The organism is uncultured Maricaulis sp., from assembly GCF_963975345.1.
GTDB lineage: Bacteria > Pseudomonadota > Alphaproteobacteria > Caulobacterales > Maricaulaceae > Maricaulis.
The window spans coordinates 1-56,259 of sequence record NZ_CAXBGE010000013.1; the positions used below are offsets into that span (position 1 = coordinate 1).

Annotated in this window: 57 protein-coding genes and 1 tRNA gene (1 of these 58 only partly in view); 28 read left to right on the top strand and 30 right to left on the bottom strand. The window is 61.5% G+C overall.

The window, feature by feature from the left end; translation table 11 throughout:
• From AAC029_RS13560 to recA, 3 genes are all read right to left on the bottom strand, one after another.
• The coding region (locus AAC029_RS13560) for an alanine--tRNA ligase-related protein (protein WP_339748741.1) at positions 1–247 on the bottom strand (247 nt) is incomplete at its 3' end.
• A gap of 105 nt (positions 248–352) precedes the next feature.
• Complete coding sequence (locus tag AAC029_RS13565; protein WP_339748743.1) at positions 353–814, bottom strand: hypothetical protein; 462 nt, start codon at positions 812–814, stop codon at positions 353–355.
• 170 nt (positions 815–984) lie between these two features.
• On the bottom strand, positions 985–2,022 hold the full coding sequence (gene recA, locus AAC029_RS13570; RefSeq protein ID WP_339748745.1) for a recombinase RecA: 1,038 nt from the start codon (positions 2,020–2,022) through the stop codon (positions 985–987).
• Positions 2,023–2,224: 202 nt separating this feature from the next.
• On the opposite strand from recA, the gene mltF reads away from it, so the two are divergent.
• Entirely contained in the window at positions 2,225–3,583 is a 1,359-nt protein-coding gene (gene mltF / locus AAC029_RS13575) for a membrane-bound lytic murein transglycosylase MltF (protein WP_339749090.1), read from the top strand.
• Positions 3,584–3,587: 4 nt separating this feature from the next.
• Here mltF and AAC029_RS13580 read toward each other — a convergent pair whose 3' ends face one another.
• Positions 3,588–4,019, bottom strand: a complete 432-nt coding sequence (locus AAC029_RS13580; protein ID WP_339748747.1) for a nuclear transport factor 2 family protein — start codon at positions 4,017–4,019, stop codon at positions 3,588–3,590.
• A 1,064-nt stretch (positions 4,020–5,083) separates the two neighbouring features.
• Between AAC029_RS13580 and AAC029_RS13585 the strand changes: the two genes are divergently transcribed.
• Together AAC029_RS13585 and AAC029_RS13590 are read left to right on the top strand one after the other, a co-directional pair.
• A complete protein-coding gene (locus tag AAC029_RS13585; protein WP_339748750.1) occupies positions 5,084–5,905 on the top strand; it encodes an SDR family oxidoreductase in 822 nt (273 codons plus the stop codon).
• Positions 5,902–7,482 carry a GMC family oxidoreductase gene (locus AAC029_RS13590; RefSeq protein WP_339748753.1) on the top strand — a complete coding sequence of 527 codons (1,581 nt, stop codon included), beginning with the start codon at positions 5,902–5,904 and terminating at the stop codon, positions 7,480–7,482. Before AAC029_RS13585 ends, AAC029_RS13590 begins: the two co-directional genes overlap by 4 nt.
• 19 nt (positions 7,483–7,501) lie before the next feature.
• On the opposite strand, the gene AAC029_RS13595 is transcribed toward AAC029_RS13590, so the two are convergent.
• The 4 genes from AAC029_RS13595 to fliQ are packed head-to-tail and all read right to left on the bottom strand — an operon-like array spanning position 7,502 to position 12,202.
• Positions 7,502–10,051 (bottom strand): response regulator, encoded by a 2,550-nt coding sequence (locus tag AAC029_RS13595; protein WP_339748756.1) that lies wholly within the window; start codon positions 10,049–10,051, stop codon positions 7,502–7,504.
• A gap of 39 nt (positions 10,052–10,090) precedes the next feature.
• The gene (gene flhB / locus AAC029_RS13600; protein ID WP_339748758.1) at positions 10,091–11,179 is read right to left on the bottom strand and encodes a flagellar biosynthesis protein FlhB; all 1,089 of its coding nucleotides are present in this window, start codon (positions 11,177–11,179) and stop codon (positions 10,091–10,093) included.
• A 10-nt stretch (positions 11,180–11,189) separates the two neighbouring features.
• On the bottom strand, positions 11,190–11,942 hold the full coding sequence (gene fliR / locus AAC029_RS13605) for a flagellar biosynthetic protein FliR (protein WP_339748762.1): 753 nt from the start codon (positions 11,940–11,942) through the stop codon (positions 11,190–11,192).
• On the bottom strand, positions 11,939–12,202 hold the full coding sequence (fliQ, locus tag AAC029_RS13610; protein ID WP_339748765.1) for a flagellar biosynthesis protein FliQ: 264 nt from the start codon (positions 12,200–12,202) through the stop codon (positions 11,939–11,941). The genes fliR and fliQ overlap by 4 nt, the downstream gene beginning before the upstream one ends.
• 112 nt (positions 12,203–12,314) lie before the next feature.
• Here fliQ and AAC029_RS13615 point away from each other — a divergent pair, with 112 nt between their 5' ends.
• From AAC029_RS13615 to AAC029_RS13625, 3 genes are all read left to right on the top strand, one after another.
• The gene (locus AAC029_RS13615; RefSeq protein WP_339748767.1) at positions 12,315–14,195 is read left to right on the top strand and encodes a DUF885 domain-containing protein; all 1,881 of its coding nucleotides are present in this window, start codon (positions 12,315–12,317) and stop codon (positions 14,193–14,195) included.
• 186 nt (positions 14,196–14,381) lie between these two features.
• Entirely contained in the window at positions 14,382–16,259 is a 1,878-nt protein-coding gene (locus AAC029_RS13620; RefSeq protein ID WP_339748769.1) for a DUF885 domain-containing protein, read from the top strand.
• A gap of 11 nt (positions 16,260–16,270) precedes the next feature.
• A complete protein-coding gene (locus AAC029_RS13625; RefSeq protein ID WP_339748772.1) occupies positions 16,271–18,136 on the top strand; it encodes a DUF885 domain-containing protein in 1,866 nt (621 codons plus the stop codon).
• A 78-nt stretch (positions 18,137–18,214) separates the two neighbouring features.
• Here the strand turns inward: AAC029_RS13625 and fliE are convergent, their stop codons facing one another.
• Genes fliE through flgB form a run of 3 tightly spaced genes read right to left on the bottom strand, consistent with a single transcriptional unit; the run spans position 18,215 to position 19,414 of the window.
• The gene (gene fliE / locus AAC029_RS13630; RefSeq protein ID WP_339748775.1) at positions 18,215–18,529 is read right to left on the bottom strand and encodes a flagellar hook-basal body complex protein FliE; all 315 of its coding nucleotides are present in this window, start codon (positions 18,527–18,529) and stop codon (positions 18,215–18,217) included.
• A gap of 43 nt (positions 18,530–18,572) precedes the next feature.
• Positions 18,573–18,986, bottom strand: coding sequence for a flagellar basal body rod protein FlgC (flgC, locus tag AAC029_RS13635; RefSeq protein ID WP_339748777.1), 414 nt, complete (start codon positions 18,984–18,986; stop codon positions 18,573–18,575).
• A gap of 14 nt (positions 18,987–19,000) precedes the next feature.
• Complete coding sequence (flgB, locus tag AAC029_RS13640) at positions 19,001–19,414, bottom strand: flagellar basal body rod protein FlgB (protein ID WP_339748780.1); 414 nt, start codon at positions 19,412–19,414, stop codon at positions 19,001–19,003.
• 105 nt (positions 19,415–19,519) lie between these two features.
• Between flgB and AAC029_RS13645 the strand changes: the two genes are divergently transcribed.
• Positions 19,520–19,843 (top strand): flagellar biosynthetic protein FliO, encoded by a 324-nt coding sequence (locus AAC029_RS13645; RefSeq protein WP_339748784.1) that lies wholly within the window; start codon positions 19,520–19,522, stop codon positions 19,841–19,843.
• Positions 19,840–20,589, top strand: a complete 750-nt coding sequence (gene fliP, locus AAC029_RS13650) for a flagellar type III secretion system pore protein FliP (protein ID WP_339748787.1) — start codon at positions 19,840–19,842, stop codon at positions 20,587–20,589. The genes AAC029_RS13645 and fliP overlap by 4 nt, the downstream gene beginning before the upstream one ends.
• Before the next feature lie 59 nt (positions 20,590–20,648).
• On the opposite strand, the gene AAC029_RS13655 is transcribed toward fliP, so the two are convergent.
• From AAC029_RS13655 to AAC029_RS13675, 5 genes are read right to left on the bottom strand one after another with little or no spacing between them, the layout of a single operon-like run.
• Positions 20,649–24,083 (bottom strand): hypothetical protein, encoded by a 3,435-nt coding sequence (locus AAC029_RS13655; protein WP_339748789.1) that lies wholly within the window; start codon positions 24,081–24,083, stop codon positions 20,649–20,651.
• Positions 24,067–24,804, bottom strand: coding sequence for a hypothetical protein (locus AAC029_RS13660; protein ID WP_339748791.1), 738 nt, complete (start codon positions 24,802–24,804; stop codon positions 24,067–24,069). Before AAC029_RS13660 ends, AAC029_RS13655 begins: the two co-directional genes overlap by 17 nt.
• Positions 24,805–24,811: 7 nt before the next feature.
• Entirely contained in the window at positions 24,812–25,201 is a 390-nt protein-coding gene (locus AAC029_RS13665; protein ID WP_339748793.1) for a DUF6468 domain-containing protein, read from the bottom strand.
• On the bottom strand, positions 25,198–26,328 hold the full coding sequence (gene fliM, locus AAC029_RS13670) for a flagellar motor switch protein FliM (RefSeq protein ID WP_339748796.1): 1,131 nt from the start codon (positions 26,326–26,328) through the stop codon (positions 25,198–25,200). The genes AAC029_RS13665 and fliM overlap by 4 nt, the downstream gene beginning before the upstream one ends.
• Positions 26,329–26,339: 11 nt before the next feature.
• A complete protein-coding gene (locus AAC029_RS13675) occupies positions 26,340–26,948 on the bottom strand; it encodes a flagellar basal body-associated FliL family protein (protein WP_339748798.1) in 609 nt (202 codons plus the stop codon).
• Positions 26,949–27,203: 255 nt separating this feature from the next.
• Here AAC029_RS13675 and AAC029_RS13680 point away from each other — a divergent pair, with 255 nt between their 5' ends.
• Genes AAC029_RS13680 through flgH form a run of 4 tightly spaced genes read left to right on the top strand, consistent with a single transcriptional unit; the run spans position 27,204 to position 30,454 of the window.
• The gene (locus AAC029_RS13680; protein ID WP_339748801.1) at positions 27,204–27,953 is read left to right on the top strand and encodes a flagellar hook-basal body complex protein; all 750 of its coding nucleotides are present in this window, start codon (positions 27,204–27,206) and stop codon (positions 27,951–27,953) included.
• Between the two features lie 17 nt (positions 27,954–27,970).
• Positions 27,971–28,756, top strand: coding sequence for a flagellar basal-body rod protein FlgG (gene flgG, locus AAC029_RS13685; protein WP_339748804.1), 786 nt, complete (start codon positions 27,971–27,973; stop codon positions 28,754–28,756).
• A gap of 12 nt (positions 28,757–28,768) precedes the next feature.
• Positions 28,769–29,698: a flagellar basal body P-ring formation chaperone FlgA gene (gene flgA / locus AAC029_RS13690; RefSeq protein WP_339748806.1), complete on the top strand. Its 930-nt coding sequence runs from the start codon at positions 28,769–28,771 to the stop codon at positions 29,696–29,698.
• A 15-nt stretch (positions 29,699–29,713) separates the two neighbouring features.
• A complete protein-coding gene (gene flgH, locus AAC029_RS13695) occupies positions 29,714–30,454 on the top strand; it encodes a flagellar basal body L-ring protein FlgH (protein ID WP_339748808.1) in 741 nt (246 codons plus the stop codon).
• A gap of 155 nt (positions 30,455–30,609) precedes the next feature.
• Here flgH and dksA read toward each other — a convergent pair whose 3' ends face one another.
• Together dksA and AAC029_RS13705 are read right to left on the bottom strand one after the other, a co-directional pair.
• A complete protein-coding gene (gene dksA, locus AAC029_RS13700) occupies positions 30,610–31,035 on the bottom strand; it encodes an RNA polymerase-binding protein DksA (protein WP_339748811.1) in 426 nt (141 codons plus the stop codon).
• A gap of 179 nt (positions 31,036–31,214) precedes the next feature.
• Positions 31,215–31,625 (bottom strand): flagellar assembly protein FliX, encoded by a 411-nt coding sequence (locus AAC029_RS13705; RefSeq protein WP_339748813.1) that lies wholly within the window; start codon positions 31,623–31,625, stop codon positions 31,215–31,217.
• 248 nt (positions 31,626–31,873) lie between these two features.
• Here AAC029_RS13705 and AAC029_RS13710 point away from each other — a divergent pair, with 248 nt between their 5' ends.
• Genes AAC029_RS13710 through AAC029_RS13720 form a run of 3 tightly spaced genes read left to right on the top strand, consistent with a single transcriptional unit; the run spans position 31,874 to position 33,815 of the window.
• Entirely contained in the window at positions 31,874–32,989 is a 1,116-nt protein-coding gene (locus AAC029_RS13710) for a flagellar basal body P-ring protein FlgI (RefSeq protein WP_339748816.1), read from the top strand.
• Positions 32,989–33,369, top strand: coding sequence for a rod-binding protein (locus AAC029_RS13715; RefSeq protein ID WP_339748819.1), 381 nt, complete (start codon positions 32,989–32,991; stop codon positions 33,367–33,369). The genes AAC029_RS13710 and AAC029_RS13715 overlap by 1 nt, the downstream gene beginning before the upstream one ends.
• The gene (locus AAC029_RS13720) at positions 33,366–33,815 is read left to right on the top strand and encodes a flagellar basal-body protein FlbY (RefSeq protein WP_339748821.1); all 450 of its coding nucleotides are present in this window, start codon (positions 33,366–33,368) and stop codon (positions 33,813–33,815) included. Before AAC029_RS13715 ends, AAC029_RS13720 begins: the two co-directional genes overlap by 4 nt.
• Positions 33,816–33,903: 88 nt before the next feature.
• Here the strand turns inward: AAC029_RS13720 and AAC029_RS13725 are convergent, their stop codons facing one another.
• Both AAC029_RS13725 and AAC029_RS13730 read right to left on the bottom strand, forming a co-directional pair.
• Positions 33,904–36,639, bottom strand: coding sequence for a hypothetical protein (locus AAC029_RS13725; RefSeq protein ID WP_339748823.1), 2,736 nt, complete (start codon positions 36,637–36,639; stop codon positions 33,904–33,906).
• An 84-nt stretch (positions 36,640–36,723) separates the two neighbouring features.
• Positions 36,724–37,509 (bottom strand): glycosyltransferase family protein, encoded by a 786-nt coding sequence (locus tag AAC029_RS13730; RefSeq protein ID WP_339748825.1) that lies wholly within the window; start codon positions 37,507–37,509, stop codon positions 36,724–36,726.
• A 122-nt stretch (positions 37,510–37,631) separates the two neighbouring features.
• Between AAC029_RS13730 and pseB the strand changes: the two genes are divergently transcribed.
• The 5 genes from pseB (at position 37,632) to AAC029_RS13755 (ending at position 42,110) form a co-directional block, all read left to right on the top strand.
• Positions 37,632–38,705, top strand: a complete 1,074-nt coding sequence (gene pseB / locus AAC029_RS13735; RefSeq protein WP_339748827.1) for a UDP-N-acetylglucosamine 4,6-dehydratase (inverting) — start codon at positions 37,632–37,634, stop codon at positions 38,703–38,705.
• Entirely contained in the window at positions 38,705–39,787 is a 1,083-nt protein-coding gene (pseG, locus tag AAC029_RS13740; protein WP_339748829.1) for a UDP-2,4-diacetamido-2,4,6-trideoxy-beta-L-altropyranose hydrolase, read from the top strand. Before pseB ends, pseG begins: the two co-directional genes overlap by 1 nt.
• Positions 39,788–39,859: 72 nt before the next feature.
• Entirely contained in the window at positions 39,860–40,396 is a 537-nt protein-coding gene (pseH, locus tag AAC029_RS13745) for a UDP-4-amino-4,6-dideoxy-N-acetyl-beta-L-altrosamine N-acetyltransferase (protein WP_339748832.1), read from the top strand.
• Complete coding sequence (gene pseI / locus AAC029_RS13750; protein WP_339748834.1) at positions 40,393–41,481, top strand: pseudaminic acid synthase; 1,089 nt, start codon at positions 40,393–40,395, stop codon at positions 41,479–41,481. The genes pseH and pseI overlap by 4 nt, the downstream gene beginning before the upstream one ends.
• Positions 41,478–42,110, top strand: a complete 633-nt coding sequence (locus AAC029_RS13755) for a pseudaminic acid biosynthesis-associated methylase (RefSeq protein ID WP_339748836.1) — start codon at positions 41,478–41,480, stop codon at positions 42,108–42,110. Before pseI ends, AAC029_RS13755 begins: the two co-directional genes overlap by 4 nt.
• A gap of 97 nt (positions 42,111–42,207) precedes the next feature.
• Here the strand turns inward: AAC029_RS13755 and pseC are convergent, their stop codons facing one another.
• From pseC to flbT, 7 genes are all read right to left on the bottom strand, one after another.
• The gene (gene pseC, locus AAC029_RS13760; protein WP_339748839.1) at positions 42,208–43,374 is read right to left on the bottom strand and encodes a UDP-4-amino-4,6-dideoxy-N-acetyl-beta-L-altrosamine transaminase; all 1,167 of its coding nucleotides are present in this window, start codon (positions 43,372–43,374) and stop codon (positions 42,208–42,210) included.
• 114 nt (positions 43,375–43,488) lie between these two features.
• Positions 43,489–44,319 (bottom strand): flagellin, encoded by an 831-nt coding sequence (locus tag AAC029_RS13765; protein ID WP_339748842.1) that lies wholly within the window; start codon positions 44,317–44,319, stop codon positions 43,489–43,491.
• A 200-nt stretch (positions 44,320–44,519) separates the two neighbouring features.
• Positions 44,520–44,888 carry a flagellar protein FlaG gene (locus AAC029_RS13770; RefSeq protein WP_339748844.1) on the bottom strand — a complete coding sequence of 123 codons (369 nt, stop codon included), beginning with the start codon at positions 44,886–44,888 and terminating at the stop codon, positions 44,520–44,522.
• A gap of 105 nt (positions 44,889–44,993) precedes the next feature.
• Complete coding sequence (locus AAC029_RS13775; protein WP_339748846.1) at positions 44,994–45,818, bottom strand: flagellin; 825 nt, start codon at positions 45,816–45,818, stop codon at positions 44,994–44,996.
• 344 nt (positions 45,819–46,162) lie between these two features.
• The gene (locus AAC029_RS13780) at positions 46,163–46,987 is read right to left on the bottom strand and encodes a flagellin (protein WP_339748848.1); all 825 of its coding nucleotides are present in this window, start codon (positions 46,985–46,987) and stop codon (positions 46,163–46,165) included.
• A gap of 348 nt (positions 46,988–47,335) precedes the next feature.
• Positions 47,336–47,707: a flagellar biosynthesis regulator FlaF gene (gene flaF / locus AAC029_RS13785; protein ID WP_339748850.1), complete on the bottom strand. Its 372-nt coding sequence runs from the start codon at positions 47,705–47,707 to the stop codon at positions 47,336–47,338.
• A complete protein-coding gene (gene flbT / locus AAC029_RS13790) occupies positions 47,707–48,093 on the bottom strand; it encodes a flagellar biosynthesis repressor FlbT (protein WP_339748852.1) in 387 nt (128 codons plus the stop codon). The genes flaF and flbT overlap by 1 nt, the downstream gene beginning before the upstream one ends.
• Before the next feature lie 181 nt (positions 48,094–48,274).
• On the opposite strand from flbT, the gene AAC029_RS13795 reads away from it, so the two are divergent.
• The 5 genes from AAC029_RS13795 (at position 48,275) to AAC029_RS13815 (ending at position 53,399) form a co-directional block, all read left to right on the top strand.
• Entirely contained in the window at positions 48,275–50,071 is a 1,797-nt protein-coding gene (locus tag AAC029_RS13795; protein ID WP_339748855.1) for a tetratricopeptide repeat protein, read from the top strand.
• Positions 50,072–50,118: 47 nt separating this feature from the next.
• On the top strand, positions 50,119–50,994 hold the full coding sequence (locus AAC029_RS13800) for a MoxR family ATPase (protein WP_339748857.1): 876 nt from the start codon (positions 50,119–50,121) through the stop codon (positions 50,992–50,994).
• Positions 50,995–51,141: 147 nt separating this feature from the next.
• Positions 51,142–51,783 carry a CatB-related O-acetyltransferase gene (locus tag AAC029_RS13805; protein ID WP_339748860.1) on the top strand — a complete coding sequence of 214 codons (642 nt, stop codon included), beginning with the start codon at positions 51,142–51,144 and terminating at the stop codon, positions 51,781–51,783.
• 25 nt (positions 51,784–51,808) lie between these two features.
• Positions 51,809–52,174, top strand: coding sequence for a VOC family protein (locus AAC029_RS13810; RefSeq protein ID WP_339748863.1), 366 nt, complete (start codon positions 51,809–51,811; stop codon positions 52,172–52,174).
• A 49-nt stretch (positions 52,175–52,223) separates the two neighbouring features.
• The gene (locus AAC029_RS13815; RefSeq protein WP_339748866.1) at positions 52,224–53,399 is read left to right on the top strand and encodes a VWA domain-containing protein; all 1,176 of its coding nucleotides are present in this window, start codon (positions 52,224–52,226) and stop codon (positions 53,397–53,399) included.
• A 27-nt stretch (positions 53,400–53,426) separates the two neighbouring features.
• Here the strand turns inward: AAC029_RS13815 and AAC029_RS13820 are convergent, their stop codons facing one another.
• A complete protein-coding gene (locus tag AAC029_RS13820; RefSeq protein ID WP_339748869.1) occupies positions 53,427–53,909 on the bottom strand; it encodes an NUDIX domain-containing protein in 483 nt (160 codons plus the stop codon).
• A 12-nt stretch (positions 53,910–53,921) separates the two neighbouring features.
• Complete coding sequence (locus AAC029_RS13825; RefSeq protein WP_339748872.1) at positions 53,922–54,542, bottom strand: glutathione S-transferase family protein; 621 nt, start codon at positions 54,540–54,542, stop codon at positions 53,922–53,924.
• A gap of 153 nt (positions 54,543–54,695) precedes the next feature.
• Here AAC029_RS13825 and AAC029_RS13830 point away from each other — a divergent pair, with 153 nt between their 5' ends.
• Complete coding sequence (locus tag AAC029_RS13830) at positions 54,696–55,013, top strand: chorismate mutase (RefSeq protein WP_339748874.1); 318 nt, start codon at positions 54,696–54,698, stop codon at positions 55,011–55,013.
• Here AAC029_RS13830 and AAC029_RS13835 read toward each other — a convergent pair whose 3' ends face one another.
• Positions 55,014–55,349, bottom strand: a complete 336-nt coding sequence (locus AAC029_RS13835; protein ID WP_339748876.1) for an Hpt domain-containing protein — start codon at positions 55,347–55,349, stop codon at positions 55,014–55,016.
• Positions 55,350–55,531: 182 nt separating this feature from the next.
• On the opposite strand from AAC029_RS13835, the gene AAC029_RS13840 reads away from it, so the two are divergent.
• Together AAC029_RS13840 and AAC029_RS13845 are read left to right on the top strand one after the other, a co-directional pair.
• A tRNA-Lys gene (locus AAC029_RS13840) sits at positions 55,532–55,607 on the top strand.
• A gap of 256 nt (positions 55,608–55,863) precedes the next feature.
• A protein-coding gene (locus tag AAC029_RS13845) for a hypothetical protein (RefSeq protein WP_339748878.1) crosses the window boundary here: on the top strand, positions 55,864–56,259 show its 5' portion. Its footprint extends 66 nt past the window's final position; 396 of the gene's 462 nt are visible here — the first part of the coding sequence; its start codon is at positions 55,864–55,866; its stop codon lies off the right edge, out of view.

Here is a 56,259-nt window from a genome sequence, read left to right on the forward strand (position 1 = left end):
TATAGCCGACATTGTCGAGATCATTATGCTTGCCGCCGGCGCGGACGCATTTCTGTGACGAGGTCGCACGTTGGTAGGACCGGGTCTCTTTGCCAGTGAAGACATTCTTGAACGGGACCATGCCGGCATTGACGAATAGCAGGGTCGGATCGTCCTGCGGCACCAGCGGGCTGGAGGCGACGACCTCGTGGCCATTGGCACCAAAATAGTCGAGAAATGTCGCCCGGATATCGCGCAAGCTGGCCATCATATCATCCTGTATCGCGTCGTGTTTGCGGCGCCCGGCCGAAGCCGCTGCGTTAGCAGTTTTCAGGAGATATGGAAACGCGATGGCCTGCGCAAGCCGGTGCCGTCAGACCGCTGTCGCCAGGGCCGTGACATCACCGAACTGGTGGAAGCCTGTGCCCTGCCGGATATCGTCAAACCAAGCCTGCGGAAACCCGTGAACCTCAACGGCGGCTTGAAGCGAGTCGACATACCGGCGGCGCTTGTTGGAATTCTCCGCGTCGCGAGTGAATTCGCGCCATAACCGCGCCTCGCTTCGAACCTGGTCCGGCATGGTCCAGACCGAGTTTTGGGAAAAGACCTCGCCGCGCGCTCTCTGCGCTTCAAAATAGACATCCGCCAAGCCGCCAAGATCATCGGCATCGATCTGTGCCAATGACACGTCAGGCGTGAAATAAGCGATCTCAAGATCATCATAGCGGAAGTGTTCGCGATCTACATAGAGTTTGCCGACAAAGTCGAGATCGACAGGTGTGACAATCGCGCTAAAGACAAAGATCCGGAGCTTTCGCTCCAGATGTACCAACATTCCGACCGCCACAAACACACCCCCGCTCAAAACGCTTCAGGTCCCCAGCTGGCTGCGTCCCATCCGGGAGCTCAGCCATTCTGGACGCCTTGCGGCACCTTCATACCGCAAAGCGGTTAATTGAGCGTGGTTGTTCCGGGCGCTGCGCAGCAACGCCCGGAGCAGATTGGTCAGCCAGCGGCGGCTTCATCCTCGTCGAGATCCTTGCCGACGAGCAGCACGTCAGCGATCAGTCCGGCATTGGCGCGGACCTTGGCTTCGATTTCCTTGGCCATGGCCTGGTTGTCGATCATGAATTTGCGCGCATTCTCGCGGCCCTGACCGATACGTTCCGAATTATAGGAATACCAGGAACCGGACTTCTCGATGATGTCACCCTTGACGCCAAGATCGATCAGCTCGCCCATTTTGGAGATGCCTTCGCCATAGAGAATGTCGAATTCAACTTCGCGGAAGGGCGGCGCCACCTTGTTCTTGACGACTTTCACGCGGGTCTGATTGCCGATCACTTCGTCACGGTCCTTGATCGCACCGATGCGGCGGATGTCGAGCCGGACGGAAGCGTAGAATTTCAGCGCATTGCCGCCCGTTGTGGTTTCAGGGCTGCCGAACATGACGCCGATCTTCATCCGGATCTGGTTGATGAAGATGACCATGCATTTCGATTTCGAGATCGAACCGGTCAGCTTGCGCAGCGCTTGGCTCATCAGACGGGCTTGCAGGCCGGGCAGGCTGTCGCCCATCTCGCCTTCGAGCTCGGCGCGCGGTGTCAGGGCGGCGACCGAATCGATCACCAGCACGTCAATCGCACCGGAACGCACCAGCGTATCGGCAATTTCCAGCGCTTGCTCGCCGGTATCGGGCTGCGACACCAGAAGTTCAGCGACATCAACGCCCAGCTTGCCGGCATAGACCGGATCAAGCGCGTGTTCGGCGTCGATGAAGGCACAGACCCCGCCGAGCTTTTGCCCCTCGGCGATCGTGTGCAGCGCCAGCGTCGTCTTGCCCGAGCTTTCAGGGCCGTAGATTTCAACGATCCGGCCCTTGGGCAGACCGCCAATGCCGAGCGCGATGTCGAGCCCGAGCGAGCCGGAAGAAATCGATTCGATCTCCATCGCCGGCTTGGCTCCGAGCTTCATGACCGAGCCCTTGCCGAAGGCCTTGTCGATCTGGCTCAACGCCGCCTCGATCGCCTTTTTCTTGTCCATACCTGAATCGTTCACGAGTCGAATCGCGCCCTTGCTCATATCGATATTCCCTTATTTCACGCCCCTCGGTCACGGGCAACCGAGACACAACGTACCAGTTTTGTTCCGGAACACAAGCGGAACATTTATGGTTAACAAAACGGAACAAAACGATGCCACCGCAGGCGGCTTGGCGAGCGCGCAGCGAGCGCCTATCTTGACGATGATGATCTCAAGCCGCCATCTCCTCGTGATTGTGATCCTATTTGTGCTGGCGGGCTGCGGCCCGGCGGCGGTGCCCAGCGGCGTCGCCTCCATGGAAGAACTGCAGGCGCGCGGCAGTCTGATCGTCCTCACTCTGGAAGGGCCGACGAGCTATATGCCCGGCGAGGATGGCCCCAGCGGCTATGAAGTTGATCTCGTGCGGGCCTTTGCGGCCAGTCTCGGTGTCGAGCCGCGTTTCGAGACTCGACCCTCGATCACAGCCCTCACAACCGCCCTCGCCAATGGCGAGGGCGATATCGCCGCGGCCGGTCTAACCGTCACACCATCACGCGAAGCCCACATGCTGTTCGGCCCGGCCTACAAGACCGTGACCGAGCAATTGGTCTGCCATAATGGCGGACCGGCGCCGACATCGCTGAACGATCTGGGCCGGGCCCGCATCGTGGTTTTGGCGGGTTCAAGCTATCTTGAGACGCTACAGGCCCTGCCCGCCCGCCCGCAGGCGCTGCACTGGACTGAACGCCGCGCCGGGTCGGCCATGCCGCTGCTTGAAGCGGTCGATGCGGGGGATTTCGACTGCACCATCGCCGATTCGCACTTGGCCGACTTCGCCCGCCGCCGTCATCCCGATCTGGTGGTGGCGATGGATCTGACCGGCGAGGAATCGCTGGCCTGGGCCTATTCGCAGCATATCGACGGTCTTGGCGATGCGCTGGCCAGCTGGTTCAACCAGATCCACCAAGGCGATTTGCTGGAACGGCTGGACGAAAACTGGTTCGGCCAGTTCGGCGATTTCAACTATGTTGATGTGTCCAGCTTCGTCGACCGGGTCGAAACGCGGCTGCCGCAATATGAGCGCTGGTTCGAACTGGCGGCCGAGCGGACCACGTTCGACTGGGACCTGCTTGCCGCACAAGCCTATCAGGAATCGCACTGGGACCCTGACGCCATCAGCGATACCGGCGTGCGCGGATTGATGATGCTGACACTGTCGACCGCCGAACGCGTCGGCGTCGAAGACCGTACCGATCCGCGCCAGAGCATTGTCGGCGGCGCCACCTATCTGGAAGACCTCTATCAACGCGTCCCCAGCGGCGTCACCGGCGAGGATCGGGTCTGGTTCGCACTGGCTGCCTATAATGTCGGCATGGGCCACATGTATGACGCCCGCACCCTGGCCGAGCGCCAGGGGCTCGAGAAAAACAGCTGGGAAGATCTGGCCCGCGTACTGCCGCTTCTGTCCGACCCGACGCATTATCGCGGCCTGCGCTATGGCTATGCCCGCGGCCAGGAGCCGGTGCGCTATGTCCAGAAAGTCCGCGAATACCGCGCCCTGCTCAATGCGCAGGGGCTCTGACGCGTCAACCCAGCCCCAGCGCCGCCAGCAAGGCCAGTCGGTCAAAATAGGGCCGCTCGCAGACGATTTTGTCTGAGCCCGGCGCGAATTCGAAACTGGCCATCATCTTGAGCCGGAAGGCGCGGCCCGTCGGCGGCAAATCGGCCGTCGGCAATTTGAGCGGACCGAGATGCGTTCCCGTCAACCAGAACTCCACCAGAACGCTGTCGCCACCGGCGCCGATTGCGATGATCTCATTGCCCTGATCCGGAAATGCCGCGCGTGAGGTCGCGAAATAGCCGCGCACGGCCTCCTCGCCGTCAAAAACCGTCTCCATGCCCTGCATTTCATAGCGCGGGTGCTGGAAGGTCGCGATCACCGCGTCCCAGTCATGTTCGCATTCCAGGCGCATATGATCGCGCACCACCTGAAGTCTCGCTTGCGTCAGTTCGTCCATCGATATTCGCTCCGTCATCGGCTCACGCGGTGAAGCCTAGCGTCGATTGGCGAGCGGGGAAATTGTATGAAGGCAATTCACGATGTGTCCCTGCCGGCGCCTTTGAGTCCGCGCGCGCCCTGCCCGCCCACGACCGGCAGCGCGAGACCCTCACCAGCTCCGCCCCGGACGCAGTCCGGGGCGGAGCTGGTGAGGATGGCGGGTGCGGCGGGGGTCAGGACGGGTTTTCTCAATAAATACAAAACTCTACTTCCACCGGATTTATTCCGGGGCCCGCCGGAGAGGAATCCAGCCAGGCTCTCGATTGATGGCAGACCCCGGAATTCGTTGCGCTCCTCCGGGGGAAAATGATGTGTTGGTTTGGAGTATGAATTCGCGACTTATCCCACACCAAAGCCACAAATCAGCGTCATCCCAGCGCAGGCTGGCACCCAGATTCACTCACTGGCATCTATTTGATTAAGCGCTAGTTTTCGCACGCTTCCGCTCGACGAGCTGGCTTCCAGCCTGCGCTGGAATGACGCTTTTTTGGCCAAACTTATCCCCACCCCCTCCACGCTGGCGCATACTCCAGCTGTTCCGGTCGCACGGGAGGCGTGAGCTCAGCCACTGGCGGCGATCGGGAGCGTGGAGCTCATCCGCACGAAGGTTTGACAGCCCAAGTTCCGGTGAGGCCATGATTGGGGAAGAGCGGCATCAGGGCTCGACCGTGCATCCCTGAATATTTCGAGACGGGGGCCGCAAGGCGTCCGACCAAATCTCCCATCTTTTCCAGGAAGAATTGGTGGGACGTCACGAATGTCACCCCCATTCATCTACCTCAACTCCGGCATCCGCCGGCGTCCCACACACCTCCCATTGCGAGGTGACCCACTTATCCCTCCAGCCGGAAACGGCGTGGAGATTTTGGCGCAACGTGAAAAGGGGACAGGTATATTTAACGCGCCCGCACCACGGTGCCATTGCGGTCGAAACGGACAGACTGCGCGTTAAATATACCTGTCCCCTTTTCAGAGCCTCGAATTGACTTGCGGCGACAACAGGAAACAGAATGGGACACGGCCATGGCTATCGAACCCCTCCCCCATCGCACCGCATTGATCACCGGAGCCTCGGCCGGGCTCGGCGAGGCGTTTGCGCAGGCGCTGGCGCGGCGCGGGTGCGATCTGGTGTTGGTTGCACGGCGCGAGGATCGGCTACACAGTCTGGCGCAGAGCCTTGAAAAGGCCCACGGCATCAGGGCGCTGGTCATTGCCCAGGATTTGTCTGTGCCCGATGCCGGCGCGCGCATTATCGACGCGCTCGACGCTGCCGGGGTCTCACCGGATATTCTGGTCAATAATGCCGGCTATTCGATCGCCCCTGATTATCTTGAGGCCGACTGGCCAGCGCAGCGCGATTTCATCATGACGTCGGTGATGGCGGTTTGCGCCCTGACGCATGCGCTGGTGCCGGCGATGGTCGCAAGGCGTTGGGGCCGGGTGATCAATCTGTCCTCGATCGTCGCCTTTGCGCCGGGCGGCAGCGGCCACACCCTCTATCCCGCCGCCAAGAGCTTTACCTTGCGCTTCTCGCAATCGCTGCGCGAAGAAGTGCGCGGGCATGGCGTCAAGGTGACGGCGGTCTGTCCCGGTTCGACCGCGACCGAGTTCCAGAGCGTCAACATGCCCTCCAGCACGGCGAGCAGCGGGTTCTGGGTCCAGAGCGCTGCGGCTGTTGTAGAAAGCAGCCTGCGCGCCAATGCCGTCGGCCGCGCCGTGCACGTGCCCGGCTGGCACAACAAGGCGATCGTGACGGCGCTCAAACTCCTGCCCGACGCCCTCCTGCTGCCCCTGATCCGCATCGGCCAAGGCGCGCTGGCCAAACAGGAAAGTGAGCTCTCATGAGCCAGTCCAAAACCTACGACGTGATCATCATCGGATCGGGCGCTGGCGGCGGTACCGTCGCCCAGTCGCTGGCCGAGACCGGCAAATCCATCCTGATTCTCGAGCGCGGCGAACATTTGCCACGCGAAGTCGAGAACTGGGATCCGAAGACGGTCTTCATCGAACGCAAATACCGGACGAACGAGAAATGGGTCAACAAGGCGGGCAGCCAATTCGTCCCGAATTGCCATTACTGGGTCGGCGGCAATACGATCTTTTACGGCGCCGTGCTGATGCGGATGCGCGAATCCGATTTTGAGGTTGTCCAGCACGAGGACGGCGTCTCACCGGCTTGGCCGATCAGCTATGGGGATTTGGCGCCCTATTATGACCAAGCCGAACAGATCTGGCGCGTGCGCGGCAATCGCGGCGAGGATCCGGCCGAACCGCCAACCAGCGGCCCCTATGCCCATCCCGGTATCCGTCATGATGATGAAGTGGCCCGCCTGATGGCGCATCTGCGCGATGACCAGGGCTGGAAGCCCTTCACCCTGCCGCTGGGCGTGCAGCGCGATGATGATGACCCGGTGCACAGCGCCTGCATACGCTGCGAGACCTGCGGCGGCTTTCCCTGCCTGGTGAAGGCCAAGTCGGATGCACGCACGATCGCCATCGAACCGCTGTCGAAGCATCCCAATGTCACCTTGCTGACCGGCCGGCTGGTCAACCGTCTGGAGACCGGCACCGACGGGCGCACCGTCACCGGCGTCGTCTGCGAAGGGCCGGACGGGCAGGAAGTCTATAGCGCCGGCATCGTCGTGCTGGCCGCCGGTGCTGCCAATACGGCGGCCGTGCTGCAACGCTCGGCGACGCCTCGGCATCCCAATGGCCTCGCCAACGGCTCAGACCAGGTCGGGCGCAATTACATGTTTCACACGATGACGGCGGTCATTTCAGCCAGCTCCCACAAGGCCAAAACGCGTTTCCCCAAAACGCTCGGCATCAATGATTTCTACCGGGGCGATCCCGATGGAAGTTATGATTTCCCGATGGGCCACATCCAGAGCCTGGAATACATGGAAGGCCCGATGCTGGAGGGCCAGCTCGACACCGAATTCCCGCTCGCCGACAAGCTGATCCCGAAATTCATCGCCGACAGCCTGGCACGTCGCATGCTCAGCTTTCTGGTCTTGTCCGAAGACCTGCCCCAGCCGGACAACCGCATCCGCTGGCTCAATGGCCAGATCCATCTCGACTACACCCACAATAACCTGTCGGGTCACAAGCGCCTGGTGAAGAAGTTTGATCGGGCGCTGGACGGGTTTTGTGACGGCAAGCGCGTCATCCTCGACCATCATTTCCAGGTCCAGCAATTACTGCCGATCTATGGCACCGCGCATCAATGCGGCACGGCGCGGATGGGCGATGATCCGACGAGCAGCGTCGTCAATGCCGATTGCCGCGCCCATGAAGTCGACAATCTCTACATCGTCGATACCAGCGTCTTCTGCTCATCGGCCGCAGTCAATCCGACCCTGACCCTGGTTGCCATCGCCCTGCGGGCCGGCGAGCATCTGCGTCAGCGCCTGTCGGCCTGAAGCCATATCTCGCGCCGGATCAGGTTTTCTCGGCCCGCTTCAACATCTCCTGTTTCACCTTCTCGGCCAGTTGGGTCAGGGTGAAGGGCTTGGGCAGGAAGGAGACTTCCTGTTCTTCCGACAGGGTCTTGGAGAACTCCTCGGCAGCATAGCCGGAGATGAAAACGACGCGGGTATCGGTCAGCATGTGCCGTGCCTTTTGCAGCAGGCCGGGACCGTCGAGGCCGGGCATGACGACGTCGGAGAGCAACAGGTCGAAGCCTTCCTTGTCATCCTCGAGGATCTCATAGGCCTCCTCGCCATCGCAGGCCTCGACGACGTCATAGCCGCGCTTGGCCAATGTCTTGGCTGCGATATGGCGCACCGCGTCCTCGTCCTCGACCAGCAGGATGCGGCCATGGCCGGACAGATCAGAGGGAACCGGCTCGACGGCGCGAGCCTCCTCGGCCTGTTTGAACTCGGCATGTTCCGCTTCGGTCGGCTCGTGACCAGGCAGGTAGATGGTGAAGGTTGTGCCCTTGCCAAGCTCGGAACTGGCGAACAGGAAACCGCCAGACTGTTTGACGATGCCATAGACGGTCGCGAGGCCGAGACCGGTGCCCTTGCCGGCCTCCTTGGTGGTGAAGAATGGCTCGAAGATTTTCTCCAGCGTCTCGGCATCCATGCCGTGACCTTCATCGCTGACGGCAATCGAGACCCACGGCCCCGGCCGTGGATTGGGGCCACCAGCCCTGCGGACATCCTCGGCGCTAAGCGCCGATGTGCGGATCACCAGCGAGCCGCCGCCCTGGTCGCGCATCGCATCGCGGGCATTGGCGGCGAGATTGATGATTGCGGTTTCCAGCTGGCCCTTGTCGACCTTGATCATCGGCACATCGCGACCATGGATGATGTCGAGCCGCACCGTCTCTTCGACGATCTGACGCAGCAGGACCGAGACGTCCGACAGCAGATCGCCGATATCCATCGCTTCCATGCGGAAGGTCTGTTTGCGCGAGAAGGCGAGCAGTTTGCGCACCAGGCCGGCAGCGCGGACCACGGTCTGATTGATCGATTGCAGCTCGCCATAATCGGGATCGCCGACCGGGTGACGATTGAGCAATTCATCGCAATTAAGCCGGACCGCAGTCAGGAGATTGTTGAAATCATGCGCCACACCACCCGCCAGCTGGCCGACCGCCTGCATCTTGTTGGCTTGCGAGAAATGCCGCTCGAGTTCCTTCCACGCCGTCACATCGATAATATAGGCGACCCGTTTGCCGCCGCGCGCCGGGGCGAAGGCGAGGTGGACATAGGCGGCGCTTTCGCCGTCCAGCCGCGCCTCGGCCGGCTCCTTGCCGCCAGCCATGGCGACTGCAAAGGCGTCGGTCGCCGAGCGGCCGTCTTCCCAGTTGAAGATTTCGCAGAATTTGACCCCCGGTATCGCCTTGCCGCCCGAGAGCTGAACCAGGGCCGGATTGACGTCCTCGATCATCGCGGTTTCCGGATCGGCACCATCGAGGCGCACGACGCCGAACGGCGCGCTGGCGAACATGTCGTCGAGCGTGCGTCCGGCGGGCCGTGCCTCGCCCATCGACTGGGCCACGCCCGGAGGCGAGCCGGTCGGAGACAGGCCGTACAGCACGCCGCGGCCGATGGACGGTTCACCCGGCGCCCATTCAATCGCTACCACGACCGGGCTCTCAATCCCGTCACGGGCCCGCAAACGGCAATCAATCCGCGTCACGCCTTCTCCGCCGCGCGTCTGCAGCACCGCCTTGGCGCCATCGCCGGTCAACACGTCACCGAGAGCGGGAAAGCCCTGCCCTTCGATCAGGCCGAGCCAGCCGCGTAAGGTCGCATTACCCATCGCGATCTCGCCCGTCGGACGCAGCGAAAACAGACCGACCGGCGCGTGTTGCGACCAGTCCGCCATCGATGAGGCCTGCCCCATCGAACGGTCGCCAATCGGCGTCAGCCGCCACAGGATCATCTGATCCGGCTGCGGCAGGGCTTCAAGATGATATTGACCGATACTGCCATCGGCCAGTTCAAGCGGCGGCAGGAGTTCACAGGCGCCCTCGCCGCGTGCCGCAGCCCGCGCCAGACGATAAACCGCGCCATCACCGCCACCGGCCCCGGACCAGATGCGGTCAATGCCGGGAATGCCGAAGCTTTGACCAAAGCCGGCTGCCGCCAGGGCGAGGTCGCGATAGGCGGCATTGGCCCAGCGACCGGCACCGCGTTGATCGGTCATCAGCACCGGATCGGGGAAGGATTCCATCGCTTGGCCGGCCAGCATCGCGGCGCTGGGGGCCTGATTGCGGTTGATCCGCTTGCGCATGCTGCGGCCCGCCGTTTCACCGGCGGCAATCGCGTAGAGCACCAGAAAACCGATCGCCGCCAAGCCTGACAACAGGACAAAGCCCTGCCAGCCATCCTGGCCGGCCGCAAACAGGGCCGCCAGCGCCGCCAGGACGACAATGAAGACACAGACCCAGAAGGCGACGCGCCCGAAAGGCTTCGACCAGAAGGATTTGCGGCTTGCCGTGGTCTCGGCAGCGTTGTCTGCGGCGGGCAGTTCAGCCATGGGAGGCTCCAGCACGAATCAATCAATCAGGAGTACAGACTACTCGCTCGGCGCATATTGTGCGCGGCCACGCGAAAGTGACAGCACATAGCCGATAATCTTGGCAACCGCCTTGAAGTGATCGACCGGGATTTCCTGATCCAGCTCGGCGGTGGCGAACAGCGCCCGGGCCAAAGGCGGATCCTCGACAATCGGAATATCATGCGCCTTGGCGACCTCGCGGATACGCAAAGCCACCTCGTCGACGCCGAGGGCGAGACAGATCGGCGCGGCCGTCTTGCCCTGTTCGTAGAGCAGCGCGACGGCATAGTGGGTCGGGTTGGTGATGATCACGGTTGCTTCGGGCACCCGCGCCATCATCCGGCGCTGCGAGCGTTCATGGCGCAATTGGCGCAGTTTCGCCTTGACCATGGGATCGCCATCGGAATTCTTGTGCTCGTCCTTGATCTCCTGCTTCGACATCCGGTTACGCTTCATGAAGCTCTGCTTCTGGAAAGCGTAGTCAGCTGCCGCGATCAGCGCATAAACGACCAGACAGGCCAGTAGCAGTTCAATTGAGATTTTACGAACCAGGATCAGGATCGCCGAAACATCGAGACCGGGCATGCCGGCGAGCAATTCGCGCTTCGGCCACAGCACGACGAAGGCGGCGAGGCCAACGAGCCCCATCTTGCCGATCCCCTTGAGGAAGTTGGCGACGCCCTGCGGGCCGAAATTGCGCTTGAAGCCCTCAACCGGATTGATCTTGGACAGCTTGGGCTGGATCTTTTCGGTGGTGAAGATCATGCCCTGTTGCAAATAATGGCCCGCAAAACCGGCCCCGGCGAGCATCAGGATCGGGATACCAACGATGACCGCAACATGCCAGGCGGTCTGGCGCATCATCGCCATGATGGCGGTCGGCTCGACGGCGAAGGCGTCGGCCTGTTCAAGATAGACCACCAGCGTGCCGGCCAGATTGCGCGCCATCGGCGGGAACATGAAGCTGAGCAGGGCCAGACCGGCCGCAAGGATAAACCAGCCAGGGATTTCCTGCGATTTGGCGACATCACCCTTCTCGCGGGCATCGTCGAGCTTTTTCTGGGTTGGTTCTTCGGTTTTTTGACTTTCGTCTTCGCCTTCGGCCATCCCGTCCCCCTCAGTTCAGATCAATCGCGAATTGGCGCATGCGGTCGAGCCAGACCGCGCTCATGGCGCCAAGCGATATTGTGAGGATGAAGAGCCCGACCATGATGTTGGACGGCATGGCGATAAAGAATATCTGGGCCTGGGGCATCAGGCGCGAGAGCACGCCGAGCGCCAGGTAAAAGACCAATCCGAACACAATCATCGGTGCCGCGATCTGAACACCGAGTCGGAAGGCATCGCTTAAGGCCTGCAGCGCCCAAGCGGCGGCATCGGCCATTGGCGGCAATTCGCCCGGTGGGAAGACGAGGTAGGAATTGCTCGTCGTCAGCAGCAGAAGATGGTGCAGATTGGTCGCGAACATCAGGACCAAAAAAGTCAGATTGAGCAGGGTCGCGAAAATCGCCCCCTGCTGGCCTTGCGACGGATCGAAGGTCTGGGCGAAGGCGAGGCCGCTCTGCATGCCGATCACCTGGCCGGCGATGGCCGCCATCGACATCAGCATCCGCGCGATGCCACCAATCATCAACCCGATCAGCATCTCCCCCATCACCAACCCGGCCAATGGCAGCGGCTCAGCCGGCATGGGCGGCAGGGTGGGCGCAATGATCGGGCCAAGGATCAGCGCCACCAACAGCGCGAAGGAGAGCCGGATGCGCACCGGAATGCTCGGCTCGGCGAAGCCGGGCATCAGCATCAAAATTGTGCCGACACGAGCGAACACCAGCCCGGCGGCGAAGACCAGTCCTGGCAGATCGGGGATCATGGATTGACGATCCGTTGGACCACCTCGGCCATGAAGCCGGACAACAAAGCGCCCATCAGCGGCAGAAAGAGCAACATCGACACGAAAATGGCGATGATCTTCGGCACGAAAACCAGCGTCATTTCCTGAATTTGGGTCAGCGCCTGAAACAGCGCGATCACAATGCCCACCGCCAAACCGGTCAGCATGATCGGACCGGCCATTGCGAGAGTCAGCCAGATTGCATCGCGTGCAAAGTCGAGGACTTCAGGTCCGGTCACGTGTCTGGCCTTAGCGGGCAAAGAGAATCGGGGTTACGGTTAATTATGTTTACGCTTGGCCCGGGCACGTTAAGAAAGAGTCAATTTTCGACTTCCAAGGGGATCAACCGCCATGTCATTTCGATCAATGCTGGCCAGTACCAGCGCACTCGTTCTGCTCGCCGCCTGCTCGCCGCAGACTGCCGAAAATACCGCTCCGTCCGAGAGCGCCGCGACTGAGACGGCCGCCGCCGCGCAAACAGAGACCCAACGGCTCAACACCTGGTTCGACGAAGAGTTCAATGCCGAGCTCGCCTATCACCCGCTCTACAAGACCTATCTCGGCATGATCGACGACCTCGAGGCCTATGGTCAGTGGGAAGACCCTTCTGACGAGGCATCCGATGCAAGCCTGGCCCGCGAACAGGCAGCGCGCGATTACATGCACGCGAATTTCGATTTCGACGCGCTGACGCCGGACGCCCAGGTGTCGTGGCAATTCTTCGACTTCATCACGGACAATGATACCGCCCAAGCCGAGTTCCGCGATCACGGCTATATCTTCACCCAGTTTTTTGGACCGCACACCGATCTTCCCTCCGTACTGATCGGCTATCACCGCATTGCCAATGTCGACCAGGCCGAGGCCTATCTGTCGCGGCTCTCAACGCTGGGCGACCAGATCCGCTTCTATACCGAGCAGGCCGATGAGCGCGCTCAAGCCGGCATTCTGGCGCCAGCCTTTGCCTACCCGATCGTGATGGAAGCCGCCCAACGCATCATCACCGGCGCGCCCTTCGACGAGAGCGGCACGGATTCGCCCCTGCTGGCCGATTTCCGCGGCAAGGTCGATGCGCTCGATATCGACGAAGCGGCCAAGACGGCGCTGATTGATCGCGCCATCGCCGATCTCACCGACACTGTCGGGCCGGCCTATCGCGATCTGATCACGGTGATGGCCCGCCACAATGAAATGACCGGCGGCGAGAATAATGGCGCTTGGGCGCTGCCCGATGGCGATGCTTACTATCGCAGCCAACTGGCCAATTACACCACGCGCGACGACATGACGGCGGAACAGATCCACCAGATCGGTCTGGACGAGGTCGATCGGATTCACCTCGAAATGCACCAGATCATGGACCAGGTCGGGTTTGAGGGTTCATTGCAGGACTTCTTCGCTTTCCTGCGCACCGACCCGCAATTCTACTATCCCGATACGGATGCAGGCCGCGCCCGCTATCTGTCGGAAGCGACCAGCCTGATCGATCATGTGATGGAACGGGCGCCGCAATTTTTCGACCGCCTGCCGACCGGCCGGCTGGAAGTGCGCGCCGTGGAGCAATACCGTATCACGACCGCAACTGGCGCTTTCTATGAAAGCGGATCGCTCGATGGTTCCCGTCCTGGCGCCTATTACGTCAATCTCGCCCATATGGACGAAATGCCGGTCTACCAGATGGAGACCCTCGCCTATCATGAGGGCGCACCGGGGCATCACTTCCAGATCGCGCTGGCCCAGGAGCTCGAAGACACGCCGATGTTCCAGCGTCTGCAGGGTTATTCGGCCTATGCCGAGGGTTGGGGCCTGTATGCCGAGCATCTCGGCAAGGATATGGGCTTCTTCACTGATCCCTACCAGGATTTCGGCCGCCTCTCCTATGAAGTCTTCCGCGCCGCCCGGCTGGTCGTCGATACCGGCATCCACGAAATGCACTGGAGCCAGGAAGACGCCGTCAATTACATGCTCGAAAATACCGCCAATACGCGCGGCGATATCGAGGAAGAAGTGCGCCGTTACTTCGTCTGGCCCGGTCAGGCCGTGTCCTACAAGATCGGCATGATGACGATCCTGCAATTGCGCGAGAGTGCGCAGGCGCAATTGGGTGATGATTTCAACTGGGGCGAATTCCACGATGTCGTCCTCACCCACGGCTCGATCCCGCTGCCGCTGCTTGAACAACTGGTCAATGACTGGATTGCCGCCAAGCTCGCAGCCCGCAGCGCCAACTGATCCAACTGCGGCGGAGGCGCTTATCATCCCCGCCTCCGCCGCAACCCTCCCTGGCTAATCCTGCGGCACGCTGGGCTTGACCGAACCGGGTTAACCCCTGACCTTGCCGGTCGAGCAGGCTCTCTCCGGACAGCCCCAGTTACGACCGGCAGCGGACACAGCGTCCACGCAAGCCGGCAGGGAGGAATGATGCGTTCTATATTCATGGCACCGCTGACGGTGTCCCTGGTGGCCCTGATGGCGGCGTGTTCGCCGTCGCAACCCGCCGCGACGGGTAGCGCCGCGCCAGCACAACAGACCACCGAGGCCGCGCAGACCGAGACGCAACGGCTCAATGCCTGGTTCGCCGATCTGTTCGCACAGGATCTGGCGCGCTCACCGGAAACCCAGACCCAGCTGGGCCAAGTCGATGATCTCGACGCCTATGGGCGCTGGGACGCGGTTGACGATGCCGATGCCGCAGCGACCAATGATCGCCGCATCGAACGTCTCGACCACTTGCACAATAATTTCGATATTGACGCGCTCGAGGCCAAGGCGCGGGTGTCCTACCGCGTGTTTGAATATCTGCAGCAAACCGGGATCCGCAATTACGCCTTCCGTGACCAGCGCTATGTCTTCACCCAGATGTTCGGCCCGCATACCGGCATGCCGACCCTGTTGATCAGCCAGCACCGCATTACCAATACCGACCAGGCCGAAGCCTATATCCGCCGTCTCGATGGCATAGGCCCGATCCTGCACGAGCTGATGGATCAGGCTGAAGCGCGCGCCCAAGCCGGGGTGATCCCGCCACGCTTTGCCTTCACCTATCTGATCGACAACACCGCCCAGCTGATTGCCGGTGCCCCGTTTGACGACAGCGATAGCGTCTCGCCGCTGCTGGCCGATTTCACCGCCAAGGTAAATGCGCTCGAGATCGACGACGCCGCCAAGGCCGACCTGATTGCCCGCGCGACCACCGCACTGGTTGATGTGGTGGGCCCCACCTATAGAGACCTGTTGGCGATGTTCGAGCGTCACCGCGAAATGACCGATGATCGCGACGGCGCCTGGAAATTGCCGCGCGGCGAAGCCTATTATCAGGCCCAACTGGCCAATTTCACCACGATGGACGATCTGTCGCCGGAAGAGATCCATCAGACCGGGCTCGACGAGATCGCACGCATCCATGGCGAGATGCAGGACATAATGGACCGGGTCGGCTTTGACGGAACGATGGCTGAATTCTTTGAATTCATGCGCACGGACGAACAATTCTACCTGCCCAATACCGATGCAGGTCGCGCCGAATACATGTCGCGCATCGATGCGATCTTCGACCGCGTCCGCACCGTCTTGCCGGATTATTTCGACACCATGCCAAGCGGTGAACTGGTGGCCAGACAGGTCGAGCCCTATCGCGCCGCCGGCGCGCCGACCGCTTTTTACAACACCGGCAGCATGGACGGCACGCGTCCGGGCACTTTCTACGCCAATACGCTGAACATGCGGAACCTGCCGCTCTACCAGATGGAAACCCTCGCCTATCATGAAGGCATTCCGGGGCATCACTTCCAGCTGACCCTGGCCATGGAAGACACCGACGCGCCGATGTTCCAGCGCCTGCTCTATCTGCCGGCCTTTGGCGAAGGTTGGGCCCTGTATGCCGAGAGCCTCGGCAAGGATATGGGGATGTTCACCGACCCGTATCAGGATTTCGGCCGCCTCTCCTACGAGCTGTGGCGCGCTGGCCGGCTGGTCGTCGATACCGGTATCCACGCGATGCACTGGACCCGCCAGCAGGCGATCGACTATCTGCGCACCAACACCTCCTTTACCGAGGAAGAGATCACGCGCGAGGTCGAGCGTTATATCGTCTGGCCTGGCCAGGCGACCGCCTACAAGACCGGCCAGATGCGCATTCGTGCCCTGCGTGATTACGCCCAGGCCGAATTGGGCGACGCCTTCGATTACGGCGAATTCCATGATGTCGTTCTGACGAATGGCTCACTGCCACTGCCGGTTCTGACCGAATTGGTGAATGATTACGTCGCGGCCAAGCGCGCCGAAGCGACACCTTGAAGGGGAATGAAATGACGATGCTGAAACACCTTCTGACCGGCGCCGCGAGCGCTGCCCTGCTCGCCGCCTGCTCCGGTCCGGCCAGCGCGCCGCCCGCTGGCACCAGTGAAGCGGCCCAAGCCCCGGCCGAGCCGAGCGCCCAAGCGGTTGCCTCTGCTGAAACGGTGCGTCTCAACGCCTGGTTCGAAGAAGTGTTCCAGCGCGATGTCGACCGTTCGCCGATGCGCCAGACCTTCCTCGGCCGCAAGACCAGCTATGACCAGTGGGACGATGCCTCGCCGGAAACGGAACTGGAGGACTATCAGCTTGGCCAAGCCGATCTGGCTTACATGCAGGCGAATTTCGACTTCGACGCGCTCGACGACAGCGCCCAGATTTCCTGGCGCCTGTTCGAATACAATGCCGAGCGGGCAACCGAGGGTCAGCGTTGGGTCGATCACGGCTACACCTTCACGCAGCGTTCGGGACCGCACATGAATGCGCCGACCTTCCTGATCAATAATCACCGCATCGACAACACCGAGGACGCCGAGGCCTATATCGGCCGCCTGCGCAATATGGGCCCCTATCTCGACCAGAACATCGCCAATGCGCGCCGCTCACTGGCGCTCGGCATTTCCACCCCGCTCTGGACCTATCCGCAGATGATCCAGACAGCGCAAAACATCGTCACCGGTGCGCCGTTCGACGATGGCGCAGACAGCCCGCTGATGGCGGATTTCCGCAGCAAGGTCACGGCGCTGGACCTGCCGCAAGCCGAGCAGGACCGCCTGCTGGCCGAAGCCGCGACCGCGCTGCGTGATGTCGTGGCACCGGTCTATGGCCGTGTCATCGAACTGTTCGAGGAGGAGCAGGCGAGCGCCACCGAGGATGACGGGGTCTGGAAGAGCCCGGATGGCGGGGAATATTACAATTACCTGCTCAATGGCTATACGACGCTGGATATTTCCGCCGAAGAGATCCACCAGTTGGGCCTCTCCGAAGTCGCGCGCATTCATGGCGAGATGCAAGCCATCATGGACCAGGTCGGCTTCGAGGGCTCCTTGCAGGACTTCTTCGAATTCATGCGGACCGATCCGCAATTTTACTATTCCAATGACGAGGCCGGCCGCACCGCCTATCTCGCCGACGCCACCGCGCTGATCGACACGATGCGTGAGGCTCTGCCGCAAATGTTCGACACCTTCCCGCGCGCGGCGCTGGAAGTGCGCCGGGTCGAGCCTTTCCGCGAAGCTTCTGCTGGCAAGGCCTTCTATAACCGTCCGGCGCCTGATGGGTCACGGCCGGCCTATTATTACGCCAATCTGCGCGACATGGCCGACATGCCGACCTATCAGATGGAAGCGCTCGCCTATCATGAGGGCATTCCAGGCCACCACATGCAGCTGGCCATCATGCAGGAGCTCGAGGGCGTGCCGGCCTTCCGCCGCTTCGGTGGCTATACTGCCTATACCGAGGGTTGGGGGCTTTACAGCGAAAACCTGCCGCGCGATTTCGGCTTTTATTCCGACCCGTATTCCGACTTCGGCCGTCTGGCGATGGAGCTGTGGCGCGCCTGCCGCCTCGTGGTAGATACCGGCATTCACTATCACCAGTGGACGCGTCAGGAAGCGATCGATTATCTCGCCGAAAACACACCCAATCCGCAGGGCGATGTCGAGAACGCGATTGAGCGCTATATTGTCTATCCCGGCCAGGCCAATGCCTACAAAATCGGCATGTTGGAAATCCTGCGCCTGCGGGCCCATGCCGAGGCCGAGCTGGGCGACGCCTATGACATCCGTGCCTTCCACGATGCGGTCCTGTCAGAAGGTGCCCTGCCGTTGCAAATCCTCGACGAACAGGTCGAAGCCTATATCGCCGCCACGCCTCACTAGGCCCGGCGAAAGCACAGCATGAAAAAGGCCGTCCGAGCAATCGGGCGGCCTTTTGAATACGCGCTGTCTGCAGCCAGACTAGATCGGCATGCGCAGGATTTCCTGGTAGGCGCGGACCACTTCATCGCGGACGGCGACCATGGTTTCCAGCGAGATTTCGGCGGCCGAAACCGCTGTCGCGACATCGACCAGCTCGGCTTGGCCGGTCGCCGAGGCGGCGGTCATCTGCTCGGCATGGCCGAGCGAGCCGGAAGTGTTGTTGATCGCATCTGTGACCAGGCTGCCGAAATTGAATTCCGGGGCCTCGGCCTTGTCGTCACCACCGCCAGCAACATTCTGGGCGGAACGGATCGCGGCCTGATAGGCCTGTACTCCGGTGAGATCACCTGCCATGGGATTAATCCTTCAAACTCGTTCTGAGCCAGTTCTGCGACGGTTAGCGGCGCAGGAGATCAAGCGCACGCTCCTGCATGCGCCGGCTGTTTTCAATCATGTTCAGATTGGCTTCATAGCTGCGCATGGCTTCGCGCATATCCATCATTTCCACCAGCATATTGACGTTGGAGGTACGGATATAACCATCCGCATCGGCGGCCGGGTGGCCCGGATCGTATTCGAGTGTGAAGGCCGACTGGTCATGGGCGACATCACTCATCCGGACGCGGTTGACACCGGTGACGCGGTCAAGCTCATTGTTGAACACCGGGATCTGACGCTGATACGGATCGCCACCCGGCTCGCGCGCCGTCGAATCGGCATTGGCAATGTTCTCGGAAATGATCCGCATCCGGGCCGTCTGGGCCCGCATGCCGAAGGCCGAGACCTGCATGGCGTCTGAAGCGTTTCCCATCGTCTACTCTCCGCCTATCGGCCAGCCTGGCGGATCGCGGTGCGGATCAGGCCAAGGCTTTTCTGGTACAGACTGAGCGCGCTCTCATAGGCCATACGGTTTTCATTGGCCTGGACCATCTGCTCCTCGAGCACGACGGAATTGCCATTGACGGTGGTTTCGGAATCTGGCGCATCAACCGGCTGCCACTGCCGCACCGGCGAGCTCAAATTCGGCACACCGCCCCGGCCCTGCTCCGAACGCGGGGCTGAACGGGCTTGCATCTGTTCCTGCAAACTACGCTGGAAGTCATTCTGATCGAGATCCTTGGCGACATAGCCGGGCGTGTTCGCATTGGCGACATTTTCCGCAATCACGCGCTGACGCTGCGTGTGGAAATTCATCGATTGGGTCAAAAGCCCCAGTACGGGAACGTCATCGGGTCGCATGAGCGAATCGCCTTGTGATTAGGGTTCAGGCTGCGCCCGCACGGTTAACGCTGGCTTAACCGCATCGGCCCACAAGGCGAGATGAAGCAAAGCGTGGCCCCGTTCATGAACGACGTCGTCAATTTGAGCCAATATCTGCTCGCCCTGATGGTCCTGCTCGGCCTGCTCGGTGCGATGGGCTTCTTCGCCTATGCGGTACAGCGCGGCTGGATCCTTCAGGGCGTCACCGGCCTGCGCAGCTTGTCAGCAACGGCCCGACGCCTGGCGATCAGTGAAACCCTGATCGTCGATCCGCGCCGCCGCGTCGTCATTATCCGCTGCGACGGACGCGAACATGTACTGCTGCTCGGCGCCGAACGCGAGACCATCCTCTCCAGCACCGATGTGCCGGCGAAACCCGCATCAATCGACAGGGAAACCGGGCGATGAAAAAAGGCCTCTGGCTCTATCTCGGCCTGTTCGTGCTGGGCGCTGCCTTGCTACTGAGCGGCGGTGCGCAGGCGCAATCCATCACCATCGATACCGGCACTGAGGGCGGACTGACCGAACGCGTGCTGCAGCTGATCGCCCTGATGACGATCCTGTCGCTGGCGCCGTCGATTGTCATCATGACCACGAGCTTCGTGCGGATCACCGTCGTGCTGTCGCTGTTGCGCACCGGGCTGGGTCTGCAACAGAGCCCCCCGAATGCAGTCCTGGTCAGCCTCGCCATGTTCCTGACCGCCTTCATCATGGCGCCGGTCTTCACCCAGTCCTATAATGAGGGCATCGAGCCCTTGTTGAATAATGAGATCGAACTCACCGAAGCCTTCGACCTCACGACCGGCCCGGTCAAAACCTTCATGCTGATGCATACCCGCGAGGACGATCTCGGCCTGTTCATCGGCATGTCCCAAGGCGAAGTGCCCGAAACGCCCGCCGACGCCTCCTTCTTCGTCGTCGCCCCGGCTTTCATGATCTCCGAACTGCGCCGCGCGTTTGAAATCGGCTTCCTGCTCTTTATCCCTTTCCTGGTGATCGACCTCGTCGTCGCCTCGATCCTGATGTCGATGGGCATGATGATGCTGCCGCCAGTGGTGATCTCACTCCCGTTCAAGCTGATCTTCTTCGTGCTGGTTGATGGCTGGCGCCTGGTCACCGGCGCGCTGGTACAAAGCTTCGGCACGCTCAATTAGCGAGCCGGCGGGCCAAGCCGTAAACCCACCTGTTCGGACCACCGTCAGCCCCAACCCGGTCAGGCCGGGCCGCCACCATTATTGAAGCGGGCGCGGAAGGGTTCCATGAAGGCGTCGAGCGTATCGATGCGAGCAATGCGTGTCGCCATATCCGCAAAGCGGACATCGCCGGTCGGGATATCGTCATCGGTCAGAACCTCGAAGGCTGCGGCCCGCTCGGTGGTCGCCATTGCCTCGCCATAGCGGCGCCCGAGCCGGCCGGATGACACGCGGTCTCCCGCCATGGAGTAGGCAATCGCGGCGCGCACCAAATCGGTCTGTTCCGACGTTGTCAGCGGGGCATCGTCGAGATATCGATTGCCGAGAATGGATTCGAGCCGGCGGCCGGTATTGGGCCAGTCGCGCTGGGCCCAGGCGACATCGGCCCGCAGGCGCGCCGCGGCTGGCGACTGGTCATCTTCGATCAGCTCAAGCGCCTGCTCATGACGGCCCAGCTCGGACAGCGCCCGCGCCTCAAGCAGATAGCGTTCGTCAACCAGTTCGTCGGGCAAGCCGGCGACGCGGGAGCTGCGGATCGTGTTGAGCGCGTCCTCATAGCGATGGTCCATCAGATAGACCACCGCCAGATCGGTCGCGACACGGGCGCGAGCCGTCGGCTCACGCAGACGGTAGGTACAATCACCGCCCTCGCCAATGCGGTGGCATTCGACCTGGTGCTGCAACAATTCCGAAGCCGGGCCGAGCAGGTCGAAAGCGATCAGACGGTCGGCCAAACGGCGGATCATGCGGTCGCCGTCTGAGCCGATCGGCGCCAGATTCTGGTATTGGTAGAAGATCGCGACCGCTTCAACCGGATCCATCCGGTCGGCCTCGCCATCGAGGAAGAGGCGGCGGAAGATCGCCGTCATGTCCTCGCCGATCCGGCGGCCCGCTTCGGTGTCGGGAAAGCGCGACTGCGCCGTCGCCATGGTTTCGAGCCCGCGCGCGAAACTGCCAGACTGGACATAGAGCTCACCGAGCAGACGCACAGTGTCGAGTTCGATCGTGTCGCCACGCCAACGGAAGCGCAGATTTTCCAGCGCGTCGATGGCAGCATCGCGGGTGATGCGCCCTTCGGCGACCTGCACCCGGTAAAGCTCGTAGAGCGCATGCGCTTCAATCGGCGGAATGCCGGACTGGGCGAGCCGGTTAAAGCGGCGGACCGCCTCGTCAATATTACCGGATTCGGCTTCGATCCGCGCCGCGACATAGGCCGCGTGCTGGCGGGTGAGATTGTCGGGCTCGCCGTCATCGACGCGATAGAGATAATCCTGCGCCGCCGCCAGATCGCCCAATTCAAGCGCGGCACGGGCCTGAGCCACGGTAAAGCGCGACCGCCATTGCGGCGAATACTGGGCGGCAACCACTTGGCCGGCGAGCAGGCGCCGGCGGGCCTCCGGCCAGCGTTCCAAACCGAGCGCGATCATGCCACGCCACAGATCGGCCGCCGGATCGACCAGCAAGCTCGGATCGGCGAGGTAATCGGAAGCGTCGTCGAACCGGTGCATCATATAGGAGGCCACAGCCTGCAAGGAGCGAACGTGGGCGTCATTCGCCAATTGGGGTTCGCGGTCGATGGCCAGTTCGAGCATGCCGAGTGCTTCTGGCGCCATGCCGCGTGCGAGCAGGAAATGCGCCAGGTTGATGCGGCTTTCCGACGTGTCCTCGAGCGCCGATTGGCGCAGGCGGGCATTCCATGCCGACGTGAACGGCCCCTCGCCCTTCCAGGCGGCAAAGTCCATCATCGCCGGCGATGTGATCACGGGGGTCTCGGCATCATCCTCGCCAGTCGGCCCCGCCAGCGGCGTCAGGTTGAGACCGCCCGGCCGGCCAATTGCGGCGCCGGACCCGATCAGGGTCAATTCAAGATCTTCGGCCACAACTTCCACCGCGCCGGCATGGGCGGAGGGCAGCAAGGCCCCACCCACGAAGTCACGCCGCGACACCAAGCCCTGCACCGGGCCGACAGCGGTCACCACGGCGATGCGGTCGCCGATGACCGGATCATCAACCCAGCGGATCGAGCGGGCCCCGTCGAGCCCGATCAAAAGCCGGCCAGGCCGGCCGATTCTGGCATCACGCCGGATCTGGATCGGACGCGGCGGCGCGTCGATCCGGTCACTGAAAACGATAATCCAGCGGCCCTGGTCAATCCGCGCCTCGGCCTGGGTCACGCCGGAGGTCACCAGACGCAGGGCGGTATAATCAGCGCCGCGCATGACGCGCGATTGAAGGATATGACGGTCGGGCCCGTCGGGAAATTCGTCCAGCTGCAGCTCTGCAGCGGCATCGAACACGATCCAGATCGCATCACCGCGCCGGAACACGGCCGCACCTACCGGCGCAGCCCAGGGAAATTCGGCGCGCAAATCGCCATTCGCCTCAACCAGGCTGACATGAACGATGCCATCGGCAGGGACCGGGTTGATCGTCTGTTCGGTGGGCGATTCTGCCTCGGGAATGCTGGTTTCGACTGTTTCCGCCGTGGGCGTTGCCGCGGCGGGCTCAACATCGGGATCCAGCGTCAAATGTGCCGGCCCGGCCGGCACCGGCGCGGCGTCAGCGGTGGCAATAGGCTCCGCTTCAGCGACAGCGGGTTCGGGCGTCGGATCAGCAGCCGGACGCAGACTGTCCAGCAGCGCCGCCGCGCTGGGCGCAGCCGGATCGGGCAGATCGATATTGACGCGAGGCCCGTCATTCCAAGCCCGCGCTTGGACGCCGGGATCCAGTTCCAGCCGCAGGGTCCAGTCATTGCCGACGCGTTCCTGCGAGGCGCTGCGCAGAAAATTCGGCGGCGACCCCGCCAATCGTCCAAGCGAAATCTCGGCCGGTTCGGAAAAGCGAATATCGGCGATATTGCCGGACTGGCTGAGTTCAAACGGCACAGCGTGCGGCCAGATTAGCTCGATGCGAGTGTATTCGGTCGTCTGACCCACGCGATACTGGACCGGGACCGGATCAAGCGGCGGCGGCCCGGCCGGTGTGTTGGCGGCAATCTCGGCGGCGCGGGCCGCTGCCTCCCGTTCGGCCTGCTCGCGCGGCGAAATGATCGGGGCCAAAGCGGGCGAGCCCGGCGGCGCCAGATCAATCGCGATCTGGTCATAGCTGGACGAGGTTTGGGTTTCGACCGGGCCGGTCAGGGCGATCCGGATCGTTGCGCCGTCCGTATCGAGCCGTGCCCGCGCGGCCAGCGGGCCGATATCCTCCGCCAAGGCTGAGACATCCGCCTCCAGCGGTTCACTCAAGGTAATGACCAGCACGGAATACTCGATCGCAACCGTCGCGGTCGGATGCACTTCAGCAGCACTGTCTTCGTAATCAACGATGACGCGCGCAGTTGCGCCACTGCGCTCGACCCGAATATCGGCAACGGTTTGTGCCAGTGCGGTCGTGCTCAGGATCAGCGCGAGCAGCAAGCCGGACAGGACGGCGATATGGCTAGCCGCCTTGGGCAATCCGCGCCTCCAGCTCGGCCACAGTGTCGGGGAGATTGCTGCGCGCAGCCATCCGTTCGGTCAGAGCGGCGGCGGCTGGCGGTGTCATTTCAGCGAGAATTCCTCCGAAAGTGCGCTGTGACATGCGCGAGGCAATCTGCAATTGGGTGTCGAGATCAAGGCTGGCAATCCGGGTCGCGGCATCGCCGGCATCCATGGCTGCATACCAGACCACGATGGCATTCATGTCCTCGGATTCGCGCTGCGTCAGCTGACCCGACAAGGTTTCGATCTGGGTGCGCAAATCATTGAGCTCGCCAATTTTGCCGTCAACGCGTTGCTCCATGGCCTGCATCAGGGCTTCGCGCGTTTCCAGTTCGCTCTCGCGCTGGTCGAGTTCAACCGAGCGGGCACGCAGACGGTAGATCACCCGTTCTTCATCGGCGGTGCGTACACCGCGCGAGATACGGTCGGCAAAGGCCGGGTCGCTGGCCGTCGGATCGACCGGCTCAGGCTCTGGCGCGGCGGGTTCCAGCGTGATTGGTCCGATCGGCGCGGCTGTGGCAGCGTCTGGTGCCGGCTCGCTCGTCTCACCCGCCGCATCGGCGGCTGGCTGTTCCATCGTCGAGGCATAGGCCTGCCACAAATCGGCGGCACCATTGGCCACAGTGATCGCTTTGATGGCGAATAGGCCGCCCATCAAAATGGCCAGGACAGCGAGCAGGCGGATCGGTTCACGCATCACGAATCTATCTCACATCCTTAAGGCCGTTGATCACGGATGAGCCAGCCCCTTCGGGGAAAATCTCGGAAGCGCGGCGACGGTGTGGCCGGCGCGAAATAGTGTCGGCGGCGCGGTCCGCCTGTCCGGTCATCAGGCGCAATTCCTCGGCCAGGACGCGGGCTTCGCGAACGCGGCCTTCGAGCACTTCGCCCGACTCGGTGGTGGCGCGCTCGAGTGCGGCCAGACTGGCGCGGGCCCGATCAGTGGCCTCATTGAGCGCGATCACGCCTTCGCGGACCCCGTCCTGGCCGCGCTTGAGCGCGTTCAGGCGGCGATCGACCCGCCAGCACATAATGACGGCCACCAGCAACAGACCGGCGACCAGCCCCTCGAAAATCAATCCTGCGAGTGTCATGCGAACCTCATCATTGCTTTCTTGGCGACTGGCGAGAGCGGACCGCTCAGACGCAGGGCGACACTGTGGCCGAGTCGGCCCATCCGACCGCGCGTCAATGGCACATTGCCGCAGCGCAATTCGACTTCACTGGTCGGCGAGGCATCCAGGAAGAGCGTGTCGCCAATCTTGAGATCCATCACCATGCCGAGCGTGACGCGCTGTTCGTCGAGCACGGCCTGGACTTCCATCTTGGTCGACCACAACTCGGTGGCGAGGTGGCCCTCCCAGATATTGTCGCGGCCGAATTTCTCGCCCATGAATTGCTGCAGCAGCATTTTGCGGATCGGCTCAAGCGTCGCATAGGGCAGCAAAAGCTCAATGCGTCCGCCACGATCTTCCATATCGATCCGCAGCTTGACCAGGATGGCGGCATTGGCCGGGCGGGCGATGGCGGCGAAACGCGGATTGGTCTCGACGCGCTCGAGATCGAAATCGACCTCGGTCAGCGGCTGGAAGGCCTGTTTGGCATCGCCAAGCACGACCTCGATCATCCGCTGGACCAACATGCGTTCAATCGTGGTGTAGGGCCGCCCCTCGATCCGCATCGCGGACGTACCGCGGCGGCCACCGAGCAGCACGTCGACGATGGAGTAGATCAGGTTGGAATCGACGGTCAGCAGGCCGTAATTATCGAGCTGCTTGGCGCGGAACACCGCCAGGATTGCCGGCAGCGGAATCGAGTTGAGATAATCGCCGAACCGGATCGAGGAGATATTGTCGAGGCTGACCTCGACATTGTCGGAGGTGAAATTGCGCAATGAGGTCGTCATCAAACGGACCAGCCGGTCGAACACGATCTCCAGCATCGGCAGACGCTCATAGGAGACGAGTGCCGAATTGATGATTGCGCGAATGCCCGACTTGTCGGCCGCGTCATCGTCAGAGAGCGAGAAGCCCAGCAGGCTGTCGATCTCGTCCTGGTTGAGGATACGCTCCGCGCCGCCGCCTGCCTGGGGCAGGTCGCTGGAATCGTCGTCACCGCCAACCATGGCCTCCCATTCGGAGGCGAGATCGAGATCATCGCCATCCTCGGCCATCGCTTCCCATTCGGCAGCGAGCGCATCTTGGTCCATATCGTCAGACATGCAGTTCGGTCCTAATCGACAATCATGAATTCCTGAATCAGAACCGCGTCAGCGTGTTCCGGTTCGATGGCGAGATTGACCCGCCGCAATAATTCCAGCCGCACCCGGTGCATCCCGGCCGAGCCATAGAGGTCGTCCTCGCGCAGCTCACGCAGAAACATGATGAACTGGTCCATGATCGGGTCGATGTGCGCATCGATGACCTGGCCAAATTCGGCATTGGAGGATTCCAGTGTGATCTTCAGCATCACCGTAACCGGACGGCCATCAGTGGAGCGGATATTGGTGATGATCGGGTCTTCGGCGCCGTCGGCATTGCGCAGCGGGAAGTAATAGGCCTGAGCCTCATGTTCCGGTTCTGCCGCTGCTGGCGCGGCAGCCATCACCGGTTGGCCATGATCATCAAGCACCGGCTCGCCATGTTCATCAAGCATCGCCACCTGGGCGGCTTCTTCTTCGCCGCCACCGGCAAACATCATGAAGCCGGCAACGCCCGCCAGAAGCAGAATGATCGCTGGCAGACCGATGAACAGCCCAAGCTTGAGCAAGCCCATTTTCGGCTTGGCTTTGGCTTCGCCGTCTTCTTCTTCGTCTTCATTTTCTTCCGGATCGTCGGCCATGACGGTCTCCTGCAAGGGAATCGCTTTGCATGATTAACGGTCAGCGCGGTTAACACTCCGTAGCATTCGCACCGGAACCGGCAATTCCTGCCCAGTTGCCCGGACAGGATTGCCCTCATCAGACTGCCACCTCCGGGCCAATACCGCTGCAAGTCATTGATATATCCAAATATTAACCTTGGCACGCTGGATGCAACGACTTGGGTTGGCGCCGCAGACCGTGGCGAACACCGGCATCCAGAATGGAATATGCCCATGGATAATACCCTGATGATCGGCCTCTCGCGCCAAATGGCCCTGCGCCAAGCGATGGATGTGGTCGCCAATAACATCGCCAATGCCAATACGGCGGGCTTCAAGGTCGAATCACTTTTGATCGACAATGAGACCGCCCCGACCGCCCAACAGGATGACGGCCCGACCAATCTTCAATTCGTTGAAGCCTGGGGCATGGGCCGCGATTTCCGCCAGGGCGAGCTGAACGTCACCGGCCGCCCGCTCGATGTCGGCATTGAGGGACAGGGCTTCTTCGCCGTCACCGTGAATGGCGCCGAGCAATACACCCGCGACGGCCGTTTCCGCCTCGACCAGACCGGCCAGCTTACCGCCCATGACGGCGCGCCGGTGCTCGATGCCGCCAGCCGCGCCCCGATCATGCTCAACCCGTCAGCGCAGGCGACCACGATCACCGACAACGGCACCGTGATGCAGGACGGGGTCGCGATGGGAACCATCGGCGTGTTCGAAGTCGCCAATCTCGCCGGGCTCTCCAAGCAGGGCAATGGCCGCTACGTCCAGACCGACAATTCCGATGGCCGCAATGAGCCGCAGGCGGCGCTTTCGCCGGTCATGCACCAAGGCTTTGTCGAGGCGTCCAATGTCCAGCCGATCATCGAGATGACCGACATGATGACCATCATGCGCAGCTATCAGTCCGTCTCGAAATTCATCGAACAAGCCGAAGACATCAGCCGACGCGCCGTTGAGCGCCTCGGTCAGGTTTAAAGGGAAAGAGGACCGATATGCGCTCTCTCATGACAGCCGCCACGGGCATGCAAGCCCAACAGCTCAATGTCGAGGTCATCTCGAACAATCTGGCCAATATGAACACAACCGGGTTCAAGCGGCAGCGCGCCGAATTCCAGGACCTGCTTTACCAGAACGTCCAACAGATGGGCACCGCCTCCTCGGACGCCGGCACCATCGTGCCGACCGGCATCCAGGTCGGGCTCGGCGTCCAGACCGCCTCGATCTATCGCATCACCGAACAGGGCTCGCTGACCAATACCGGCAACCCGTTCGATCTGGCGATCAATGGCGATGGCTATTTTCGCATCCAGATGCCGAACGGCAGTGATGCCTTTACCCGCGCCGGCAGTTTCGCCGTCAGCCCGCAAGGTGAGATCGTCACCGCCGACGGCTACACGGTCGCGCCCGGCATCGTCATCCCGCAGGGCGCCCGCAGCGTTGCGATCAATGAACAGGGGCAAGTCCAGGCATTGCTCGACGGCCAGACCAACCCGCAAACGGTCGGCCAACTCGAACTCTCGACCTTCAATAATGAAGCCGGCCTGGAAGCGATCGGTAACAACCTCTTCCTCGAATCCGCCGCCTCCGGCTCGGCCGCGACCGGCACGCCCAGCTCACCGGGTTATGGCTATGTCATGCAGGGCTTTGTCGAGGCGTCCAACGTCAATGCGGTGACCGAAATCACCTCGCTGATCCAGGCCCAGCGGGCCTATGAAATGAATGCCCGCGTTATTACCGCATCCGACGAAATGATGTCCGCCACCTCGAACCTTCGCTAGGAGGACTGATTGATGTTCCGCGCCAGCTTGCTCGCCCTCGCCTGCCTCACCACGGCACCGGCCCTCGCATCCGAGCCCGTCTTCCTGCGTCAATCGCTGGTCGTCGAAGGCTCACAAATCACCCTCGGCGACGTGTTCGAAATGGCCGGGCCGGAGGCCAACACCGTCCTCGCCCGCTCGCCCGCTCCGGGGGCGCGTCTGGCGCTCGACGTCAATTATGTGCGCCAGATCGCGGCCGATCACGATCTCGACTGGGCCAATGCCAGCGGAATGCTGCGCCTGACAATCACCCGCGCCAGCCGCGTGCTGGATGCCGACGCGCTGACCAGCATGATCGAAGGCGAGCTAATGGCGCGCGAGGGTGGCCATCATGAAGTCCAGCTCGCCAATTCCAATCTCGCCCTGCACGCGCCGGTCGATACGGTTGGCGCGCCCCAGATCGGGACCTTCAACTACGATCCGCGCTCGGGCATGCTCAGCGCCGACATCATCGCATGGGACGGTGCCGAACCGGTCCGTGTGACCGGCCGCGCTTATGAGACGATCGACATTCCCGTGCTCGACCGCCCCATCGCCGCCGGCGAAATTGTCTCCGACAACGACGTCCGCTGGGTCTCCCAGCGCAGCGACCGGGTTCGCCCCGATTCAGTGCTCAATCCCGACGACATCATCGGTCATCAGGCCCGCCGCGCCCTACGCGCCGGGGAAGCTTTGCGTGGGTATGACCTGCAACAGGCGATCCTGGTCAATCGCGGCGATCTGGTGACGCTGGTGTTTGAAGCGCGGGGCATCCAGCTCAGCGTTCGCGCCCGGGCGATGGAAAATGCCGCCGACGGCGAGAGCGTCCGCTTCGTCAATCTGCAATCAAACCGCACGGTTGAAGCCATGGTGGACGGCCCCGGCCGCGCCCGCGTCTTCGCCAGCCCTGCCGCCAGCTTCTAGGCTTTGGAGACCCTCATGATCCGCAAAATAGCCACCCTCGTCATTGCCTGTATCGCCCTGCAGGCCTGCGCCGCCACCGACCGCTTGGCACAAGTCGGTCGCACACCAGCCATGACGCCAATCGAAAACCCGGCCGTGCTCGCCGGCACCGGACCGTCGCAAATCCCGATGCCTGTCATGCCGGGCCGGCTGCCTGCCACCCAGACCAATTCACTCTGGAGCGCCAATTCGCCAACTTTCTTCGGGGACCCGCGCGCTGCACGCGTCGGCGATATCCTGACAGTCAAGATCGATATTTCCGACAGCGCACAGCTCAACAATACGACCAGCCGTTCGCGCGATGCGTCGGAAGATTCCGACCTGACCCAGTTCTTCGGACTTGATCTGACCAATGTGTTTGGTAGCAGGGTCGACCCGACCTCGCTGACCAGCCTCGGCTCGGCATCGTCCACCACAGGCACCGGTACGGTCAATCGCGGCGAATCCATCTCGCTGACCATTGCCGCCATCGTCACCCAGGTGCTGCCGAACGGCAACCTGGTGCTCGCGGGACGTCAGGAAGTGCGGGTCAATAACGAGGTTCGCGAACTTCTGATAAGCGGTATCGCGCGGCCACAGGACATTGGTTCCGACAATACGATCAGCCACACCCAGATCGCCGAAGCCCGGATTTCCTACGGTGGACGCGGACATCTCTCCGAAGTCCAGCGTCCCAGCTATGGCCAGGAACTCTACGACATCCTGATGCCGTTCTAGCCGGCACCCGGCAACCGAATACCGGCCCGTTTCCGCAGATTGAATTCACGGAAGCCGGCCCGGACAGTGATCCCGCCACCATCGGGCTCATCTGGGCCGTTACGAGCGATCGTGGCGGCCCTCTTTTTTGGGCAAATTACAGAACTGCAGCTGGATCAATCGTCGCGGTGGACGCGTTCCTTGCGCTCGTGGCGCTCTTGCGCTTCGAGGCTGAGGGTCGCAACCGGGCGGGCGTCGAGCCGGGCAAGGCTGATCGGCTCGCCGGTCTCCTCGCAATAGCCATAGCTGTCGTCTTCGATCCGGCGCAGGGCGCTGTCGATCTTGGAGATCAGCTTGCGCTGGCGATCACGGGCCCGCAATTCCAGCGAACGATCCGTCTCGGTCGAGGCGCGGTCGGCGATATCCGGCAAAGCGCCCTGGTCTTCCTGAAGGTTGGACAGGGTGGATTTGCTCTCACGAAGGATATCTTCCTTCCAGCCAATCAGCTTGAGGCGGAAGTATTCCTTCTGCCGCTCATTCATGAACGGTTCGGCATCGCTGGGCTGATAGCCCGCCGGGAGTTCGATTGATTCAGATTCCATCATCGCCTTCCACTCAACTCTAATCAGCCAACAGGCTCTCCCCCAGAAAGCGGGCGGAGCATATTCGCGGTAATCGGTGAGTCAACGCACTGACGCTGTTCACCCGCGCGCTGCACCTAGCAATTATCTGACCAAATTGGGAAAGCTTCGGCAGCAGACCGGGAAAACCGCGGTCCGTTTCAGCCGAATTTGGCGAGCTCGACGGCCGCACGGATCTCGACCTCGTCTAGCGCGGCTTCAAGCCCGGCATCATTGGTGTCGTCACGCCGCGTCTGCAGCAAGTTCATCAGGGCCACGAGTTTCGATTTCGGCAGTCCGCCCTCCAGCAGGGAGAGCTTCAGCTCATCGAGCACGTCGAGCAGGTCCATCGCCCGGCCCGTGGCCTGTTTGCGCGCCCCGGTGAAGTCGCCAACCGACTGAAGTGCCAAAATGGCATCGACCGAGTTGACGCCCGACATCGGTGCCGTCGCCATCGCGGCCGAGGATTGCGCCGCCTGCTCGAGCGAAAACGAGTCGCCGCCAGTCCGCGAACCGGCGGTTTTCTTGCCGGAAGAAACTGAACTCGATGAGCGGGGTCCGGTGACTTTCATGAAGAGAATCGCTTCCTGTTCGATACAGATCAGGGATGCGCTGCCGCCGTTAACAGAGCCTTAATCTCGCGCGCCTACCCGGCAATTCCTGCCCGGCGAATGGAGCAACCGGCGAGTTTTACCGCCTTCGGTGCCAATGCGCACCTCCCGTAAATTACTGATTTAATAGAGATAATATTATATCTTCCGCCAACGGGACTGGCACATCATTCGCAAGGCTTCAAGAGAACCATTTCGGAGACTGCAAAATGCGTCTGTTCATCGCCATCCTGACGGTCTGCCTGATATCGGTGCCCGCGCTCGCCTCGTCCCGCATCAAGGACATGGTCGATGTCGAAGATGTCCGCGATAACCACCTGGTCGGTTACGGCCTCGTGGTCGGCCTCGATGGGACCGGCGACTCGCTGCGCAATTCCAGTTTCACCAACCAGTCGCTCAACGCGATGTTGGAGCATTTCAACGTCAATACCCGCGATGCCAATCTGAACACCCGCAATATCGCCGCCGTGATGGTCACCGCCACCCTGCCGGCCTTCTCGTCCCAAGGCTCGCGCATCGACGTCACCGTCTCGGCCATCGGCGATGCCGGCAGCCTGCAGGGCGGAACCCTGATCGGTACACCGCTATTTGACAGCCATGGACGCGCTTGGGCCGTTGGCCAGGGCACGTTGACCATTGGCGGCTTCTCCGCCAGCGGCGACGGTGCCTCGGTGACACGCGGCGTTCCAACCAGCGGCCGCATTGCCAATGGCGCCTTGGTCGAAAACCCGTTTGATGGCACGGGCGTCGATCCTTGGCAGGAGATTGCCAACCGGACCTCCCTGCGCCTGTCGCTGCGCAATCCCGACTTCACCACCGCCCACCGCATGGCCGCCGTAATAAACGCTTTCATGGGCGGCCAAGCGGCCCGCGCGACCAACCCGTCGACGGTCGAGCTGACCCGCCTAGCCTCCTATCGCGGTGACATGATTGATCTGCTCTCGGAAGTCGAACAATTGCGAGTCCAGCCCGATCAACCCGCGCGCATCATCATTGACGAAAACACCGGCACCATCGTGATGGGCGAAAATGTCCGCGTCTCCACCGTCGCGATCGCCCAGGGCAATTTGACGATCACGGTTCGCGAGAGCCCGATCGCCAGCCAACCCGCCCCCTTCTCCGATGGTCAGACCGCCATTCTGCCTCGCACCGACTTGACCGTATCTGAGGATGCCTCCCAACTTGGCGTTCTCGATGGCGGCGTCTCGCTCAGCGAACTGGTTGATGGGCTCAATGCGCTCGGCGTTACCCCGCGCGACATGATCACCATTTTGCAATCCATCAAGGCCGCCGGCGCACTGCAGGCCGAGATCGAGGTTCTGTAATGGAGAGCCTGCTCGATTTTCAGCTCAACCAAGCGCTCGGCGCCTCGCGTTCTGGCGGCGTCACGCCCCAGGCCAGCGGCACGACGCCCGACTCAGCCCGCGCTGCGGCCGAGGATTTCGAATCCGTCTTCCTCGCCCAGATGATGGAAGCGATGTTCGCGCAAGTCGGCCAAGATGATCCATTCGGCGGCGGACCGGGCGACAATGCCTTTCGCGGGATGCTCAACGAAGAATACGCCAAGGTGATGTCTCAGGCTGGAGGGCTTGGCCTGTCTGACCGTCTGACCACGGAAATCCTGCGCTATCAGGAAGCCGCCGACAGTCAGAATGGTGAACCGGCCGGCGAGTTGACCGGCGAACAGGGCGGAGAGAGCCAATGACCGAACTCGCAGCGAGAAACGGAACCGAGCGGGCCGAAGCGCTCTTGCGTCTGACAGCCCGCCTGACCGATCTCATTCGTAACGAAACCCAGATGTTCCAGCGCCGTCGGCCGCAGGACGCGGTCAATTTGCAGGCCGAAAAAACCAAGCTCGCCAATATCTATCGCAACGAAGTCGCGCGGGCGAAGGCTGAGCCGTCGCGCTTTGCCGGCACGCCGGCCCATGTCAAGAATGCGCTGCGCCAGGCGACCGAAAGCTTCCACACCGCCTTGGCCGAAAATGCCCGTGCCGTCACGGCGATGAAAATCATCACAGAGGGCGTCGTCCGCGCCATCGCCGACGAGGCCGCCCGCCAGCGCAGCACCGGCAATGGCTACGGCCCCAGCGCCGCTCAACGCCCGCAACAGACGCGCGGCCTGTCGATTGCGCTGAACCAGACGGCTTAGGTCGCACGACGCAGCTTCCGTCCCGGTTCACCGGTGGAAGGAAGCGCGGCGCTGGATTATTTTGAAATCTGAATCCTGACCGGACGCGTTAGTAATACCCGCCACTGCTCGAGCCGCCCAAGCGTTCCAGTCCGGCAGTGTAGTTGGCCAATCGCGCTGTGAGATAGGCCGGCACAGTGCCGCCGCGCTTGCCAGGGCCTCCATTAAGCAGATCGGTCAGCGAGGACGGCGTCGTCAGCTCGCGATAGGAGCGCTGAACGATGGTCATCGCATGGCTGATCGCGTCAAAGGCGGTCTTGGATGTGTCCTTGTCCGACAGGCTCATCAACGTCGGCAGATCCATCGCGAACAACGGCGGTGCATCGGCGGTTGCATCCTTGTTGAGCAGCGAGGCCTTTTTGACGATCGCGCCCGGTGCCATGCCGAGCGCCTTGAGCAGATCGCGGCCATCGGCGCCGGCGAACAGCTCGATCGTCGAGCCTTCTTTCGGCGAAATGCGCAGCGCATCGCCATTGGTCGCGCGTCGGACATCGGCAGTCCCGTCGAGCACCAGGGCCGCATTAATTTTGAATGTGAGCTGGCGCATCGTGTCGTTGGCGTCGATTGAAATCTTCTCACGGCGGCCACCATTCACGGAGATATAGAAGAAATCGCCGTCGCGCGCAGCGGTCCGGTCGGTGACAACGCGGCTGTCGGAATAGGTCAGCGTCCCGGCCGGCAGCCCCATCGCGTCGAGCACGGAATCGCCACCCGCGACGACGGAGACGCCGGTCGCCTCGCTGACGCCATTGCGGCCGCTGAGCTGGGTGGCCCAGTCGAGCACCCCGTCAACGGCATTGAAACTGGCGGCGAAGGCATCGCGCGATCCCACAAGGGTCTGGCCGGGCAGAGAACCGGTAGTCTTGCCGGCGAGATAAACCTTGGTGCCATCGAGAGTGATGGCGTTGGCCGTCTCGTCTTCGGTGGAACCGAGAAAGGTGGTGTAATCGACGGTCGGCGCGGCTCCATCTGTCATCTTGACCAGGAAGGCATCGCGCGCGCCGCCGGAATAGGCGTTGATCGGCGCACTGGGAGCGAAGCTGCCCTCGGCCGAACCCGCAATATAGACATTGGTGCCGTCAACAGCGACATCGCCGATACGGCCAGCGCCCAGAGCACCCAGCGATTGGGTCCACAGTGCAGCCCCCGCCAGATTGGCCGCGTCGAGTTTGCGGATCACACCGACACCGTCTTCCTGGCTGGCAATGATCAGATTTCCGTCCGACGCCATCGTGATCGACGAAATTGATTCATCGCCAGCGCCGCCAATGCGCGTGGTTGAGAGCGTAGTTCCGCTGGCATCGATCGCACGCAAATAACCGTCACTGACGCCTCCAAGATGGCTGGCGCCACCGAAGGCACTCGCGGACTTGCCAGCGACATAAACCGTGCCGTCGGCCGCGACGGTTACCGCATTGGGCTGGTCGTCGCCATTGCCGCCAAAGCGCGACAACCATTGCTCGACACCATTGGCATCGTATTTGGCGACAAAACTGTCCTTGCCGCCGACATCGGTCGTCGTGCCGAGCACGCCCTGCACGACGCCGGCCACGACGACATTACCACTTCCATCGACCGCAACAGTGGTCGCGCTGGCCTCGGCTGCGGCCCCAAGCACGCGGCTCCACACCATCTTGCCGGTTGAATCATACTTGGCCAGCACCATATCGTGCGCGCCCTTGATCTCTGCGCCGCCAAGCGCTGCCGAGGTCGTACCGACCACGAAGACGCTGCCATCGGCGGCGGTCGCGCTGGATTTGATCTCCAGCGGATTGGTCGTTTCCTTGGGGCGGGTCTCGCCCGGCGCGCCGCCGACGACGGGCACTTCAGTCGTGTCGGGCGCCGCCTCAAGCCGTGTGGAGAACGCGGTCGTCGGCGCGGCTGCGGCCAGATCGGTCAGTTTGACCACCTGGCCTGCGGCGCCATCGTTCAAACCGGACGTGCCGGCGAGATAGATGGCGGGGCTGCCTGCGACGGCACTGAAGCTGACAACCTCGGTGGAAATACCAGTGATCTTGAAGCCGTAATCATCGCCCGGGATGATGTTGTTTTCATCCGGCGTGCCCAGCTTGACGCGTGAGAAGCGCGTCAGCACTCCAGCGGCATCGAGCGCGGTATTGATATGCGCCGCGACATTATCCATCGAGCGCGTCGTCGTGCCCATATCGGCCAGATTGATCGCGATATTCTGCGTCACGCCATTCTTCTTGACCGCGACAGTGAACTGAACATTGCCGGTCAGACTTGCGACTTCGGCATCAAACGCGCCAGTATGGACCTTGCCGGTGACATAGACCGACTCGCCACGGCTGATCGCGACCGTGCTGTCAGCGCTGGAAACCTGCTTGCCCTTAAGCAGGGCAAGCCCGTCAAGCTTCATCGAATCATAAAAGCTGTCGAGCTGGGCCAAGCCTTCGGCAAAGCGGGTACTGATGAATTTGCGATCACTGTCGGAGACCGTCTTGTCCATCGCCTTTTCGGCCAGCGAAGACAGGGTTTTCAGTCCGACATAGAGATCAAACAGCGCCTTGTAATCATCCGGCGCCTTGAGGTCGGAGAAGGCGCTTTTCTTGGTGTTGAAAAACTCACCGCTGGCGAGCACGCCGCGGCGTAATTCCTCGATCGATCCGGTCTTGCTGGTGACATCCCAGGGCGGGGTCACGCCGGCGGCAGCCTTTTGATTGGCAGTGCTGGTCTGAGGCGCGAGATTGGACGCTTGCGACGTACTGAGTTTGGACTGGTACCAGCCATTCAGTACCGAAAAATCCAACCCGTAAACGGCCACAACGCGAAATCCCTCTGATCCAAGCGTTCACGCTAGTCCCAGAGTGCGAAGAAAGTCTTGCCGGGAAGGCTTAAATGCGCCCGATCAGGCGGCATCACGCAAGGCGGTCGGGGCGCTAACGACCTCGGCCCACTGCGAATCGCCGAGCCGGCCCAGATCGAGGCGGCCGGCATTGATCGCCACCAGGTCGGGGCGACGCAGACACAGGGCGGCCAGCTGGGCCGCCGACGCGGTCGCCGCAGCCTCACCCAGCTCGGCATAAACCGCTTGGAAAAAGGCCAGGTCCTCGGCGTAATCGAGCGTCCAGCGCAGTCGCTCCAGACCCTGCCCTGGCCCAACCAGACAGGCGTGGTGCAAATGCGGGTGCTGGCGCAGCCAAGGCGTGACGTGTTCACGATCACCTGGCTCGTTCGCCAGCCGATCGGCACGATAGAGCAGGACGGCGGGGAAAACTTCGCAATCGAGACCGTGCGGAAACTGGGCCGGCATCGAATTGCAGGCATAGTCGGCATGGGTCGCGTGCAGCAGATCCACGACACGGTCGCAGATCTGCGGGTCGATGAAGGGGCAATCGCTGGTGACGCGCATAATATATTCGGCGCCACAATCACGCGCCGCTTTGGCATAGCGCGACAAGACATCGCTCTCCGATCCGCGGCTGACGGCATAACCCGCCGCGCGCGCCGCATCAGCGACAACATCATCGGCATGGGTATCGGGGATCGCGGCGATCACATGATCGGCCCCGGCGATACGGGCGCAGCGGTCGAGCACGCGTGCCAGCGCTGTTTTGGATCCAAGTGGATTGAGGATTTTGCCCGGCAGGCGGGTCGAGCCGAAACGGGCTTGAACGATGATGGCGAGGGTCATGGCCGGCCTCGAAAAGTCGTCTGTTGAAACTTGATTGTTACAGTGTCGGCGCGGCTCTCCTAACGCCTCGTTAACCGCTGCAGCCCAGCGTCAAGGCCGACAGGCGAATCAAGAGACTCAACATGGCCGAAACTCCGATTGACCCCGATGCTATCGAACAGATGGTGATGAGCCGCAGTTTTCACGAACCGCGGATCGATCTGAACGGCAAGTCGATTCTGATCACTGGCGGCACCGGCTCATTCGGCAAGCGTTTCGTTGAGACGATCTGCCGTGAATACAAGCCACGCAAGCTGATCGTCTTCTCGCGCGACGAGCTGAAACAGTATGAAATGGCGCAGCAATTCTCGCCGAACGACTATCCCTTCCTGCGCTATTTCATCGGCGATGTGCGCGATGAATCGCGGCTGGACCAGGCGATGCGCGGCGTCGACATCGTGATCCATGCCGCAGCGTTGAAGCATGTACCGATCGCCGAATACAATCCGTTCGAATGCATCAAGACCAATGTGATGGGTGCCGAGAATGTCGTGCGCGCGTCGATCAAGTGTGGCGTCAAACATGTCTGCGCCCTGTCGACCGACAAGGCCGCCAACCCGATCAATCTGTATGGCGCCTCAAAACTGGCGGCCGACAAGATCTTCACCGCTGGCCAGCATATGGGCGGCGCCGATGGCCCGATCTTCTCGGTCGTACGCTATGGCAATGTCGTCGGCTCGCGCGGCTCGGTCATTCCTTTCTTCCGCAAGCTGATCGCAGACGGCACCGACCATTTGCCGATCACAGATCCACGCATGACGCGCTTCTGGATCACCATCGAACAGGGCGTCAATTTCGTGCTCTCGACCTTGGCGATGGCGCGCGGCGGTGAGATTTTCGTACCGAAAATACCTTCGATGAGCATGGTCGATCTGGCCCACACCATCGCGCCGGACCTGCCACACAAGCTGATCGGCATCCGTCCGGGCGAGAAGCTGCACGAGATCATGGTGCCCTCCGATGATGCCCGTTCCACGGTCGAGCTGAGCGACCGTTTTGCCATCCTGCCAGCTTATTCCGGCGAGCTGATGGCCCGGTATCTCAGCAAAGGCGCGCATCAGGTGCCGGACGGCTGGTCCTACTCCTCTGACAACAACGCCGAACAACTCGACGCCCCGGCCTTGCGCGACCTGATAGGCGAAGCGAACGCGGCCTGATGCCCGGCCCGACTTCACCTCCTCGCATCCTGATCCGGGCTGATGCCCGGCCGGAGCTCGGTGGCGGACATATCATGCGTTGCCTGGCCCTCGCGAGTGCCCTCGGCGCGGAGGGCGCTGAGATCGCATTCGCGTGCGCACCGGGCAGTGCCGAGCTGGTGCCTGCCCTGGCCCGCTCGGGCCATGCCTGCCTTGACGCGACCATTGCCGGCGACGTGCCGCTGCCGGACGCCTGGAGCGGCCAAGCCGATGCCATCATCGTCGACCTTTATTCCTCTACGTGTGAGGACGAGACGCGAATGCGCCGCTTCGCTCCCGTGATCGCGGTCATCGAAGATCTGCCCGATCGGGTCCATGACTGTAACCTGCTCATCGACCAGGGGTTTGGCAGATCTACTGGCGATTATCAGCGGCGGGTCCCGCCGGGCGCTCAATTGCTTCTCGGTCCCGACATGTGCCCGTTGCGGCCTGACTTTGCAGCCCTTCGTGCTGCATCTCTGATCCGGCGCGCCGAGAACGCGCCGCTCGCGCGCATACTGGTCGCGATGGGCCTGACTGATCTTGGCGGGATCAGCGAACAGGTTGTCGAACTCACCCGCGCCTGCTTGCCAGATGCGGTGATCGACGTCGTGCTCGGACCATTGGCTCCCAGCCGGACACCACTACAGCAGCGAGCGAAAACTGACACCAAACTATCGGTACTGATTGACATCGACGACATGGCCGAACGGATGATGATGGCAGATTTGGCGATTGGCGCCGGCGGCGGCAGCGCCCTGGAGCGTTGTGTCTTGGGGTTGCCTAGCATCATTGTCGTCCTCGCCGACAATCAAAAATCGGCCGCAACCGCGCTTGGCCGACTGGGTGCTGCCCGCGTGATCGACACCGTTAGCCGGTTTGAGCGCGACCTCCCGCTTTTGCTTCGCGATGCCACCTCGCAGACCCTGCAAACGATGTCGCAAGCGGCGGCGGCCGTCAGTGACGGCCGCGGCGCCGGGCGGATCGCGGTGGCCCTGCTGAATCTGATTGGCGCCACAGCGCAGCGGACCGACCCGGTCACCAACACAGGCGCTGAATCATGACCCGAATCAGGATTGAATTTTCGCTCACGGATCAACCGGCCGAAGCCCTCGTGAAGATGGACCAATAATATCGTGACTGCCGACCTCCGCCCGATGATTGCCAGTGACAAATGGCAGGTGCTCGAATGGCGCAATCGCGACCATGTGCGGTCCAACATGTATAGTGACCGAGTGATCAGCCGGGATACTCATGACGCTTGGTTCGACGCCGCGCTCAAGGATCCGGCCCGGCTTTACTGGATTATCCGGTATGATGGCACCGATGTGGGGGTGACCAATCTCGACGATATCGACCCGGTCTCCAAAACATGTGACTTCGCGATTTATATTGGCAATGACGGATTGACCGGGAAGGGCATAGGTTCAGCCGTGGAACGCGCTGTGATCACACACGTTTTCGGGGCAATGAACTTCGAGCGCCTAGGCTGTGAAGTTCTGTGCATCAACGTAATAGCTATCAACGTCCACCGAAAATTCGGCTTTGTTGAAACCACCCTGCTGCCGGGCCGCGCGCCGCGCGCCGATGGTGCACTGGACGCCGTTCGGCTCGAGCTCAATCGCGAAAACTGCTCGTTTGTCCCGCCAACCGCCAGGGCGTTCCGGTCATGACCACTTCCACCCCTTCCCCCGCCTTCCGCATCGGAACCCGCGCGATTGGACCAGATGAACCGCCCTTCGTCATTGCCGAGGTTTCGGCCAACCATCTTGGCCGTATCGACCGGGCGCTGGAAACGATCGAAGCGGCGGCAGCGTGCGGCGCCGATGCGATCAAGATCCAAACCTACACTGCCGACACAATCACCATTGATCATGACGGGCCGGGATTCCTGATCGAGGACGGCCCCTGGGCCGGGCGCTCGCTGTACGAACTGTATCAGGAAGCCCAGACGCCGTTTGAATGGCACGCCGAATTATTCGCCAAGGCACGCGCGTTGGACGTGCCGCTGTTTTCAACGCCCTTCGACCACAGCGCCGTCGATTTGCTCGAGGGCCTGGACGCCCCGGCCTACAAGATTGCTTCGTTCGAGATCACCGATTTGCCGCTGATCGCCCGCGTCGCGCAGACCGGAAAACCGATGATCATGTCGACCGGCATGGCCAATCTCGCTGAGATCCACGAGGCGGTCCGTACCGCGCGCGAGAATGGCAATACCGGCCTTGCCGTCCTGCATTGCCTGTCCTCCTATCCTGCCCCCATCGAACAGGCCGATCTGCGCACAGTCCCGCATTTGGCCGAGGCGTTTGGTGCCGTGCCGGGATTGAGTGACCATACCCCGGGCACAGCATGCGCCGTTGCGGCGGTCGCGCTGGGCGCACGCGTGATCGAAAAGCATTTCACGCTCTCACGTGCCGATGGCGGTCCAGACGGCGCCTTTTCCCTTGAACCGGAAGAGTTCACGCGGCTCGTTACCGATTGCCACGATGCCGGCCGCGCCCTGGGGCAGGTACGCTATGAACTCGCCGGATGTGAACGCGGCTCAGTTGGCTTCCGCCGCTCACTCTATGTTGTTGCGGACGTCGCTGCCGGTGCGCCTTTGACAGCGCAAAACGTCCGCTCGATCCGCCCCGGCCACGGATTGCTGCCGAAATGGCTGCCCGATATTCTCAATCGAACGACCACACGCGCGCTCAAACGCGGAGAACCGCTTGCCCTCGAAATGGTCGACTGGCGCGGCAAAGGAGACATAGGATGACAGACACAACACAGCTGGATGCCTGGCAGGGCGAATTCGGCGATCAGTATGTCAATCGCAACGCCCCGCTGACCGAGCAACTGCGGGCGCGTACCCGAATGTGGGCACGGATGATGCGCGGCATGGCCGGTGCCGAGCCGGAAACCATCCTCGAGGTCGGTTGCAATATCGGCCTCAATTTGCGCAGCCTCGACCGCCTCACCGGCGCGGAACTGCACGGGATAGAGCCCAATGACAAGGCGCGTGAATCTCTCTTGCGTGATCAGGTGCTGCGCGCCGAGAACCTCCATAAGGCAACCGCCCAGAAAATTCCCTACGGCGATGCCTCGATCGATCTCGTCTTCACCTCGGGCGTGTTGATACACATTCATCCCGACCATCTTGAGGCCGCCGCCGACGAAATGCACCGGGTATCCAGGCGTTGGCTGCTGGTCAGCGAATATTTTTCAAGCAAACCGGAAAACATCCCCTATCGCGGTCGCGACGACTTGCTGTTCAAGCGCGATTTCGGCAGCTTTTTCCTGGACCGCTTCAATGACCTTGAAGTCGTTGATGACGGGTTTCTGTGGCAGCGCACGACCGGCATCGACAACACCACTTGGGTCCTGTTCCGCAAAAAGGGCCGGTAGAGCATTGTCGGCGTGAGAGTAGGACCCGTTTTTGCGGATCAAGAATGCGTCGGCGCTCAATCCCGCACCGTTCAGGCGCCTGAAGCGGTTAAATGGTTTAGGTCCCCATCACCGCATCAAGAGCTGCGACGACACGTTCGGGATCGCCCAGCGCCATATCCGTAAACAGCGGCAGGCTGAGCGTCTGCTGGTAATATGCCGCAGCGCCCGGCGGGGTCTGATCGCCATAACGCCTGCGATACCAAGGTTGTGACGGCACCGGGATATAGTGAACCTGCGAACCTATCCCATGCGCCTGCAAGCCCTGCATCACGCTGGCCCGGTCCATCCCCGCAGCCGCAAAATCAATCCGAACCGGATAAAGATGCAAACACGGATCGCAATCGGGGGTCCGCACCAAAGCCCCAACCCTTTTATGCCCCGCCAACAAGCCATCATAACTCGCTGCCAGCGTTTTACGTTTCGCCGCGAACACATCCAGCCGATGCAGCTGCGACCGCGCCAGAGCGGCCTGGACGTCGCACAGACGGTAATTCCAGCCCAGCTCCTGCATCTCATGCCACCAAGGTTCGTCCTGTCCCTGCTCCATCCGCGCCGGGTCGCGCTCGATCCCGTGACTGCGCAGACGCCGCAGGCGCGCCGCAAGGGCGCTATCATTGGTCGTCACCATCCCACCCTCACCCGCCGCTATCGTCTTCACAGGATGAAAGGAAAAGCACGCCACATCCGAATATTCACACGCCCCCACCGGCCGACCGCGCCAGCTTGTCCCCAGCGCATGACAGGCATCCTCGACGATAACGGCACCGGCCGCGCTGGCGATCTCGCGCATCGCCGCCATGTCCTCACACTGCCCCGCCAGATGCACCGGCAGCACCGCCCGCAGCCTGGCTCCTGAGACCCGCGAAATCGCCTGCTGCAGCGTCTCCGGCGTCATCAGGCCTGTTGCGGCATCGACATCGGCAAACACCACATCGGCGCCGCAATAGACCGCCGCATTCGCCGTCGCCATGAAAGTGATCGCCGGCACGATGCAGACATCGCCCGGCCCGACATCCAGTCCGGCCAGCGCCAAGTGCAGAGCGGTTGTCCCGTTGGAGCAGGCAATCGCGTGCTGCGCCCCTGTCGTCGCGGCGAAGTCAGCCTCAAAGGCATCGACCGCCGGCCCGGTGGTGAGCCAGTCGGATCGCAAGACCCGGGCAACCGCCTCGATATCGCTGTCGTCTATGGATTGCCGACCGTAGGGCAGGAAAGGTTTGGCCATAATGGATCCTCAAGATACGCCGCATCATGCCGCGAGTCGCTCAAACGAAAACGGCACCCGCTTGGGGTGCCGTTCCGCGGTGAGGCAGGCCGTGGTGGGGCCGGCTTTTGGGGTCTACTGGAAAAGATTGAGAATGATCTGTGGCTGCGAGTTGGCAATCGACAGGGCTTGGACGCCAAGCTGTTGTTTGACTTGTAACGCCTGCAATTGCGCGCTCTCAACGGCAAGGTCCGCATCAACCAGATTACCGACCCCTTTGGTCAAGGCATCGACCAGCTTGCTGACAAACCCGGAATGGGCTTCGAGCTTCTTGGTGTCGGAACCGAGATTGGCCAACGCCTGATTGACGTTGTCGAGACTGGCCTGAATCGTCGCCATGACAGATGTCGCCAAGGTTACCGTGCTCAAGCTCGCCGTCGCCGGGATCGTCACGATGGCGCCGCCAAGGCTCATATCCTGGGATTTCAGCGTTACGCTGCGGCTGGCATCTGCATCGGCCAGAAATTCCACACCATTGGTAACTGACCCGTCGAGCAGGTTGGCACCGTCGAATTCAGCATTATTGATAATGACGCGAACCTGGTCGAGCAAAGCTTTGAAATCGGAATCATAGGCCTGTCGCGAATAGGTATCGATTGACGGGTCCATCGCCGCCATTGCTTTCTCGCGCATCTGGATCAACAGATCGGAGATGGTCTCGCCGGCAGCCAACGCGACATCGCCGATTGTGGTGGCGCGGTTCAAACCGGTCTGGACCGCACCCAGAGCGCTGATATCGGCACGCATGCCCTGCGCAACTGCGTAAATGGCCGCATTGTCCTTGGCACCGGAGATCTTCAGCCCGGTATTGATCCGGTTCTGAATGCCATCCATCTGGTCGTTGGTCTTGTTGAGGTTTTGCAGCGCGATCATCGCGGCGGTGTTGGTGTGGACGCTTAAGGTCATGCGATATTCTCCCGCAATTCACCGCGCCACTGTTTCGTGACGCCTTGAAATTACGAGCGCAATTGCCGTGCCGATCTTCGATCGTATGTTTGGATTATTCTTTTCAAAGGCTTACTGGCAGTGACGGTCTGGCACAAAGGTGAGTTGAGTCGGAAATTGCCGAGTCGCACCGGCCTGGCCGGTCAGTTTTGCCCACCACATCAGGCCGTCTTGTTGACCAGCCCCGCCCGGAAACTGCGCAGATATTCCACCAGATCATTATGCGATTCCGGCGGCCAGCGGCGTACGGTTTCACCGGTATCCTTGTCGATCATCAGATAGACGAAGTCGCCGGTGGGCGTTTCACGCTGAATGCTGAGTCTGGAGTTTTTGAGAACTTCCCGCGACAGACGTTCAAGTTCTGCAGCGAGCTCCTCAGAGGAGCGTTCGGCAGCTTTGGGTGCGCCTGGTTGTTTGTCGACAGGCGGAACGCGTGTGGGGTCGGCCCGTGGACGGTCACCGAGCGCATCGCGCGGTTCAACAAGTGGACTGGCCACCAGTGGCGACCGAGTATAATTCGTATCAGCCATTTTCCTTTCGCCGACGCAGAGGCGTCAGCGCCTCCAAAGCATCCTCCGTCAGCGATCTGCGGAAGGTGGATGGCGGGCCATTGGCCCGCCATCCGGTTCCGTAGATTAACGGAAGTAGCCCAGGATCGTGCTCGGAGCACTATTGGCGATCGACAGAGCCTGAACGCCAAGCTGTTGCTTGACCTGCAGGGACTGCAACCGCGCGCTCTCTTTTGCCAGATCTGCATCGACGAGATTGCCGATACCCTTTTCCAGGGAGTCAGACAGCTTGCCGACGAAATCCTTGTGGATTCCCACGGACTTCGACGCTGTACCCAGACGGGCCAACGAGCTGTTCAGATTGCCGATCGAGGTCGAAATCGTGCCCGCCAGCGTCTTGGCAGCACCCGCAGACGCGAATGAAGCCGTTGCAGCCAGCGTAACAACCGCACCGCCGAGGGACATGTTTTCGTCAACGATCGAGATCGTCGAAGAGCCCGAGGCATTGGCCAGAGCAGAGATCGACGTCACAGTGTTGTTGATCATGTTGGTGCCATTGAACGAGGCGTTCGAGACGATCTTGCCGATCTGGTCGCGGAGGGCCTTGAAATCTTCGTTCAGAGCAGTCCGTGATGCCGAGTCGAGGCTGGTGTCGGAAGCGGCGAGCGCCTTCGACTTCATCTCGATCAGAATGTCGGAGATTGCTTCGCCACCGGCAAGAGCCACATCGACGGTCGAAGCTGCCAGGTCAAGAGAACCGGCGACGACTTCATAACCTTTGACGTCTGCCCGCATCTTTTGAGCAATGGCAAACTTGCCGCCGTCATCTTTGGCGGAAGCGACCGCGAGACCGGTGGTAATCCGGCTCTGGACCTGTTCCAGGTCGCGATTGGTCATGTTCAGCTGCTGCAGCGCAACCATGGCGCCGGAATTCGTGTTGATGGTAGCCATTTCTTGGCCCTTTCCGTTCTGGTTTATGCCGGGCGTTTTGCCCGATGGACCTTCTGATCCACGGAAAACCTCGCAAACTACGGGCCAGAAACGACCTGCGCCAACAGGTTAATCGGGGGAGAGATGACGGCGTTACTGATATGCGCTGATCGAACCCGTACGCGGTAACTATTTGATCGGCAAAAACTGCCGCCCCAACCGGGAAATTGCGCGGCAGAAGTTGCCGGGCGGCAAATATTTATGATTTCCAATAAGTTAATTTCGGATAGCAGGCATGCTTACGGCCCCCCGCGTGCGGAACCAAAAAAACCGGGGCCGCCCGAAGGCGGCCCCGATCAACGAAGCTACTGGAAGAAGGAAAGGATGGTTTGCGGACTTTGATTCGCGATCGAAAGTGCCTGAACCCCCAGCTGCTGCTTGACTTGCAGCGACTGCAGGCGGGCGCTCTCTTTCGCCAGGTCCGCATCGACAAGATTTCCAATACCCACTTCAAGGGCGTCGGAAAGCTTGGCCACAAAATCCCCGTGAATTTGTAGAGACTTGGAGGCAGTGCCGAGGCGTGCCAACGCAAGGTTCAGATTATTCAGCGAGGTTGAGATCGTACCCGCGAGCGTATCAGCCGCCCCTGCCGTCGCAAACGAAGCCGTCGCGGTGAGCGTTACAATACCGCCCCCCAGCGACAGGTTTTCATCAGCGATGGAGATCGTGCTGCTACCGTCGTCATTTGCCAAGGCAGAGACCGACGTCACGGAATTATTGATCAAGTTTGTGCCATTGAATTCGGCGGTACTGACCATCTTTGAAATCTGGTCACGCAGAGCCTTGAAATCTTCGTTCAGGGCCGTCCGGGACGCGGAGTCCAGAGAAACATCAGAAGCCGCCAGTGCCTTTGCCTTCATCTCAATGAGGAGGTCGGAAATGCCTTCGCTCGCCGCAAGCGCGACGTCGACGACAGACCGGGACCGGTTGAGGCTGTCCTTCACAACCGCATACCCGCCCACTTGGGCGCGCATACGCTGGGCGATGGCGAACTTGCCGCCATCATCCTTCGCGCCGGCCACGTTGAGGCCGGTGTTGATGCGATTTTGAACCTCTGTCATTTGAGCGTTCGTCTTGGTCAGGTTCTGCAGAGCCACCATGGCTCCGGCGTTGGTGTTCACTGAAAGCATAATCGTTCCTCCATTCTGGAAGTGGTGAAGTCGGTCGTTTGACTTGGACTTTGTCCTGTTGCGGGACTCGCAAGCTGCGGGCCAGCCGTGATCAGGAAAAGTGATTGTTTTTATTGTGATATTTGAGGATCATTTGAGGTCGTCGAGACGCCTGGTCCATTCCTGCCGCCCATATCTGCCGCCTCGGCAGAACCTGCCTGCAGATGCGCTGGACGCACAACGAAGCGGCTACGCCCACCGGCCAGGGCGAGGCGCAGGCGCAAGAACGGGCAACCGGCACCCCGGCGCCAACCCAAACTCAACGAATTTGCAAATCAGATTAGAGCCTGCCCCGCATCGGGCTTCGCGCTATGCGGCGGTGTCAGGCTGCGATTGTGGCGCCAAGCCCTGCATAATGGTTCGATTGAGATCGATCAGGACCTCAAAATCACCCGATCCCCGCATGACAGAGGATGTGTATTTCGACACGAAGAGCGAGAGTGAAATGATCGAAGCCCGCAATTGGTCAGGCAGTCCGTTCTCGGCGCTGGCGCAATCGGCACCCAAATTGGACCAAAGCCGCCGGTTCCAGTCCAGCGCGTCAATCCGCCCCGCAAGATCTGTGCGGTCAACCTCAGCGGCCCGCATCAGCGCTCGCGTCACTTGGGCGAAAAGCCGGTACTCGGTGGAACGCGGGTCTTCGACGCGCGTCGTGGCACGCTGATACGCTTGTAATGACATCAGACCAGGCGCTCCTGTTCGAAGGCAATCAACTTCTTGCAGCGCATCAAAGCCTTGTAGAACTCATCCGCCATCACGTCTCTGCTGATGGCGACACAATCCGTCAGCACCTCGGGGGCTGAAACCACCCCCATAAACTCATTCATCCGGAGCACGAATTGCTCATAGAGTTGCTCGTCAGCGTGATCAGACAGATACATCATCATGATCGGAAAATAGATATGCCGCGCTGGCGTCGTTACCTGGTCGGCCTGCATGATGTCTTTTTCGCGAAGCACCGAAGCCCGATTCTGCAGCAGCAGTGTCGCCCGGCGATCGCCGTTCTCAACGACAGCTCCGTTGAGCACGAACTTCTCGCCAGGCTTGAGCGAGATTTTCAGGGCCATGAGGTCTCTCCAAGGACTGACGGTCGAGTCGACACATTACGATTGGGCACGGTGACAAACTCGAGTGAACAAATGGTTTCGCCACCACCCCGCGCGCTGCGCTGTCGTTAGCAAGTTTTAAATCGAATCCGCGACAGCTAACGGGAGTTTCACCCCAAACAAGGCAGTACGAATAGTTCACATGGTTGATGCTCTCCCAAACGTCCCCTCGTTGATCGATGAATTCTCCGCACCCGCAGAATCCGGGAAGAACGCGGCCATCGGTGCGCGGGGGGTGCGCGGCAGCATTTCGACGGAGGTCAGACTTGGCCTGGTTCCCAAGAATCAGCGCGACCAGTATCGCAAGGCAGCCAACCTCGCCAAACGCGCGATCCGGATGTCGGATGATGGCGATCACCAAGGTGCCGCCAAGCCTGCATTGGCCGCCCTTGACCTGGCGCCGGACTACGCCCTCCCCAACCACACCATCGGCCTGATCCTGTTCCGGCTCGGGCGATTGTCACGGGCGCTGCAATTTTACGAACGCGCATGGCGAATTGACCCCCGCGACGCCGAAATTTATTTGAATATGGGGATCGTCGCCTGGAAGCTCGACATGCTGGATGCGGCCGAGAAATTCTACCGGCTGTGCGTCGATCTCGCGCCGGAGAATATGAACGGGTTGATCAATCTCGCCAGTGTTCTGCGCGACCAGGGTCGCTATGACGATGCGATCGAATTGTTGCGAGCCCAAATATTCTTGCGCCCTGAAAATGTTGACCTCTGGAACTCACTCGGCACAGTCGTCGCGGATTCCGGCGATCCTGTCGGCTCGGTCCCATTCTATACAGAAGCTCTGCGCATAAATCCCGGCTTCGCCCGGGGACACAATAATCTGGCGGCGGTCTACGAGCTGACCGGTAACCCGACTCTGGCGATCAAACATTTTGAGGAAGCGCTCAAAAGCCCCAAGGATGCGATCGACCGGGCGACTATGCGCCACGGCCTCTCCCACGCCCTGCTTGCCGCCGGGCGTCTCGCTGAGGGTTGGAAATCCCAACAATCACGCCTCGATCCTGATAACATTCAGGCAACGCTGTTTGCGATGAACTGCCCACGCTGGGAAAGCCTCGACCCCGCCGATATCGTCGGAAAAAAAGTCGTCATTGTCGGTGAGCAAGGCCTGGGCGATGAAGTCCTGTTTCTCAACTCCGCTCACGAACTTCAAAGTCAAATCGGTGCCAGCGGCGAGCTGCGTATTGCCTGCGAGCAGCGGCTGGTACCGCTCATTCAGCGTTCCTTCCCGCTCGCTCGCGTCGACAATCATTTGTCCACAGTGCTTGAGGGCCGCAATGTCCGCACTGCCGGCGGTCTGGACCGGGGCGCCGATTTTTGGACGCCAATGGGCGATCAGCTCGGCGCCTTTCGACCCAGCGTCGAGTCCTTCCCCGACACCCCAGCCTTCCTGACCCCCGACCTGCAACGCGCCGATGCGTTCCGGCAAGAACTGGCGGCATTGGGGCCGGGATTGAAGGTCGGCGTTTTGTGGAAATCCTTGAAAATGACCGGGTCCAGAGCGCGGTTTTTCTCACCGCTCGATGCCTGGAAACCCGTATTGCAGACGCCGGGCGTGACCTTCATCAACATGCAATACGGCGAGACCGCCGACGATATCCAGCGCGCCCGGGATGAATTTGGAGTCACGCTGTACACCCCGGAAACGCTTGACTTGAAAAATGACCTAGATGGCGTTGCCGCGATGGGCCAAGCGCTGGATCTGATGATCGGACCGATGACGGCTTCGATCAATCTGGCAGCGGCGTGTGGCGGCGACGTCTGGGTGTTTTTGCCCCATCGCCGGCACTGGATCACATTCTCCTCTGACCGCCTGCCCTGGTATCCCTCGGCCCGGCTGTTCTTCGGCGATGGATTTGGCGACTGGACCGGTATCATGGCGCAGCTCGCCGCAGCCCTCCGGGAACGCGTCGCACAGTCCTGACACCTCCCCCCCTACCCTCTCCGGGATAATCGCGCTAAGTCGGTTGCATGCGTTTTCAAGGTACAGATAGCTACGTCGCTGACAGCGAATTGAGCGCCGCGGTCAACGCCGCGATCGCTCTGGAGCGTCCGCTGCTCGTCAAGGGCGAGCCGGGCACGGGCAAAACCGAACTGGCTCGCCAGGTCGCCGAAGCGCTCGGCATGCCGCTGCTGGAGTGGCACATCAAATCGACCACCAAGGCACGCCAGGGCCTCTATGAGTATGACGCCGTCGGGCGTCTGCGCGACAGCCAGCTCGGCGATGAGCGCGTGCACGACATCTCCAATTATATCCGCAAGGGCAAGCTGTGGGAGGCCTTCACGGCGACCAAGCGCTCCGTCCTGCTGATCGATGAAATCGACAAAGCCGATATCGAATTCCCCAATGATCTCCTGCAGGAGCTCGACCGGATGGAATTCCATGTCTACGAGACCGGTGAGACCATCAAGGCCGCCGAGCGCCCTGTCGTCATCATCACCTCGAACAATGAGAAGGAACTGCCCGACGCCTTCCTGCGCCGCTGTTTCTTCCACTTCATCGCCTTCCCCGACGAAGAGATGATGCGCGCCATTGTCGACGTCCATTTCCCGGGCCTCAAAAGCCGTCTGCTCGCCGAAGCGCTCAAACTGTTCTACGAGATCCGCTCGGTCCCCGGCGTCAAGAAGAAGCCCTCGACATCGGAATTGCTCGACTGGCTCAAACTCCTCCTGATCGAAGATATCGACCCGTCTTTGCTCAGCGAACAGGACCCGCGCAAACTGATCCCGCCGCTGCACGGAGCCCTGCTGAAGAATGAGCAGGACGTGATGCTGTTCGAGAAACTGGCCTTCATGGCGCGCAGAGCGCCGGCCGGCGGACCGGGGCGTGGGCCGGGGGCGGCTTAAACGGAACTGGCGCCGCCCTTCTGGCGATGGTATTACTCCAGTTCAAACGATGGAGAGTGACATGGACCAGCGCGGCTAAACCGCGCCCCGCAAAGCCGGAGGCGCATTTCACCTGAGACCTTGTGAAATCACGCCCGGAGTCCTGTCATGCCTGCCATCCACCCTGCGCTCGACCCCATGACGCGCCACCCCATCCCGGCCGCGCCGTCCATGGCCTATCTCAAACCTCTGCTCGTCGATCACCCCAAGATCGAAGCCGGGGATTACAGCTATATCCATTCCTTCACCGATCCGGCGCGCTTTGCCGAACAGGTGAAATACGCCTTCGATTTCATCGATGACCGGCTGGTGATCGGGAAATTCTGCTCGATCGCCGCCGATGCCAGCTTTGTCCTCAATGGCGGCAATCATTTCGCCGACCGGCTCTCAAGCTATCCGTTCCCGATCTTCGGCTGCTGGGGCGAGCCCGATCCCGGTGCCTGGCCCAACAAGGGCGGGATCACCGTGGGTCATGATGTCTGGATTGGCTGGGGCGCGACCATCATGCCCGGCGTCACCATCGGCAATGGCGCCATCATCGCGACCAAAGCCGTCGTCACCAGCGATGTCGAGCCCTACACCATCGTCGGCGGCAATCCCGCGCGGATGATCAAGCGCCGCCTGCCCGAGGACGTCGCCGCGCGCCTGCAGACGCTCGCCTGGTGGGACTGGACGGTGGAGCGGATTGCACAGGCCTCGGACGCGTTGATGAAGGCCGATATCGCGGCGTTGGAAAGGCTGAAACCCTGATATAGATTGGCGTGGAGGAGCTGCCATGACTGACACGAAATTCATCCGCGCCATCCCGGTCTTGCCGTCGACAGACGTGCCCGCCAGCCTGGCCTTCTTCCGCGACAAGCTGGGCTTCGAAACCTGGTCCTGGGACACGCCTCCTATCTATGGCGGCGTCCATGTCGGCACGGTCGAAATCCAGATTTCCTTGACCGATAACCCGCATGCCTGCCGCTGGGCCTCATGCCGGGTCGATGTCACGGGGATTGATGCGCTCTATGCGCGGGCTGTCGAAGCGGGCGTCGTTCACCCCAATTCCAAGCTTGAGGAACAGCCCTGGGGATTTCGGGAATTTGCCGTCCTGGACCCGGTTGGGCTGTGCGTGACCTTCGGCGAGCGCACCGGCTGACACAGTCGCGGGCTATCGTTGACGCGCGGCAAGCAGCTATATAGCCCCCATGCTCCATCACTTCTTCACCCAGCTGCGCGCCGCCAAAATCCCCGTCACGACGCGGGAATATCTCACGCTTCTTGAAGCGCTCGACAAGGGCGTGATCGAACCGGATATCGGGCACTTCTACGCCGTCAGCCGCGCCGCCCTGGTCAAGGACGAGAAGGCCTTCGACAAGTTCGACAAGGTGTTCGCGCATGTCTTCAAGGGCATCGAGACGCTCGGCGATCTGTTCGAAGAGAATGAGATCCCCGACGACTGGCTCAAGGCAATGATGCAAAAACTGCTCACCGAAGAGGAGATGGCCGCGATGCAGGCCTTGCCCTTCGAGGAGCTGATGGAGACGCTGAAGAAGCGGCTCGCCGAGCAGGAAGAGCGCCATGAGGGCGGCTCGAAATGGATTGGCACCGGCGGCACCTCGCCCTTTGGCCATGGCGGCTATAATCCGGCCGGCGTGCGCATTGGCGGGCCGGGCCAGCACAAGCGCGCCGCCAAGGTGTGGGAAAAGCGCCGCTACAAGGACCTCGATGGCGACCGCGAACTGGGGACGCGCAATCTGAAAGTCGCGCTGCGCCGCCTGCGCAAATTCGCCCGCGACGGGGCCCAGGACGAGCTTGATCTGGGCAATACAATCGACGCCACCGCCCGCCAGGGCTGGCTCGATGTCGTGATGCGGCCCGAGCGGCGCAATGCGATCAAGGTGCTGGCGCTGTTCGATGTCGGCGGCTCGATGGATCCCTATGTGAAGCTGTGCGAGGAACTCTTCTCGGCCTCGCGCTCGACCTTCAAGAACCTGGAATATTTCTACTTTCACAATTGTCCCTATGAGGGCGTCTGGCGCTCCAATCTGCGCAGGCGCGCCGAGACCGTGCCCACCCTCGATCTGATCCACAAATATCCGCACGACTGGAAAGTGATCATCGTCGGCGATGCCGCGATGGCGCCCTATGAGATCACCCATCCGGGCGGATCGGTCGAAGGCTGGAACGAGGAATCCGGCTCGGTCTGGATCAAGCGCCTAGTGGAAACCTGGCCCAATCTGATCTGGCTCAATCCGCAGCCCGAGGAATGGTGGGAATATTCCTATTCCACCAAGCTGGTGCAGGAGCTGATCGGCACCCAGCGCATGTTCCCGCTAACGCTGGAAGGCGTTGACGAGGCGATCAAGGAGTTGGCTCGCTGAAGCGAGCCGGGGCAAGGAGCTGGCTCGCTAGCTAGCGCGGTTACACACCCGCCCCATCCGCAGCCATTGCGTCACCGCCCAAGCGGCCGCCGGATGGCGCAGGCGCGTCAGCGCCTCGTGCGGGTCGAGCCAGACCAGTTCGTGATCCTCCTCGATCTTGCCGCCATTCATCTCGACGAAATCACACAGGAAGAAGCCGCACTGATTGCGGCGGCGCTCGCCGGTGCGCGTGATGGTGAATTGTTCGGCCCGCGTCACCAGAGCGCCGGGCGTGACCGTCCAGCCGGTTTCCTCGCAGAATTCGCGGGCCAAGGCTTCGGCCTCGCTCTCGCCGGGGTCGATCATCCCGCCGGGCAGATCCCAATTGACATAGGTCTCGCGGGCAATGCTGACCAAGGCGATGCGGCCGACATCATCCAGCGCGATGCCGAATGCGCAGGGACGCTCCTTATAGGGCGCACCCGCCTCGCAGAGGCCGAATTGCGGCACGGCTTCGATGTTTGGGTTCAACGCCACACCCTATCAACCCGGATTGACGCGTCCGTCGTCAGGATCGAGCCCGAGTTCCTGATCAATGCGGGCGACCCAGCCGCGGACATTGAGGAATTCATCGAGATCGAACCCGCCTTCATCGGCGAGGCGCGTATAGGCGACCAGCGAAATATCGGCGAGCGTCATCGTGTCGCCGACAATGAAGTCACGCGACAGCAGCCGCATTTCCATCACGCCCAGTGCCCGGCGGCCCTTGGCCATCAGGGCCGGGTCGATTGAATCCTCGGGCAGTTTTTCGAAGGCTTTCTGAAAGCGGCGCACGGCAATCGCCGGCTCGTGGCTATATTGTTCCCAGAACATCCATTCGAGCATTTTGGCGGTGTCGAAACTGTCAGCCGGGATCAGCGGCGAGCCGCCAGCGAGATGGAAAATGATCGCGTTGGACTGGGCCAGGATACGGCCATCCTCGCGCTCGAGGCAGGGCACTTGTCCGGCCGGATTGATGGCGAGGAAATCTTCCGTGCGGGTCTCGCCCTTGACGACATCGATCTCATTCCACTGATAGGGAATGCCCAGATAGTCGGCGGTCCATTTCACTTTCAGGCAATTGCCGCTGCGGCGGTCACCGAAAATCCTGACCGGTTGTGTCATCGCGAGTCTCCATCGTCGAGCCACCAGCATAGCGTGGACCGGGCCGAGGTCGAGGCGGCAATCATGGGCCATCTGCACCTGCTTCAATCCGCCCCTTGGACGCAGCCCTGCTGCCGCCTATAAACGCCCGGTACCGGCGAGAGGTTGAGTGAAATGACGACTGCGACTGCCCCCAACCCCGAGGCCTGCCGCACCATGGCGGAGGTCCGCGAAGGCGTCGACGCCGTCGACCGTCAGCTCGTCGCCCTGATCGCCGAGCGCACGCGCTTCATGGAGGCCGCCGCGCGGATCAAGCCATCGCGCGACGTGGTGCATGATGATTGGCGCATTGCCGATGTAGTGGAAAAAGTCACCGCCGAAGCGACGCGTATTGGGGTCACGACCGCGATCGTCGAGCCAGTCTGGCGCGAGCTTATCCGTCAGTCCATCGCCTATGAATTTACCGTCTGGGATCGCACCCGCGAGCGCTGATCAGCTCTCGGCGAAACAGGCCTGGGTTTCGAAAAACGCATGTTCCACCGCTCGCGCGGCGGCCGGCCAGTCGGCAGGCTCCAGCGCCTCGACGGCCTCGCAGACATCGCCGAGCACAACAGCGCCGACCCCGCGCGCCGCGCCTTTCAATGTATGGGTGGCCGCAATCCACGCCTCGCGGTCGCCCGCTGTCGCCATCAGCGCGATACACCGCCGCGCCTGCTCGCACATCAAGTTGAGCAATTCGGCTTTCAAAGCCTCATCGCCATCGGTGTAGCGAGCCAGATGCGCCGCATCGAACAGCGGTGCCGGGGAATGTGACTGTGCGAACATCATGGCCTCACCCTCGCACCCGCCTTGTTAACATCGCACTTAACGGGCGCGGACACCGCCGCAATATCTTTTCCCAAGGTAAATCAAGCCTTGCCGAAACACCGTCGCAGCCGCCAAAAATCGCTGATATCGTGGCCTTGCTTTGTGAACAATCTCGCGTATGTTCCGCCGCTTCCAACCCCGGCGCGCCTATAGCTCAGTTGGTAGAGCAGCTGACTCTTAATCAGCGGGTCGTAAGTTCGAATCTTACTGGGCGCACCAATCTTCCCCACGTCTTTTCCAGACTGCCGTGCCAAGCAACCGGCGACTGTGGCCCGTATCGGGAAGATTACCTGTCAGTCATGTTGGGGCCCGGGACTTCCGTTGCGCGGTATCGAGGCTGTAAAGCAGGCTTGGCGCTGGCCTCGATCTCAAGCGCACCATTGAACCGGGTTTGGGACTTGTTATGCGCGTGCTGCGATCAATACCGTGTGTGCTAGGCGCGCTGACAAGCCTTGCCGCCACGGCCGCGCCAGCCATGGCCAGCGATATCGTTCAGCTCGAGACCTTTTTCCACCAAGCAGAGCCGGTCGCCGAGCTCCAGTTTTGCCGCGAACCCTTCTACCCGCCCGGAGACTGCCGGCCGGCGCGCTTCACCCAGGGTGTGCGCTATAACTGGCTGCATTCCTCCGACGCCGTGTCGAATGAACGCCTCTCCCTGATCCATGACGAAGCCCGCAGCAGCCAGACCGCCATCTTCCACTCGACCATTCCCGGCTATGGCCCGATGCGTTTCGCCGCGCCGGACGAGGATGTGTGGTGCATGCCCGATACGCGACTGGATCTACCCACGCGCTACTACGCCCGGATCGCCGGTTTCCGCGAGCATGAAGAGGACGGCGATACACGCGTCGCGGCGCAATACGGCCTCTAT

Coding starts and splice junctions, on each gene's coding strand:
- AAC029_RS13565 (WP_339748743.1), bottom strand. CDS start 814: ATGTTGGTACATCTGGAGCGAAAGCTCCGGATCTTTGTCTTTAGCGCG.
- recA (WP_339748745.1), bottom strand. CDS start 2,022: ATGGACAAGAAAAAGGCGATCGAGGCGGCGTTGAGCCAGATCGACAAG.
- mltF (WP_339749090.1), top strand. CDS start 2,225: ATGATGATCTCAAGCCGCCATCTCCTCGTGATTGTGATCCTATTTGTG.
- AAC029_RS13580 (WP_339748747.1), bottom strand. CDS start 4,019: ATGGACGAACTGACGCAAGCGAGACTTCAGGTGGTGCGCGATCATATG.
- AAC029_RS13585 (WP_339748750.1), top strand. CDS start 5,084: ATGGCTATCGAACCCCTCCCCCATCGCACCGCATTGATCACCGGAGCC.
- AAC029_RS13590 (WP_339748753.1), top strand. CDS start 5,902: ATGAGCCAGTCCAAAACCTACGACGTGATCATCATCGGATCGGGCGCT.
- AAC029_RS13595 (WP_339748756.1), bottom strand. CDS start 10,051: ATGGCTGAACTGCCCGCCGCAGACAACGCTGCCGAGACCACGGCAAGC.
- flhB (WP_339748758.1), bottom strand. CDS start 11,179: ATGGCCGAAGGCGAAGACGAAAGTCAAAAAACCGAAGAACCAACCCAG.
- fliR (WP_339748762.1), bottom strand. CDS start 11,942: ATGATCCCCGATCTGCCAGGACTGGTCTTCGCCGCCGGGCTGGTGTTC.
- AAC029_RS13615 (WP_339748767.1), top strand. CDS start 12,315: ATGTCATTTCGATCAATGCTGGCCAGTACCAGCGCACTCGTTCTGCTC.
- AAC029_RS13620 (WP_339748769.1), top strand. CDS start 14,382: ATGATGCGTTCTATATTCATGGCACCGCTGACGGTGTCCCTGGTGGCC.
- AAC029_RS13625 (WP_339748772.1), top strand. CDS start 16,271: ATGACGATGCTGAAACACCTTCTGACCGGCGCCGCGAGCGCTGCCCTG.
- fliE (WP_339748775.1), bottom strand. CDS start 18,529: ATGGCAGGTGATCTCACCGGAGTACAGGCCTATCAGGCCGCGATCCGT.
- flgC (WP_339748777.1), bottom strand. CDS start 18,986: ATGGGAAACGCTTCAGACGCCATGCAGGTCTCGGCCTTCGGCATGCGG.
- flgB (WP_339748780.1), bottom strand. CDS start 19,414: ATGCGACCCGATGACGTTCCCGTACTGGGGCTTTTGACCCAATCGATG.
- AAC029_RS13645 (WP_339748784.1), top strand. CDS start 19,520: ATGAACGACGTCGTCAATTTGAGCCAATATCTGCTCGCCCTGATGGTC.
- fliP (WP_339748787.1), top strand. CDS start 19,840: ATGAAAAAAGGCCTCTGGCTCTATCTCGGCCTGTTCGTGCTGGGCGCT.
- AAC029_RS13660 (WP_339748791.1), bottom strand. CDS start 24,804: ATGCGTGAACCGATCCGCCTGCTCGCTGTCCTGGCCATTTTGATGGGC.
- AAC029_RS13665 (WP_339748793.1), bottom strand. CDS start 25,201: ATGACACTCGCAGGATTGATTTTCGAGGGGCTGGTCGCCGGTCTGTTG.
- fliM (WP_339748796.1), bottom strand. CDS start 26,328: ATGTCTGACGATATGGACCAAGATGCGCTCGCTGCCGAATGGGAAGCG.
- AAC029_RS13675 (WP_339748798.1), bottom strand. CDS start 26,948: ATGGCCGACGATCCGGAAGAAAATGAAGACGAAGAAGAAGACGGCGAA.
- AAC029_RS13680 (WP_339748801.1), top strand. CDS start 27,204: ATGGATAATACCCTGATGATCGGCCTCTCGCGCCAAATGGCCCTGCGC.
- flgG (WP_339748804.1), top strand. CDS start 27,971: ATGCGCTCTCTCATGACAGCCGCCACGGGCATGCAAGCCCAACAGCTC.
- flgA (WP_339748806.1), top strand. CDS start 28,769: ATGTTCCGCGCCAGCTTGCTCGCCCTCGCCTGCCTCACCACGGCACCG.
- flgH (WP_339748808.1), top strand. CDS start 29,714: ATGATCCGCAAAATAGCCACCCTCGTCATTGCCTGTATCGCCCTGCAG.
- dksA (WP_339748811.1), bottom strand. CDS start 31,035: ATGGAATCTGAATCAATCGAACTCCCGGCGGGCTATCAGCCCAGCGAT.
- AAC029_RS13705 (WP_339748813.1), bottom strand. CDS start 31,625: ATGAAAGTCACCGGACCCCGCTCATCGAGTTCAGTTTCTTCCGGCAAG.
- AAC029_RS13710 (WP_339748816.1), top strand. CDS start 31,874: ATGCGTCTGTTCATCGCCATCCTGACGGTCTGCCTGATATCGGTGCCC.
- AAC029_RS13715 (WP_339748819.1), top strand. CDS start 32,989: ATGGAGAGCCTGCTCGATTTTCAGCTCAACCAAGCGCTCGGCGCCTCG.
- AAC029_RS13720 (WP_339748821.1), top strand. CDS start 33,366: ATGACCGAACTCGCAGCGAGAAACGGAACCGAGCGGGCCGAAGCGCTC.
- AAC029_RS13730 (WP_339748825.1), bottom strand. CDS start 37,509: ATGACCCTCGCCATCATCGTTCAAGCCCGTTTCGGCTCGACCCGCCTG.
- pseB (WP_339748827.1), top strand. CDS start 37,632: ATGGCCGAAACTCCGATTGACCCCGATGCTATCGAACAGATGGTGATG.
- pseG (WP_339748829.1), top strand. CDS start 38,705: ATGCCCGGCCCGACTTCACCTCCTCGCATCCTGATCCGGGCTGATGCC.
- pseI (WP_339748834.1), top strand. CDS start 40,393: ATGACCACTTCCACCCCTTCCCCCGCCTTCCGCATCGGAACCCGCGCG.
- AAC029_RS13755 (WP_339748836.1), top strand. CDS start 41,478: ATGACAGACACAACACAGCTGGATGCCTGGCAGGGCGAATTCGGCGAT.
- pseC (WP_339748839.1), bottom strand. CDS start 43,374: ATGGCCAAACCTTTCCTGCCCTACGGTCGGCAATCCATAGACGACAGC.
- AAC029_RS13765 (WP_339748842.1), bottom strand. CDS start 44,319: ATGACCTTAAGCGTCCACACCAACACCGCCGCGATGATCGCGCTGCAA.
- AAC029_RS13770 (WP_339748844.1), bottom strand. CDS start 44,888: ATGGCTGATACGAATTATACTCGGTCGCCACTGGTGGCCAGTCCACTT.
- AAC029_RS13775 (WP_339748846.1), bottom strand. CDS start 45,818: ATGGCTACCATCAACACGAATTCCGGCGCCATGGTTGCGCTGCAGCAG.
- AAC029_RS13780 (WP_339748848.1), bottom strand. CDS start 46,987: ATGCTTTCAGTGAACACCAACGCCGGAGCCATGGTGGCTCTGCAGAAC.
- flaF (WP_339748850.1), bottom strand. CDS start 47,707: ATGTCATTACAAGCGTATCAGCGTGCCACGACGCGCGTCGAAGACCCG.
- flbT (WP_339748852.1), bottom strand. CDS start 48,093: ATGGCCCTGAAAATCTCGCTCAAGCCTGGCGAGAAGTTCGTGCTCAAC.
- AAC029_RS13795 (WP_339748855.1), top strand. CDS start 48,275: ATGGTTGATGCTCTCCCAAACGTCCCCTCGTTGATCGATGAATTCTCC.
- AAC029_RS13800 (WP_339748857.1), top strand. CDS start 50,119: ATGCGTTTTCAAGGTACAGATAGCTACGTCGCTGACAGCGAATTGAGC.
- AAC029_RS13805 (WP_339748860.1), top strand. CDS start 51,142: ATGCCTGCCATCCACCCTGCGCTCGACCCCATGACGCGCCACCCCATC.
- AAC029_RS13810 (WP_339748863.1), top strand. CDS start 51,809: ATGACTGACACGAAATTCATCCGCGCCATCCCGGTCTTGCCGTCGACA.
- AAC029_RS13815 (WP_339748866.1), top strand. CDS start 52,224: ATGCTCCATCACTTCTTCACCCAGCTGCGCGCCGCCAAAATCCCCGTC.
- AAC029_RS13825 (WP_339748872.1), bottom strand. CDS start 54,542: ATGACACAACCGGTCAGGATTTTCGGTGACCGCCGCAGCGGCAATTGC.
- AAC029_RS13830 (WP_339748874.1), top strand. CDS start 54,696: ATGACGACTGCGACTGCCCCCAACCCCGAGGCCTGCCGCACCATGGCG.
- AAC029_RS13835 (WP_339748876.1), bottom strand. CDS start 55,349: ATGATGTTCGCACAGTCACATTCCCCGGCACCGCTGTTCGATGCGGCG.